The 57,222-nt window shown below is 54.7% G+C and carries 54 protein-coding genes and 1 other RNA gene (2 of these 55 running past the window's edge); 20 read left to right on the forward strand and 35 right to left on the reverse strand.

Annotated elements, in window-relative coordinates; genetic code table 11:
• On the forward strand, positions 1 to 101 hold the end of the coding sequence (locus GQY55_RS08525; RefSeq protein ID WP_160040141.1) for a YkvI family membrane protein. It extends 925 nt beyond the left edge of the window; 101 of the gene's 1,026 nt are visible here — the last part of the coding sequence; its start codon lies off the left edge, out of view; its stop codon occupies positions 99 to 101.
• Here GQY55_RS08525 and GQY55_RS08530 read toward each other — a convergent pair.
• Genes GQY55_RS08530 through GQY55_RS08540 form a run of 3 tightly spaced genes read right to left on the reverse strand, consistent with a single transcriptional unit; the run spans position 91 to position 5,732 of the window.
• A complete protein-coding gene (locus GQY55_RS08530) occupies positions 91 to 3,282 on the reverse strand; it encodes an AAA family ATPase (protein WP_160040143.1) in 3,192 nt (1,063 codons plus the stop codon). The two genes, GQY55_RS08525 and GQY55_RS08530, sit on opposite strands and share 11 nt — an antisense overlap.
• Positions 3,272 to 4,594 carry a metallophosphoesterase family protein gene (locus tag GQY55_RS08535; RefSeq protein ID WP_160040145.1) on the reverse strand — a complete coding sequence of 441 codons (1,323 nt, stop codon included), beginning with the start codon at positions 4,592 to 4,594 and terminating at the stop codon, positions 3,272 to 3,274. Before GQY55_RS08535 ends, GQY55_RS08530 begins: the two co-directional genes overlap by 11 nt.
• Before the next feature lie 4 nt (positions 4,595 to 4,598).
• A complete protein-coding gene (locus GQY55_RS08540; protein WP_160040147.1) occupies positions 4,599 to 5,732 on the reverse strand; it encodes a glycosyltransferase family 4 protein in 1,134 nt (377 codons plus the stop codon).
• Between the two features lie 146 nt (positions 5,733 to 5,878).
• Between GQY55_RS08540 and GQY55_RS08545 the strand changes: the two genes are divergently transcribed.
• On the forward strand, positions 5,879 to 7,021 hold the full coding sequence (locus tag GQY55_RS08545) for a GGDEF domain-containing protein (protein ID WP_236575496.1): 1,143 nt from the start codon (positions 5,879 to 5,881) through the stop codon (positions 7,019 to 7,021).
• A gap of 67 nt (positions 7,022 to 7,088) precedes the next feature.
• Positions 7,089 to 8,429: an RsmF rRNA methyltransferase first C-terminal domain-containing protein gene (locus tag GQY55_RS08550; protein WP_160040151.1), complete on the forward strand. Its 1,341-nt coding sequence runs from the start codon at positions 7,089 to 7,091 to the stop codon at positions 8,427 to 8,429.
• A gap of 87 nt (positions 8,430 to 8,516) precedes the next feature.
• Here GQY55_RS08550 and GQY55_RS08555 read toward each other — a convergent pair whose 3' ends face one another.
• From GQY55_RS08555 to GQY55_RS08590, 8 genes are all read right to left on the reverse strand, one after another.
• Positions 8,517 to 9,317, reverse strand: a complete 801-nt coding sequence (locus tag GQY55_RS08555; RefSeq protein WP_160040153.1) for a Cof-type HAD-IIB family hydrolase — start codon at positions 9,315 to 9,317, stop codon at positions 8,517 to 8,519.
• A gap of 132 nt (positions 9,318 to 9,449) precedes the next feature.
• A complete protein-coding gene (locus tag GQY55_RS08560) occupies positions 9,450 to 10,205 on the reverse strand; it encodes a pseudouridine synthase (RefSeq protein WP_160040155.1) in 756 nt (251 codons plus the stop codon).
• Positions 10,202 to 11,755, reverse strand: a complete 1,554-nt coding sequence (locus GQY55_RS08565; RefSeq protein ID WP_160040157.1) for an RsmB/NOP family class I SAM-dependent RNA methyltransferase — start codon at positions 11,753 to 11,755, stop codon at positions 10,202 to 10,204. The genes GQY55_RS08560 and GQY55_RS08565 overlap by 4 nt, the downstream gene beginning before the upstream one ends.
• Before the next feature lie 177 nt (positions 11,756 to 11,932).
• Positions 11,933 to 12,754: a GTP pyrophosphokinase gene (locus GQY55_RS08570; RefSeq protein ID WP_160040159.1), complete on the reverse strand. Its 822-nt coding sequence runs from the start codon at positions 12,752 to 12,754 to the stop codon at positions 11,933 to 11,935.
• Between the two features lie 24 nt (positions 12,755 to 12,778).
• Positions 12,779 to 13,873 carry a quinone-dependent dihydroorotate dehydrogenase gene (locus GQY55_RS08575; RefSeq protein ID WP_160040161.1) on the reverse strand — a complete coding sequence of 365 codons (1,095 nt, stop codon included), beginning with the start codon at positions 13,871 to 13,873 and terminating at the stop codon, positions 12,779 to 12,781.
• A 326-nt stretch (positions 13,874 to 14,199) separates the two neighbouring features.
• Positions 14,200 to 15,624, reverse strand: a complete 1,425-nt coding sequence (locus GQY55_RS08580; protein WP_236575497.1) for a L,D-transpeptidase — start codon at positions 15,622 to 15,624, stop codon at positions 14,200 to 14,202.
• 105 nt (positions 15,625 to 15,729) lie between these two features.
• On the reverse strand, positions 15,730 to 15,978 hold the full coding sequence (locus GQY55_RS08585; RefSeq protein WP_160040165.1) for a ferredoxin: 249 nt from the start codon (positions 15,976 to 15,978) through the stop codon (positions 15,730 to 15,732).
• Positions 15,979 to 16,112: 134 nt separating this feature from the next.
• Positions 16,113 to 17,408: a DNA polymerase IV gene (locus GQY55_RS08590; protein ID WP_160040167.1), complete on the reverse strand. Its 1,296-nt coding sequence runs from the start codon at positions 17,406 to 17,408 to the stop codon at positions 16,113 to 16,115.
• Positions 17,409 to 17,617: 209 nt separating this feature from the next.
• On the opposite strand from GQY55_RS08590, the gene cimA reads away from it, so the two are divergent.
• The gene (cimA, locus tag GQY55_RS08595; protein WP_160040169.1) at positions 17,618 to 19,243 is read left to right on the forward strand and encodes a citramalate synthase; all 1,626 of its coding nucleotides are present in this window, start codon (positions 17,618 to 17,620) and stop codon (positions 19,241 to 19,243) included.
• Positions 19,244 to 19,328: 85 nt separating this feature from the next.
• Here the strand turns inward: cimA and GQY55_RS08600 are convergent, their stop codons facing one another.
• The gene (locus tag GQY55_RS08600) at positions 19,329 to 19,883 is read right to left on the reverse strand and encodes a TlpA family protein disulfide reductase (protein ID WP_160040171.1); all 555 of its coding nucleotides are present in this window, start codon (positions 19,881 to 19,883) and stop codon (positions 19,329 to 19,331) included.
• Between the two features lie 179 nt (positions 19,884 to 20,062).
• Here GQY55_RS08600 and GQY55_RS08605 point away from each other — a divergent pair, with 179 nt between their 5' ends.
• A complete protein-coding gene (locus GQY55_RS08605) occupies positions 20,063 to 20,518 on the forward strand; it encodes a Mov34/MPN/PAD-1 family protein (RefSeq protein WP_160040173.1) in 456 nt (151 codons plus the stop codon).
• Here GQY55_RS08605 and GQY55_RS08610 read toward each other — a convergent pair.
• The 3 genes from GQY55_RS08610 to GQY55_RS08620 all read right to left on the reverse strand — a co-directional run bounded on the left by GQY55_RS08610 (position 20,505) and on the right by GQY55_RS08620 (position 23,829).
• Positions 20,505 to 21,245: an exonuclease domain-containing protein gene (locus tag GQY55_RS08610; protein ID WP_160040175.1), complete on the reverse strand. Its 741-nt coding sequence runs from the start codon at positions 21,243 to 21,245 to the stop codon at positions 20,505 to 20,507. The genes GQY55_RS08605 and GQY55_RS08610 overlap by 14 nt on opposite strands.
• Positions 21,242 to 22,321: a DUF294 nucleotidyltransferase-like domain-containing protein gene (locus GQY55_RS08615; RefSeq protein WP_160040176.1), complete on the reverse strand. Its 1,080-nt coding sequence runs from the start codon at positions 22,319 to 22,321 to the stop codon at positions 21,242 to 21,244. Before GQY55_RS08615 ends, GQY55_RS08610 begins: the two co-directional genes overlap by 4 nt.
• A gap of 68 nt (positions 22,322 to 22,389) precedes the next feature.
• Complete coding sequence (locus tag GQY55_RS08620; protein ID WP_160040177.1) at positions 22,390 to 23,829, reverse strand: ammonium transporter; 1,440 nt, start codon at positions 23,827 to 23,829, stop codon at positions 22,390 to 22,392.
• A gap of 434 nt (positions 23,830 to 24,263) precedes the next feature.
• Here GQY55_RS08620 and GQY55_RS08625 point away from each other — a divergent pair, with 434 nt between their 5' ends.
• A complete protein-coding gene (locus GQY55_RS08625; RefSeq protein ID WP_160040178.1) occupies positions 24,264 to 24,695 on the forward strand; it encodes a MerR family transcriptional regulator in 432 nt (143 codons plus the stop codon).
• Positions 24,696 to 24,747: 52 nt separating this feature from the next.
• The gene (locus tag GQY55_RS08630) at positions 24,748 to 25,422 is read left to right on the forward strand and encodes a zinc metallopeptidase (RefSeq protein WP_160040179.1); all 675 of its coding nucleotides are present in this window, start codon (positions 24,748 to 24,750) and stop codon (positions 25,420 to 25,422) included.
• Between the two features lie 31 nt (positions 25,423 to 25,453).
• Here the strand turns inward: GQY55_RS08630 and GQY55_RS08635 are convergent, their stop codons facing one another.
• Positions 25,454 to 26,413 carry a LysR family transcriptional regulator gene (locus tag GQY55_RS08635; RefSeq protein WP_160040180.1) on the reverse strand — a complete coding sequence of 320 codons (960 nt, stop codon included), beginning with the start codon at positions 26,411 to 26,413 and terminating at the stop codon, positions 25,454 to 25,456.
• A 38-nt stretch (positions 26,414 to 26,451) separates the two neighbouring features.
• On the reverse strand, positions 26,452 to 27,087 hold the full coding sequence (locus GQY55_RS08640; protein WP_160040181.1) for a rhomboid family intramembrane serine protease: 636 nt from the start codon (positions 27,085 to 27,087) through the stop codon (positions 26,452 to 26,454).
• A gap of 179 nt (positions 27,088 to 27,266) precedes the next feature.
• Between GQY55_RS08640 and tpx the strand changes: the two genes are divergently transcribed.
• Positions 27,267 to 27,785, forward strand: a complete 519-nt coding sequence (gene tpx / locus GQY55_RS08645) for a thiol peroxidase (protein WP_160040182.1) — start codon at positions 27,267 to 27,269, stop codon at positions 27,783 to 27,785.
• 193 nt (positions 27,786 to 27,978) lie between these two features.
• On the opposite strand, the gene GQY55_RS08650 is transcribed toward tpx, so the two are convergent.
• The 3 genes from GQY55_RS08650 to GQY55_RS08660 form a co-directional block, all read right to left on the reverse strand.
• Complete coding sequence (locus GQY55_RS08650; RefSeq protein WP_160040183.1) at positions 27,979 to 28,368, reverse strand: DUF1499 domain-containing protein; 390 nt, start codon at positions 28,366 to 28,368, stop codon at positions 27,979 to 27,981.
• 241 nt (positions 28,369 to 28,609) lie between these two features.
• Positions 28,610 to 28,800: non-coding RNA, 6S RNA (gene ssrS / locus GQY55_RS08655), on the reverse strand.
• Between the two features lie 72 nt (positions 28,801 to 28,872).
• Positions 28,873 to 29,697, reverse strand: coding sequence for a YesL family protein (locus GQY55_RS08660; RefSeq protein WP_160040184.1), 825 nt, complete (start codon positions 29,695 to 29,697; stop codon positions 28,873 to 28,875).
• 180 nt (positions 29,698 to 29,877) lie between these two features.
• Between GQY55_RS08660 and GQY55_RS30985 the strand changes: the two genes are divergently transcribed.
• Positions 29,878 to 29,997 (forward strand): sporulation protein YjcZ, encoded by a 120-nt coding sequence (locus GQY55_RS30985; RefSeq protein ID WP_201452121.1) that lies wholly within the window; start codon positions 29,878 to 29,880, stop codon positions 29,995 to 29,997.
• Between the two features lie 98 nt (positions 29,998 to 30,095).
• Here the strand turns inward: GQY55_RS30985 and GQY55_RS08665 are convergent, their stop codons facing one another.
• Positions 30,096 to 31,661, reverse strand: coding sequence for a DEAD/DEAH box helicase (locus tag GQY55_RS08665; protein ID WP_160040186.1), 1,566 nt, complete (start codon positions 31,659 to 31,661; stop codon positions 30,096 to 30,098).
• 431 nt (positions 31,662 to 32,092) lie between these two features.
• On the opposite strand from GQY55_RS08665, the gene GQY55_RS08670 reads away from it, so the two are divergent.
• Positions 32,093 to 32,917, forward strand: coding sequence for a YitT family protein (locus GQY55_RS08670; protein WP_236575498.1), 825 nt, complete (start codon positions 32,093 to 32,095; stop codon positions 32,915 to 32,917).
• A 185-nt stretch (positions 32,918 to 33,102) separates the two neighbouring features.
• The gene (locus GQY55_RS08675) at positions 33,103 to 33,291 is read left to right on the forward strand and encodes a hypothetical protein (protein ID WP_201452123.1); all 189 of its coding nucleotides are present in this window, start codon (positions 33,103 to 33,105) and stop codon (positions 33,289 to 33,291) included.
• A gap of 193 nt (positions 33,292 to 33,484) precedes the next feature.
• Here the strand turns inward: GQY55_RS08675 and rhaA are convergent, their stop codons facing one another.
• Positions 33,485 to 34,765 carry an L-rhamnose isomerase gene (gene rhaA / locus GQY55_RS08680; RefSeq protein ID WP_160040772.1) on the reverse strand — a complete coding sequence of 427 codons (1,281 nt, stop codon included), beginning with the start codon at positions 34,763 to 34,765 and terminating at the stop codon, positions 33,485 to 33,487.
• A gap of 50 nt (positions 34,766 to 34,815) precedes the next feature.
• A complete protein-coding gene (gene rhaB, locus GQY55_RS08685) occupies positions 34,816 to 36,267 on the reverse strand; it encodes a rhamnulokinase (RefSeq protein WP_160040192.1) in 1,452 nt (483 codons plus the stop codon).
• Between the two features lie 356 nt (positions 36,268 to 36,623).
• On the opposite strand from rhaB, the gene GQY55_RS08690 reads away from it, so the two are divergent.
• Positions 36,624 to 37,535, forward strand: coding sequence for an SDR family oxidoreductase (locus GQY55_RS08690; protein ID WP_160040194.1), 912 nt, complete (start codon positions 36,624 to 36,626; stop codon positions 37,533 to 37,535).
• Here GQY55_RS08690 and GQY55_RS08695 read toward each other — a convergent pair.
• Positions 37,526 to 38,635, reverse strand: coding sequence for a GntR family transcriptional regulator (locus GQY55_RS08695; protein ID WP_160040774.1), 1,110 nt, complete (start codon positions 38,633 to 38,635; stop codon positions 37,526 to 37,528). The two genes, GQY55_RS08690 and GQY55_RS08695, sit on opposite strands and share 10 nt — an antisense overlap.
• Positions 38,636 to 38,970: 335 nt before the next feature.
• Here GQY55_RS08695 and GQY55_RS08700 point away from each other — a divergent pair, with 335 nt between their 5' ends.
• Positions 38,971 to 40,146, forward strand: coding sequence for a putative glycoside hydrolase (locus GQY55_RS08700; protein ID WP_160040196.1), 1,176 nt, complete (start codon positions 38,971 to 38,973; stop codon positions 40,144 to 40,146).
• Positions 40,147 to 40,384: 238 nt separating this feature from the next.
• Complete coding sequence (locus GQY55_RS08705) at positions 40,385 to 41,749, forward strand: MATE family efflux transporter (RefSeq protein ID WP_160040198.1); 1,365 nt, start codon at positions 40,385 to 40,387, stop codon at positions 41,747 to 41,749.
• A gap of 122 nt (positions 41,750 to 41,871) precedes the next feature.
• Here GQY55_RS08705 and pfkA read toward each other — a convergent pair whose 3' ends face one another.
• The gene (gene pfkA / locus GQY55_RS08710) at positions 41,872 to 42,840 is read right to left on the reverse strand and encodes a 6-phosphofructokinase (RefSeq protein ID WP_160040200.1); all 969 of its coding nucleotides are present in this window, start codon (positions 42,838 to 42,840) and stop codon (positions 41,872 to 41,874) included.
• A 19-nt stretch (positions 42,841 to 42,859) separates the two neighbouring features.
• Positions 42,860 to 43,891 (reverse strand): tetraprenyl-beta-curcumene synthase family protein, encoded by a 1,032-nt coding sequence (locus GQY55_RS08715; protein WP_373309169.1) that lies wholly within the window; start codon positions 43,889 to 43,891, stop codon positions 42,860 to 42,862.
• 221 nt (positions 43,892 to 44,112) lie between these two features.
• On the opposite strand from GQY55_RS08715, the gene GQY55_RS08720 reads away from it, so the two are divergent.
• The gene (locus tag GQY55_RS08720) at positions 44,113 to 44,778 is read left to right on the forward strand and encodes a lysoplasmalogenase (protein WP_160040204.1); all 666 of its coding nucleotides are present in this window, start codon (positions 44,113 to 44,115) and stop codon (positions 44,776 to 44,778) included.
• Positions 44,779 to 44,957: 179 nt separating this feature from the next.
• Here GQY55_RS08720 and GQY55_RS08725 read toward each other — a convergent pair whose 3' ends face one another.
• Entirely contained in the window at positions 44,958 to 45,155 is a 198-nt protein-coding gene (locus GQY55_RS08725) for a cold shock domain-containing protein (RefSeq protein WP_127599896.1), read from the reverse strand.
• Positions 45,156 to 45,318: 163 nt separating this feature from the next.
• On the opposite strand from GQY55_RS08725, the gene GQY55_RS08730 reads away from it, so the two are divergent.
• From GQY55_RS08730 to GQY55_RS08750, 5 genes are all read left to right on the forward strand, one after another.
• On the forward strand, positions 45,319 to 45,552 hold the full coding sequence (locus GQY55_RS08730; protein ID WP_160040206.1) for a hypothetical protein: 234 nt from the start codon (positions 45,319 to 45,321) through the stop codon (positions 45,550 to 45,552).
• Positions 45,553 to 45,561: 9 nt separating this feature from the next.
• On the forward strand, positions 45,562 to 45,747 hold the full coding sequence (locus tag GQY55_RS08735) for a hypothetical protein (protein ID WP_160040208.1): 186 nt from the start codon (positions 45,562 to 45,564) through the stop codon (positions 45,745 to 45,747).
• A 207-nt stretch (positions 45,748 to 45,954) separates the two neighbouring features.
• Positions 45,955 to 47,745 (forward strand): oligoendopeptidase F, encoded by a 1,791-nt coding sequence (pepF, locus tag GQY55_RS08740; RefSeq protein ID WP_160040210.1) that lies wholly within the window; start codon positions 45,955 to 45,957, stop codon positions 47,743 to 47,745.
• 76 nt (positions 47,746 to 47,821) lie between these two features.
• A complete protein-coding gene (locus GQY55_RS08745; RefSeq protein ID WP_160040212.1) occupies positions 47,822 to 48,151 on the forward strand; it encodes a LapA family protein in 330 nt (109 codons plus the stop codon).
• Between the two features lie 20 nt (positions 48,152 to 48,171).
• Positions 48,172 to 49,209 carry a M42 family metallopeptidase gene (locus GQY55_RS08750; protein ID WP_160040214.1) on the forward strand — a complete coding sequence of 346 codons (1,038 nt, stop codon included), beginning with the start codon at positions 48,172 to 48,174 and terminating at the stop codon, positions 49,207 to 49,209.
• A 172-nt stretch (positions 49,210 to 49,381) separates the two neighbouring features.
• On the opposite strand, the gene GQY55_RS08755 is transcribed toward GQY55_RS08750, so the two are convergent.
• The 8 genes from GQY55_RS08755 to GQY55_RS08790 all read right to left on the reverse strand — a co-directional run.
• On the reverse strand, positions 49,382 to 51,184 hold the full coding sequence (locus GQY55_RS08755) for a M56 family metallopeptidase (RefSeq protein ID WP_160040216.1): 1,803 nt from the start codon (positions 51,182 to 51,184) through the stop codon (positions 49,382 to 49,384).
• Positions 51,185 to 51,187: 3 nt separating this feature from the next.
• Positions 51,188 to 51,622: a BlaI/MecI/CopY family transcriptional regulator gene (locus GQY55_RS08760; RefSeq protein WP_373309143.1), complete on the reverse strand. Its 435-nt coding sequence runs from the start codon at positions 51,620 to 51,622 to the stop codon at positions 51,188 to 51,190.
• A gap of 133 nt (positions 51,623 to 51,755) precedes the next feature.
• Positions 51,756 to 52,802: a hypothetical protein gene (locus GQY55_RS08765; RefSeq protein WP_160040218.1), complete on the reverse strand. Its 1,047-nt coding sequence runs from the start codon at positions 52,800 to 52,802 to the stop codon at positions 51,756 to 51,758.
• A 20-nt stretch (positions 52,803 to 52,822) separates the two neighbouring features.
• Positions 52,823 to 54,745: an ABC-F family ATP-binding cassette domain-containing protein gene (locus tag GQY55_RS08770; protein ID WP_160040220.1), complete on the reverse strand. Its 1,923-nt coding sequence runs from the start codon at positions 54,743 to 54,745 to the stop codon at positions 52,823 to 52,825.
• Positions 54,746 to 54,897: 152 nt separating this feature from the next.
• Entirely contained in the window at positions 54,898 to 55,698 is an 801-nt protein-coding gene (locus GQY55_RS08775; protein ID WP_160040222.1) for a DUF92 domain-containing protein, read from the reverse strand.
• A gap of 1 nt (position 55,699) precedes the next feature.
• A complete protein-coding gene (locus tag GQY55_RS08780; protein WP_160040223.1) occupies positions 55,700 to 56,314 on the reverse strand; it encodes a fumarylacetoacetate hydrolase family protein in 615 nt (204 codons plus the stop codon).
• Between the two features lie 43 nt (positions 56,315 to 56,357).
• On the reverse strand, positions 56,358 to 57,086 hold the full coding sequence (locus tag GQY55_RS08785) for a glycerophosphodiester phosphodiesterase (protein WP_036706640.1): 729 nt from the start codon (positions 57,084 to 57,086) through the stop codon (positions 56,358 to 56,360).
• 39 nt (positions 57,087 to 57,125) lie between these two features.
• A protein-coding gene (locus tag GQY55_RS08790) for a CapA family protein (RefSeq protein ID WP_160040224.1) crosses the window boundary here: on the reverse strand, positions 57,126 to 57,222 show its final stretch. 1,358 nt of this gene lie beyond the right edge of the window; 97 of the gene's 1,455 nt are visible here — the last part of the coding sequence; its start codon lies beyond the right edge, outside the window; it ends in the stop codon at positions 57,126 to 57,128.

The raw sequence follows: 57,222 nt of genomic DNA on the forward strand, positions 1-57,222 counted from the left end.
TGCTCAGCCAAATCGGGTTCAGTTCGCTTCTGTCCGTGCTTTATCCATTGTTCGGGTGCCTGGCGGTTTTCTGGGTGGTCAAGCTGATGTTCAAATCCTGATGATGTCCGCTTGAGGCAGCCTCTCTCTTATGTGATCCAGTATATATCGATGGCAGGTGAGCATGATGATCTGCCGTTCCTCGGCCAGCTTGCCTGCCAAACCAAGCGCGGAACACATCCGCTCTTCGTCGAAATTGACGAACAGATCGTCAAGCAGCAGTGGCACGGCGAAATGGCCTTCCATGCTTCCGGCCAAAGCGAAACGCATCGCCAGGTACAGCTGTTCCGCCGTTCCCCGGCTCAGCAGCGTGCTGTCGACAAGGCCGGCCTCGCGATGCTCGGCCAGCAGCCTTTTTTCGCCCAGCTTCATCACGACCCTGCTGTAGCTTCCCCGCGTGAGCTCGCCGAAATAAGCCGACGCCAGCTGCAGCAGCCGGGGCTGCTTCTCCCGCTCGTAAATGCCGCGCGTTCTCGCGATCAATTCCGCGCAAAGGGAACGCACCGCGTATTCCGCGGCAATGTCCTTGAGCAGCGCCTTCTGCTCCTCCAGCTGCTGCAGCGCCGTATCGTGGGCGCATAACTTCACCAGCCCGTCCCGCTCCTGCAGCAGCCTGCCGCGGAGCTGCTGCAGCTCGCCGTGCTGCCGTTCCGCCTGGTCAAGCTCATCCGCCGCCGTCCGGCATGCTGCCTCCAGCGAGGCGGCATCATGGCGGTCAAGCATGTCCCGCAGCGTATGTTCACGGTCTGAAGGCCAGCCGCTGAACATGCCGACCGCAAGCTGGCGGACGCTCCGTTCAAGCTCTTTGCGCCGCTCCCATAAGGCACCCTGGCGCAAAAACCGTTCCCCATCCTCCGTCTGCGCCTCGGCAAGCAATGCCTCCTGAGACTGCATGACGGCATCGATCTCCATGCGGATCCGAAAATATTCCTCCTTCACCGGCTCCAGCTTGGAGCTTATGATTTCCCTTTCGCGCATCAGTTTTTTCTGCTCATCCCATGCCCGATTGACCGCTTCAAGCCGTAGAAGCGGAGACGAGTCGGAGGCTGCGCCTTCAGGAAGAACCTGCAGGCATTCCTCCTCATACGCCCGGATTTCCTGCTCCAGCGCCCGTTTTTTCCGGCCGAGCGCCTCCAAACGCCGCACCAGCTCCAGCCCCTGTTCGGCAAAACCGAACAGATCCATCACCGTTTCTGGCGAATTTGTCGGCCCGAGCGCCCGTTCAGACAACCACTCCTGCCATTGTCCCTCGAGCTCCGCGAAGATGCGCTGCTCCTTGTCCATTTTGCGGCTGAGCGCCGACAATTCCTGCCGCTGCGTCTCCGCCCGCTGGCGTGCCGCGAGCGCAGCCGCTTTGCTTTTTTCCAGCTCGTCCTGCCACAGCAGCCACGCGTCCACCTGTTTGCGCAGCTCGCGCAAAGCCGTTTCCATATCCTGCTCGGAAAACAATGAAAGATGCCTTCCTTCGAATTTGTCTCCCGACAGGCCCGACGCGGTAAGCGGGTCGGACACCAGAGAGGCGATAAGCGAAGACAATCGGGAGGCTTCACGATCAGGGTCATGCAGCGCCCGTTCATTCCGTCTTTTCGCCCGCCCGGCCTTTGGCGATTCTCCCCTGCTTTCCCGCCAAAAGAAAATATCGGCTGCAACCAACAGCACAAAGGCTGCCGCCGCCCCCAGCGGGGATCGCAGCAGCAAGAGCAAGCCCGGGAGCAGCAGCGTCATCAGTACGCTGCCCCAAAGCAGCTTCCGGTAAAAAACCTTCATCCGCTCGGCAACAAACGCCTCGCGTTCTTCCTTTTCCTGTCGGGAAAGCCGCTCCAGCCGGGTTTCGCGCCAGCGCTCCGCCCCCGACTGGATATCGTTCCATAACGGCAGCAGCTCGGCTTTCGACTTCGGGAGGAACATCGCAAAACGGTTCCGCCCTTCCTCCATGTTCTCGCGCAAAGCCGCTTCCACCCGCCCGAGCTCATCTTCGGCCGCTTCCCATTGCCTGGACTTTTGCTCCCGCTCCATCGCGAGCGACTCCATCCGGCGGTCGTATCCCGCAAAACCGGCGGCATACCGCCGCACCGCCTCGCGTTCGGACACGCTGCCCGAAAAAGCCCGCAGCTCGGAAACGCCCCAGCCCGGATCCATTTGGCGCAGCACCCTGTGCAGCTGCTCCTGCAAGACGGCTTCCTCTCCGGCAGACTCCTGCAGCTCCTTCATCCGCATTCCGATCGTTTCCCGCCTTGCCGCCAAACGCTCAATAAGCGGGCCCTGCCGGATCAGGCCTTCATCCGGCTGCAGCCTGCCGAGCCGATCGTTTAAAGCGCCGGACGTCCGATCAAGCTCCTGCTGCCGGATCCTGAGCCTGTCCAGCTCCGCTTGAAGCCGATGCCACCGCTGCACGCCTTCTTCCGGAAACGCCGCCGTTTCAGGCATCCCGGCAAGCTCAAGCGACGCCTCCTTCCACTCCAGCCATTGCGGCCGGATCTCCTGCGCTTTCCGAAGGAGCGCCAACCGTTCCGAAGCCTCGTTCCGTTTCCGGTCGGCCTCCGCAATGGATTGGTTCGTGTCTCCGAGCTTGGACTCCGCCTCCAAATATTTGGCCAAATAGGAGCGGCTTTCCGCGATTTCCCGCTCCAGCCGCTCGATGGCCTGCAGCACTTTGGCGCTTTCCTGGACCCGCCCCCGCGGCTTGTGCAGCTTTTCCATCTCCTGAAGCAGCCTCCGCTCGGCCCGGACGATGTCGGCGCCGCCGCCGAACCCGGCATGGAACAGGTAGCTGCCCAATTCCTCGGACTGCAGCGTGCGTATTTCCTGGAGCTCCGTCAACGTGACGGCAAACAGCTGCTTGAACATGTCCCGGGACAAGCCGCCAAGAAGTTCCCTTTCCAGATCGCCCTGCGTCATATGTACGGCCGTTCCCTGGGCTGTCGTTTTTACGATGGACAGCCGCTCTCCCCGGCCGGAAGCGGCGCCTCCATCGCGGGAGGCGAATCTGGAAACGGTCCAAGTCGATCCGTCCTCCGCTTTCGCCGTCAGCACCCCGCCATGAACTCCGCCCCCCGGAGGTTCGAATCGTTCCGTCGGGTATGAGCGGCCCGGTATGCCGTACAGCATCGCCCGGACAAAATGCAGAATCGTGCTTTTGCCGGCTTCATTCGGACCGGCCAACACCGTGATCGGGGAATGCAGCCGGATGTCGCGGTCGCGGATCCTTCCAAAGCCATGGATTTGCAGACGCTCAATGTTCATCCGGTTCGCCGCCCCCTTCCCGTTCCCGGCCATGCTCCGCCAGCAGCATAACCGCCATTTCCTCGGCCCGGCGCAGCCAGCCCGTCCGTTCCTCTTCGCCGACTTCGGCCAGAAGCTTGCGCAGTTCCCCGTTTGCCGCGAGCGGCTGCAGGGCGCTGCCGAACAGGTCGGAGCGGATTTCCCCGTCCGGGCCCGCCTTGCGGCCGTAACGGAGCAGCTCGCCGAGGAAGCTTTCCTCCTCCAGCAGCGCTTCCCTGTCGATCCACGGACCGGACCGGATATCAAAGCTTTCGATCCAGACCAGCCCTTCAAATCCGCCGGGTTCCGCTGCCGCGCGGACGGCCTTCCGGTGAAGCTCGTGCAAAATCTCCTCCGCCATCCCTTCCTCGAGCCTTTGGTGCAGACGGCTTCTGCCGGCGACGGCGAACCTGACGACGCTCATCTGACCGGGACGTTCGCTGCGGATGGCCTCCATTCGATCCTCCACCATCGCATAAAACGCCTCCTCGCCTTCCATGCCGTCGATGGCGAGCGTTTCATGGTACCACCGGACCGTATCCAGCTCATGGAACTGCAATCCGATGTTTCCCGCCTCATCCACCCGAACGACGTAGCAGCCCTTCGCCCCGGTTTCCCGGATGCTGCGTCCTTGAATATTGCCCGGATAAACGATGTGGGAGTTTTCCTGCAATACCTGCCTTTTATGAATATGGCCAAGCGCCCAATAATCGTAGCCTGCGGCGGTTAAGTCGCGCCGGGTGCAGGGGGAATACGTTTCATGCGCCGGATCGCCGTCCACGTTGGCGTGCAAAAGCGCAATATGGAACAGGGATGAATCCCTGTTCCTCTGAAAATGAAGCGACGTATTTTCGGTAACCTTCGCCGTCGGGTACGAAATGCCGCCGATGACGGCCACCGGCCGCCCGTCCTGCCTGCGGCATGCGGTAACCCGTTCGAATTCGGGACCAAACACGTGCACATGCTCTTTTTGGGAAACGATCATGCGCGGGCCGTCGAGCGGGTCGTGATTGCCATGGATGACGTAGACGCCGACGCCGTGCTCTCCGAGCCGGTCCAGCGCCTCCTGAAAGCGGAGCTGCGCCTGCAGCGACGAATCCTTGGCATCGTATACGTCGCCGCAAATCACGATAAAATCGACCTGCTCCCGGATCGCCAGCTCCGTCAGCCGCTCGAAGGAAGCAAAGGTGGATTCGCGCAAAAAAGCGCGTATCCCGTCCGAAAGTCCGCTGACGCCCTTAAACTGGCTGTCCAGATGAAGGTCCGCGGCATGAATGAAAGTAAACGGAACCATTCCATCACTCTTTCACGGGGGAGTATTGTAAGTATAATTTCTTCAATTCGTTGACCGCATGGGTCAGCGAATAATGGCTTTTCGCCTTGTCCCAGGCCGAACGGGCCAGTTCGTAGCGGTACAGCGGGTCGGTAATGACCTTCTCCAAAGCTTCGCCGAGCGCCATGTAATCCTCGGGCGGCACGAGCAGGCCGTTGACGCCGTCTTCGATTTGCTCGGCGATCCCGCCGACGTCCGTTCCGACAAGCGCCAGGCAGCTGAGCGCCGCCTCGGCGAACACGGAGCCGAAGGCTTCCGCCCGGGACGGGAGAACGAATATATCAAAGAATGGCATAAATTCCTCGGGATGAAGCGTGTAGCCGTAAAATATCGTTTCGTTATAAATGCCAAGCTGTTTGGCCAGCGTTTCCAGCTCCGTCCGGTAAGGACCGTCGCCGATAATATGCAGCACATAGTCGAACCCTTTCTTTTTCAGCTCCGCGCACGCTTTCAGCAGGATGTCGAGTCCTTTGGCCGGAACTAGCCGGCAGACGGTAATCAGCTGCGGGACGTCGTTTTCATGGGGAACCGGCTTAAACCGCTTTTCGTCGAACCCGTTCGGCGTCACCGCGATCCGTTCCGGATGGTCGACGTAAGCTCCCAGATAATCCGCGAAAGAGCGCGACACGGTCAGCATTCGTTCGCTTTTCAGCTCAAGCTCCCGGTAGAGGGAACCCAGAAACCGGTGCTCGGGACCGTCCGCCTTGATTTTCCCGTTCAAAATCAGCTCTTTTTCGTAGCTGGAGTGGATGGTCTGAATAAGGGGCACCTCCGGGAACACCTGCTTCATGGCGAGGCCGGCGATCGGATGATGCGCGTGGATCAGGTCGTAAGGCTTTTGGATCCGAAGTTTCGTCCACCATAAATAATCCCGGTACGTTTGAATATATTTCTGGACGGTAGGGCTGTCTCCGTATTCCGTCCAGTCGAAGGTCTCGAACCGAATGTCTTCATGTCCCTTGTTTCGGATCCGTTTCGGCAGCCAGAACATTTCCATATCCCATCTTGAGGATTGAAAACGCTCCTGCATGTACGGAATCATCGAAGATACGCCGCCGGGCTGTTCCGGCGGGAAAAAGAGTGCTTGCAGCAATCTCACGGGGTAACCGCCCCTTTCCAGTAATCTCTTTTCTATCTTTTTTATGTTGTACACTCGTTTCAGGATCCTTGAATTTATGATATATTGGAACATATGTTTCAGTAAAGGAAAACCATTTCGGGAGCCGATAGATGATGACGCCTTACATGTCCGGATCACCCTACGCCGTTTCGGCGGGCATCGCTTCAGCATGCTGTCTGTACATCATACTCATCATGTCGATCATGTGCCTCATTATGTACAGCAAACAGCGAAAAAAGGCCTATTTGTCGATGATCATCGCCTTTCTTTTTATTATGACATACGAAGGTCTGAACATCCATTTCGCCTTTTGGCCGGCCCCGGGACGGAGCGGGAGTTATTCCTGGATCGCCGATCTGCAAATTTTTTCGTTTTTGCTGCTGAACCTGTCGGTATTACAGCTGTACCGCCGGATGGGCAGAGCCTCTTACGTCCTTTTTGCGGTCCTTGCGATTCTCTTTTTCGTACCGTTGGTCTCCTACGTCATTCCTTTCGGGGGGACCGGCTGGCAAAAGCTTTACTTGGATGTCTATCAATTGGGCATTCTATATGTGGGCATTTCTTTCATATCGCCGCGGATTGGCCAGCGGGGCAAATATTTTGCCGGCATCAGCGTTTACTTCGTCTACATGGCTCTCGGAATGCTTTCGCGGTATGCCGGGCAGCACGGCGCCTGGATCGACGGGGCCTTGGTATGGCTCCCGCTTGCGTATTACACGATCGTGTTTCTTATCCTGTTCGAGAGAATCGTCGAGCTGATGCAGTCGATCTACCGCTCCTCCATTACCGACGGCCTCACGAACCTTTATAACCGCCGGTTTTTCACGAAACAGCTGAACAAATACGTCGAGCAGGGCGTCAAGGTTTCGATGATATTTTGCGATATCGACAATTTCAAAAAACTGAACGACACCGAGGGACATCAGCGCGCCGATCAGGTGCTTAAGCAGGTGGCTTCGATCATCGACGAAGAGGTGTCCGAAGTCGGTCTGAGCGGGCGGTTTGGCGGAGAGGAGCTCGTTGCCCTGGTCGTGGACAAGCGGGCCAAGGTCGCCCAAATCGCGGAGCGGATCCGCGCAAGGGTCGCCGATGAAACGATCGTTACCTTAAGCATCGGCTACAGTACGCTGCGCAAAAGCATGACGGGCGAGGAACTGGTCAAACAAGCCGACCAAGCGATGTACCGCTCCAAAACGACGGGCAAAAACAAAGTTTCGCCGTACCGCATGCCTTCCTCGAAAAAAGAAGCGGAGGAAGCCGGCGCGTGACCGCATCGCATACTTCAGGATTTTGCAAAATCCTCATATAATACCAATAACAAAAGGAGCTTGAACGATGGGCAAAGAATCGCTGCCTTCCGCGTACGTTGAACAAATGAAACCGATTTTGGGCGGGGATCTCCCCGCTTTTTTGCGCTCCTATGATCTTCCCCGCACGCACGGGCTGCGCTTTAACGGGTTGAAGACCGCGCCGGAACTGCAGGAAAACGTGGTGCGCATGTTTGACCTGAAACCCGTTCCCTGGTGCCCGGCCGGTTATTATTACGGCGAGAACGCCCGTCCCGGGAAACATCCCTACCACCAGGCCGGGCTCTACTACATCCAGGAGCCTTCGGCCATGTCGGCGGTGGAGCTGCTTGACCCGCAGCCGGGCGAAACGATCCTGGACCTGGCCGCGGCCCCCGGAGGCAAAACCACCCATATCGCATCCAAAATGAACGGGGAGGGATTGCTCGTTTCCAACGAAATTCATCCCGAACGCGCCAAAATCCTGGCGGAAAACGTGGAGCGGATGGGGATTGCGAACGCCTTGGTGACGTGCGCCGCGCCGGACGAGCTGTCCCGCCGGTTTCCCGAAGCCTTCGACCGGATTATGCTGGATGCGCCTTGTTCCGGCGAAGGCATGTTCCGAAAAGATCCGAACGCGCTCGAGGAATGGTCGCCCTCCTTAGTGGACATGTGCGCCGCCCGGCAGCGCGACATTTTGGACCATGCTTATGCGATGCTCAAACCCGGGGGCACGTTGGCCTATTCGACCTGCACGTTTAACCGGAGCGAAAACGAAGAGACGATAGCGCATTTCACGGCCGCATACCCCGATATGGGGATCGTCCTTATGAAACGGCTATGGCCCCATGAGGAGGCCGGGGAAGGGCATTTCGTGGCCGTACTGCGCAAAACGGAAACCGGGGAACGGAACGGAGAGAGTAAAAAAGCCCGCAAACCCCAGGACAAAGGGAAAAACCGCCCTGCCCAAGCCGCCTTGCGCGATTTTGCCTCCTGGGCTGCGGACGAGCTCCCCGGGTACCGCCTGCCATCAGGAACCCCGATCCTGTTCGGCGAATCCCTGTATCTGCTTCCCGCGGCGGAAACGCTGGCGATCGACGGGCTCAAAATCCCGAGGGCCGGCCTTCACCTCGCCCATTTGAAGAAAAACCGCATCGAGCCGGCCCATGCGCTGGCGATGGCGCTTACTTCGGGGCAGGCCAGGCAGCAGATCCGCCTTGAAGCGGACGGGCCGGAGGCGGCGGCCTATCTGCGCGGCGAAACGCTGCCCGTTCCGGCCGATCTCCGCGGCTGGACGCTCGTCACGGTGGACGGCCTTCCGCTCGGATGGGGCAAAGCCAGCGGAGGGCAGCTCAAAAATCATTATCCGAAAGGGCTGCGCCAATTTTAATGCGCCGATCGCCCCGTATTTAAAGCAAAAGGTACCCTTGGTCTCACGGAAGACCTAAGGGTACCTTATTTTTTATGCCCAGCCCGTTTAGGACAAGCAATATTTAAGCAAAGCCGCGTGCACCCCGTCCTCGTTGTTCGAGGCGGTCACTTCGTCGGCGGCCGCTTTCACTTCCAGCGGGGAGTTGTCCATGGCGATGCCGAGGCCCGCAAAGGTCAGCATCGTGATGTCGTTGTAATAATTGCCGATCGCCAGCACCTCCTCGGGACGGACGCCGCGCCGCTTAGCCAGCTGCTTGAGCGCGTTGCCTTTTGAAGCGTCCGGATGCATCAGGTCGAGGAAATATTCGCCGCTGCGCAAAATGTTGAATTCCGGCGTCCATTTGCCGATCTCCTCATGCACTTTGTCCAGCACGTCGGCGTAATCGAATGCCGTCACTTTGACGACAGGTTCGCCCAATTCCTGCATCGGCGGCAAATTAGCCGGAAGCATCAGGAAGTTTTCATACATGCTGCGTACTTCGACAACCATTCCGTCCACGTTGTCCACGTACATGCGAAATGCGGTATTGACGTCAAAATGGACCTTTTTCTCGCGGAAATAATCCATGTAAGGCCCGATCGCTTTCGTATCCATGGCGAACTGATGCACCACTTCCTTCGTGACGACGTCCACCGTCGCTGCACCGTTATGGCTGATGACGTAACCTTTCAAGCCGATCTCTTCCATGAACGGAATCGAGTTTTGCGGCCCTCTCCCGGTGCACAGCACGATTTCGGCCCCGGTACGGGATACCTCCTGAATCGTCTTTTTCGTTTGTTCGGTCAGCTCATGGTTGTCGTTCAGCAGCGTTCCGTCAACGTCAAGCGCAATCAGCTTGTATTTCATGTCTCCACCCATCCTTTTGAAGTTTTTCGTCTCGGGATTGTGCTTCAATCCCTTCTATTTATTCAAAATTCCGCACTTCCATTGTAACGCAGGAATGTTATCGGAGTGCAAGCCCCATTCCGGCACGCCTTTTTAATCTTGCGCTCCGGTTAACAATGCAAGCTCCTCCTCCGTCAATTCCCGGTATTCCCCCAGCTTCAGCGAAGGGTCCAAATTCAGCCGTCCCATACGGATCCGTTTCAAATAAATGACCTTTTTGCCGACCGACTGGAACATTCGCTTGACTTGGTGGAATTTGCCTTCGTGAATCGTCAGCTCGATCCGGGAAACGATCTCCTCCCCTTCCCGCTTCCGCTCCAAAACGGCAAGTTCGCCGGGCAGCGTCACGTAACCGTCATCCAGCGTGACCCCTTCGGCAAACCGCTTGACGTCGTCATCGTCTACCTCTCCAAGCACCAGCGCCGTATAGGTTTTCGGCACATGGCGTCTCGGGGACAGCAGCTCATGCGCCAGCTTGCCGTCGTTGGTCAAAAGCAGCAGCCCTTCCGTATCCTTGTCCAGACGTCCCACCGGAAAGGGCTCAAACGCCAAATATTCGGGCGAAAGCAAATCCAGAACGGTCCGGTCGCGGTTGTCTTCCGTTGCCGATACGACGCCGGGAGGCTTGTGCAGCATCACGTATATAAACTCCCTGTAACGGATCTGCTCCCCGTCAAGCAGGATCACATCCGTATCCGGATGAACATGCATCCCGCTGTCTTTGGCCTTGAGGCCGTTTACCGTGATCAGGCCCTGCTTGACGTATTTTTTGATGTCGCTTCGGCTGCCGTAACCCAAATGGGTCAGCGCCTTGTCCAATCTCAAAGTCGTTCTTCCTTTTCCGCTCATGCCGAGGTCCACCTCCATCCTGCCGGGTATTCGTTTTTCAACATCCCGTCCTGCCATTTGCCAAAGCCGGCCGAATAGCCGTCAATGCATAACAGCACGTATCCTTTGGGCGCGACGCCCTCCCGGCGCCGAATGCGCTCAACATCGATATCCAGCGTTTCGCCTTTCAAATAACGAACCGCCTCGCCCGATTCGGACGACAGCTGGAGCACGCGGCAAAACTCCCGCGGATGCAGGGCGGTCGCAAGCGGATGCGCCGGGACAAAGCGCCCGTTTTTGGCGTCGCCCATGTACCAGCCCGGGCGGACCACTTTAAGTCCGTCCAAAGCCCCGGGCGGAAGCGGCGATTGATAAACATGCTGGCCGAACACGATCGTAAATCCGTCAGGGGTAAAAGCGAGATGGTCGCGGAGGAATTGTCCGTACGCTTCAAGCGGGGCGGCCGTTTGATCGGTCGCTGCGGATTTTTTGGCCGCTTTTCCTTTTTTCAAAGCGCCGGCATTCCGTTCAGGTTTATGTTTGCCTTTTCCGTTTAGGCGTTCCCCTTCGGCGGGCCGGCCGCCGATTGCGGCGCGAAGCACCCCGGGCTCGTCCGTTTCCGATCCGTCATGCTGCAGGACGGCCACGAAATGGCCTTCCCCTTCGATCAAATGGGGCCACAAACGCGCGGTATGTTTCGCCTGCTCCAAAACCTCGTCCGGGATCTTATCGGGCTCCGCCATATGCTCGCGAATCCAGCCGGTTTCTCCGGGGGCAAACATCCCGCTTGCCGCAGGAGGTTCAACGCGGAAATGCGCATGTTCCATCAAAAATTCGGCAATGATCGCTTCGTTTTCCTCCGGCGAAAACGTGCAGGTGGAATAAACGATCCGGCCGCCCGGCTTCAGCATGCCGGCTGCCGATTTTAGAATGTCCCGCTGCATGGCGGCGTATTTGTCCGGCGAATCGGACGTCCACTGGCGGACCATGTCCTCGTCCTTGCGGAACATCCCCTCGCCCGAGCACGGGGCGTCTACGAGGATTTTATCGAAAAAGGCGGGAAAGCTAGCGGCGATCCGCTCCGGATGCTCCTGCAGCACCACGCCGTTTCGGACCCCGTAAAGCTCCAAATTTTTGGCCAACGCTTTCGTCCGTTCCTGGTTCAGGTCGTTGGAAACCAGCAGGCCTTCCCCTTGAAGCTTGGCCGCGATTTGGGTCGATTTGCCGCCCGGGGCCGCGCAAAGATCCAGCACTTTGTCTCCCGGCTTCACCCCAAGCAGTTCAACGGGGGCCATCGCGCTCGGTTCCTGGATATAATACAGTCCGGCATGGTAATACGGATGTTTGCCCGGCCGGTCGCCCGGACCCGTATAAAAGCCTGTGCCGCACCACGGAATCGGCTTCAGCTGCCACGGGCTCAGCTCCAGCATGTCGTCCACGGAAATTTTTAATGTGTTTACCCTGATCCCTCCGTGCGGGTCATGGCCATAGGAAGCGATAAAATCTTCGTAGCTTTCCCGGAGCAGCGATTTCATCCGCTCCTTAAAGGCTGCAGGCAGCTGCAATCCCATTCATTCATCATCCTGTTCTGTCGTGTTAAACTCGATTCGTTTTACCGTCCGTCATCTTTGTTGTCATGTATCATCAGATTAACGCCTATCTACGCGTTTAAAAACAACAACCCGCTGTTCCCAGGACAGCAGGTTGATCACGTTCATGAATTTATCGTCCGAAAGGCGGCCGCGGCGTTATTCCTCCTGCGAGTTTTCCTTCCGGCATCCGGCCATCACCCGTTGGACGTCCTCAAGCAGCCCCTTCATCTCATCCATATCGGGCCGGCCGTCCTGGCTGGACCAAATCCGGTTGAACCGTTCTTGGAATTCCATGGCCTCATTGACGAGGTGATAGAAATATAGCTGATGAATCAAGGTCAGCACCTGCGAAATTACGTTGGAATCGTCCTCGAACTTCTTCTGGGCTTCCAATATTTCCTCGCGGATGCCCGACATTTCATTATCCAAAATGGCCGCCGCTTCCGCGGTTTTCTGCAGCCGTTTGCGCACGTCTTCCGGCAGCATTTCGCGGTACTTATAACTTAAAGAATGCTCGATCGTCGCCCAGAAATTCATCGCCAGCGTCCGGATTTGGATTTCGGCAAGCACCTTTTTCTGCCCCAGCGCCGTCTGCACGGGGTATTCCACGATCATATGGAAACTGCGGTAGCCGCTTTCCTTGTAATTCGTGATGTAATCTTTTTCGTATAAAAGCTTCAGGTCTTTCCGGTTGCGGATATATTCGGCCACGCGCCGGATATCCTCCACGAACTGGCACATGATGCGGATTCCGGCGATATCCTCGATTCCGGTTTCCAACTGGTCCATCGGGACGTTCAGCCGCTTCGCCTTCTCCAAAATGCTCGAAATCCGCTTGACGCGGCCCGTCACAAATTCGATCGGCGCATATTCTTCGCGTTTTTTGAGTTCCGCGCGCATCGTTTTGAATTTCACTTTGAGTTCTTCAACGGCTTGCTCATACGGTAGTAAAAATAATCCCCAATCCCTGCCGTCCATGCACATGCCTCCTGTCTGTCACCCTCAGCGATGGTCCGCTCCCACGGCTTCGGAAATATGCGAAAATCCGTCACGGCGCAGAAGCTCCCTGAGTCCGGCGTGCAGCCGTCGGTTCACTTCGGGCCCTTCATATATAAGAGCTGTATAAATTTCGACCAGACTTGCCCCGGCCCGTATCTTCCCGTAAGCATCCTCCGCGCTGAATATGCCTCCCGAGCCGATAATGGGCAGCTTGCCCTCGGTCTGCCTGTAAACGCGGGAAACCACTTCCGTGGAACGGGCGCGCAGCGGTTTGCCGCTGATTCCTCCGGTTTCCTTTTTGTTCGGGTGGGTCAGCCCGTCCCTGCCGATCGTCGTGTTCGTGGCGATAATGCCGGAAATTCCGCTCGCCGAAAGGGCGTCCACCATCATCTCAAGCTCCTCGTTGGTGACGTCGGGAGCGATTTTGACGAGAATCGGTTTTGTTTTGCCGTGCTTTTGAGCCTGCAGACGCATCTCTTCCATAATATGCGCAATCAGCGAAGAAAGCTCGCTGCCGTACTGCAAATTCCGCAAGTCAGGCGTATTCGGCGAACTGATGTTCACGACGAAAAAATCGCCGTACGGATACAGCGTGCGAAGGCACGCCTGGTAATCCTTATAGGCTTCCTCGTTCGGAGTCACCTTGTTTTTGCCGATGTTGACCGCCACCGGAACGGGCCGGTTTTTCAACCGGGACAGCTTCTCCGCCATCGCCTCGGCCCCTTCGTTGTTGAACCCCATGCGGTTCAGGAGCGCTTCGTCCGGGGGCAGACGGAACAAGCGGGGCCGGTCGTTGCCGGGTTGTCCTTTCGGCGTGACCGTCCCCACCTCCATAAAGCCGAAGCCGATGGAAGAAAAACCTTCCACCGCCGCCGCGTTTTTATCCAGTCCCGCCGCCAGTCCTACCGGGGTGGGAAAATGAAGTCCGAATAGATCAACAGCCAGATCGGGCGTTTCGTCCACGCCGTACATGCTCCGCAAAAGGGCAGGACCTCCGGGGAAGGATCCGGCCGTATGTAATCCTCCGATCACCAAATGATGCGCTTTTTCCGGGTCCATCTTAAAAAAAATCGGTTTTGCCACGTTTCGGTACAGCACCTGCTACTCTTCCTCTCCATCCGCATGTTTGTTCTCTACTTTTCAGTTTATCCTTTTCCGCGGTAAAAGAAAAGTTTTTTGCCTTGGTTGCTTTGCCGGGCCCTCCCCCATGTCCAGCTGGTTTTTTATGGACAAACCCATTACAATTGGGATATCCACTGAAAATCGATAGAAAGAGGGTTGAACGGTATGGCAACCAAACGCAAGCCTCCGACACTTCGGCAAAAAAAAGAAGAAGTGAACAGAAAGGCGATATTTTGGTCAGGCCTCAGTTTATTGCTTCTCATTCTGCTGATCGTAGTGCTGATTCTTTGGAACACCTGATTTTACAGCCAGTGGTACGTTTTTTGGGGGTTTGTCTGATCCTGCTCCCGCTTCGTGCGGAATCTTTCCTGCGAAGCGAGCGGTTCGTCAGGCAAGCCCCCTTTGCCGATCATAACCGGCGTTCCCATCGGGACGAGGTCGAACAATTCCTCTACGTCCGCTTTGCTCATCCGGATGCAGCCCAGCGACTCGTCCTTTCCGATGCTGTCCGGCTCGTCCGTCCCGTGGATGGCGTAATTCGTGCCGGATAGCTGCATCCCCCGGCTGCCGAATTCGCCGTCGGCACGCCCGTTCGGATTCATCACCTTATCCGTGATGGCGAATTTGCCTTCAGGCGTCCGTTCCGCCCCGAGTCCGACCTTGTAATTCCGCAGCATCACCCCGCCGCTGACGACGGCCAGACGGTGGCTGCTTTTGTCGACGATAATGGTTAGCGGCTGCGCAAAATAAGGTCGGCCTCCCCACGTATCCGCGAGCGGACCTTCCCCTTTTTGGGCATTTTCCCCGTCAGCCGCATGCGGAACCTCCTGCCCTGCCGCCTCCGCCTTAGCCTGCGCCAGCAATGGCTGAAACGCTTCCTTCATGCTTTCCGTCGTCCCGGAAATCCAGTTGTCCGGAAACGGGCGGGCCAAATCCGCAAGCTGTTCGGGATATCGGCCGGCATGGTTTTTATAGGCGCGAATTGCGCTGCCAAGCAGCGCGAGCTCCTCCTGCTCCCCCGTCCAGGCAAAGGCCGCTTTGGCCAGCTTTTCTCCATCCTCCGGACGGCAGCTGCATGTTTTCGGATCATAAGATTGATAGGCAACGGCTCCGCCCCCTTTGTTTTCCAGCGTATATCCCACGGGCAGCCGGCGTTTCCACAACAGCCATTTTCCTTGCTTTTTCATTTCCAGGACGGCCAGCCTGCTCCCCAGCAGCCCGGGATGGGCAAGCGGTCCCGGCGCAATCGGCGTCACGCCCTTTTCCAACCCGCCCTCCCGGACGGCCGTAAACATGACAGCGTCTTCAGCCGGCGGAACGGAACGGTTGTCTTTATGGGGGGAAGCTTGATTTTTGTCTTCTTCGACGCCCGGGTCCGGATGCTGAACGGCCGCCGCTTCTTTTGCTTTTTGATGCTGCCGCGGCGCATCCACGGACGGGACAAGGGCCAGCAGCAAAATCATCAGCGCGACGAACGCGCGGCGCAGCCGGGCGGTCCGGCGTTCCTTCTCTTCCGCCTGCTGCAGCAGCTTGAGCTCGTATTCCTGCCAAATGTCGGAGGGCATTTTGCTTGTCTCGAACGCTTCATAAATGCCTCCGGAACGGTTGAAACAGTAGTTCGCTTTGCCAAGCTGCCCTTCTTTTTCATATTCCTTGCCGAGCAAATACCAGCCCATCTTATTATCCGGGTGCATCTGCACGTATTTTTTCAAATATGAATTCCTCACAGGTTCCTCCATCAAAAAAACGTCTTTACTATATATATCGGGTCGGGGCGGCAAAAAAAACACCCTCCTTCCGGATCAAACCGGACGAGGGTGCTGCGGCTGCATTTATTTCTCAAGCAGGTCGCGGAACGGACTGTCCGCCACCTTAATGGAATCGGTCGGACACCCGTCCGCCGCATCCTGCATATCCTCAAACATTTCCTCCGGAATTTCGGTAACGCCCTGATTGCCGTCTCCGCCGAAGGCGACTTCCGCCAGCCCTTCCTCGTCATAATCGAATATATCCGGCGCAGTCGCCCCGCAAGCCCCGCAGGAAATGCAAGTATCCTTGTCAACCCAGCAGTATTTCGCCATGTTTCTCTCATGCCTCCCATCAAACGCAAGCATTTCAAGCTGGCCCGATCCGGCCGGCAAACCTAATCATAATGCAACTTCGGCCAAATGCCAATGATCGATGTCACGTTCAAGCCGGAACATTCGCGCAGGCGTCACGGAAGATCCATTCCGTCTTTGCCCACGAAATCCATTTGGAGCGACGTCCCTCTGGCTTTATGGTCGCGCAGCAGCGCCGACGGGTCGTCGCCGAGCATGCCCGCGGTAACGATCGCGTTTTCGCCGAATTTGTTGCGGAGCATGTCCATCGTTTTCGTCAGCGTTTCTTTTTTCGGTTGTTTTTCATATTCGAAAAGGTCCAGCTGGATCGCGGCTTCGTCCCTCGGCGTCAAATGCTGGAGCGTGATTCCGAGCAGCCTTACAGGCTTATCCCAGCTCCAATGATCGGCGTACAGCCTCCGGGCTTCGTCGTAGATGTCGCCCGCGTCCTCCGTCGGCGTCTTCAGCATGCGGCTGCGCGTGATCGTTTTCATGTCCGGCGTCCGGATCGTAATCTGAACTCCCCCCGCGACAAGTCCCTGGCGTCTCATCCGGCGCGCAACCTGATCGCTGATGTTAAGCAGCACCCGATGGACATCCTCCCGCGCCTGAATATCGGCCGGCAGCGTCGTCGTATGGCCGATCGATTTGTTAGGCTCGCGTTCCTCCACTACGGGCGAATGGTCGATGCCGTTCGCGGCCTGCTTCATCCAAGCGCCCATCACGCCAAACGAACGGACTAGCGCCTCTTCGTCGGTATTCGCGAGCTGGCCGATCGTATGGATCCCGATTTTGCGCAGTTTTTCGGCCGTTTTGCCGCCGATGCCGAACAATTCGCCGCATGGTTTGTTCCAGAGCAGGCGCGGCACGTCCCGAATGCGCAGCACGGAAATGCCGCGCGGCTTTTTCATGTCGGAGGCCATTTTGGCAAGCAGCTTGTTGGGAGCGATCCCGACCGAACACGGCAATCCGAGCTCCTCGTCGATCCGCCGCTGGATTTCCTCCGCGATATGCTGCGGCGTGCCGAATTGTTTCGAGCCGGTAATGTCGAGGTAACATTCATCGATGGAAGTCGCCTGCATGAGCGGCGTATAGGAGTATGCGATTTTCATGAACGCTTTCGAATATTTGCGGTACAGATGGAAATCGGGTTTAATAATGATCAGATCGGGACACTGCTTCAGCGCGCGGCCTACCTGCATCCCGGTCGAAATCCCCTTCTTCCTGGCCGCGTAAGAGCAGGTGACGATAATGCCCTTGCGCAGCTCGATGCTGCCGGCCACCGCCGTCGGCTTGCCGCGGTATTTCTCCGGTTCCTCCGCCTCATGGACCGAGCAGTAAAAAGCGTTCATATCCACATGCAAAATGACCCTTCCATTGGTTGGATAATAAGCGTCTACGTCACTCTTCATGAGTCCTTCTCACCTTCGCGATTTTCGTTACGTTCAGCATAACGCCCCCCATGCGGGAGGTCAAGAAAGAGGAATGGACGAAAAACGCGAATTCTTTGTTACATTCCCGCGTAAAAATGCTATAATAATTTACTATATATGTGGGTCGTCAGAATCCCGCTAAAAACGAATCAATGAATTCATAAGAACTTCCAAAGGAGGACGCTTCCATGTCTAAGTCCATTTCCATCTTCGACACGACCCTGCGCGACGGCACTCAAGGAGAAGGAATCAGCCTGTCGGCGGACGACAAACTCAAAATTGCCAAAAAGCTCGACGAACTTGGTGTTCAATATATTGAAGGCGGGATTCCGGGAAGCAACAGCAAGGACATCGAATTTTTCAAACGCGTGCAGCAGCTTGGCCTCGCCGCGAAAATTACCGCTTTCGGCAGCACGCGGCGCAAAGACAGCCAAGCCGAACAGGACGCGAACCTGAACCGCATCATCGAATCCGGCGCCCAAGCGGCGACGCTTGTCGGCAAATCATGGGATTTTCATGTGCACACCGCGCTGCAGACGACGCTGGAAGAAAACCTTGCGATGATTTACGATTCGATCGCTTATTTGAAGCGGCAAGGGCTTGAGGTCATTTTCGACGCCGAGCATTTTTTCGACGGTTACAAAAACAATCCCGAATACGCCGTCGCCGTGCTCAAAAAAGCGAAAGAAGCCGGAGCGGACTGGCTTGTCATGTGCGATACCAACGGCGGAACCCTCCCCCACGAAATCGGCGGCATCGTTTCCGCTTTCCATGCGAGCGTGCCTGACGCAAACCTCGGCATCCATACCCATAACGACTGCGAGCTTGCGGTGGCGAACACGCTCAGCGCCGTTCAGGCGGGAGCCCGCCAGGTGCAGGGAACGATCAACGGCTACGGCGAGCGCTGCGGCAACGCCAACCTGTGCTCCATCATTCCGAACCTGCAGCTCAAGCTTGGGTACGAATGCATCGGGGAAGAGCGATTGAAGCAATTGACGAACACCGCCCGTTACGTCAGCGAAATCGCCAACGTCAACATGCCGGTCAACCAGCCGTACGTCGGCAATGCGGCCTTCGCCCATAAAGGCGGCATCCACGTATCCGCGATTTTGCGGGATTCCAGAACGTACGAGCACATCGTGCCCGAATGGGTCGGCAACAAGCAGCGCGTGCTCGTGTCGGATCTGGCCGGACAAAGCAATATCGTTTCAAAAGCGCAGGATATGGGGCTCGACTTCGACCCGTCGAACGAGCAGTCCCGCAAGGTGATCGACAAAATCAAGGATTTGGAGCATCAAGGATACACCTTCGAAGCGGCCGACGCCTCCCTGGAGCTGCTGCTGCGGGAAGCCGGCGGGGAAATGAAGGAACTGTTCACCTTCGAATCCTTTAAAATGCTCGTCGAAAAAACGGCCGGGCAGCCGGTTGTTTCCGAAGCTTTCGTGAAGCTGAACGTGGCGGGCAACAACGTGTATACCGCAGCCGAGGGCAACGGTCCCGTCAACGCTCTCGACAACGCGCTGCGGAAGGCGCTCGTTCAATATTTCCCGGCCATCAAGGAAATGCATTTGTCCGACTATAAAGTCCGCGTATTGGACGAAAAGGACGCGACGGCGGCCAAGGTCCGCGTACTGATCGAATCGCGGGACATCAGCAATTCGTGGAATACCGTCGGCGTATCCGGCAACGTCATCGAAGCGAGCTGGGAGGCTTTGGTCGACAGTATGCGTTATGCCCTCCTCGGGCAAATTTTGAATGAACGCGACGCGGAGGAAACGCCCTCCAACGAACAGCGGGGGCTCGTCAACCATTAAGTTCGCGAAAACATAAAAAACCTCGGGCGTCCCGCCGGACGCCGAGGTTTTTTATCGTCTGCGGGCAGCAGACGTCGTCTGAGCATCAGGATTTGATCAAATGTTTCACTTTTTTCTCCAAATCCTTTTGCGACAAAATGCCGAGCACGACTTCCTGTACGACCCCGCGTTTATCGATCAGCACGTTGGTCGGGAAAACGACCCCTTTGTACTGCTTTTCGTAAATGTCGGCTTTCAGATCCAGCATGACCGGGAATTTAACCTTATATTTATCGACAAAAGTTTGGGCGTTCTTTTTATTGTCGTATTTGGTCACGTTGACTCCGTACACGTCCAGGCTGTCCTTGTATTTCTCGGCAATCGCGTTCAGCTCGGGCGCTTCCTGCTGGCAAGGGTCGCACCAGGATGCCCAAAAATTCAGCAAAATCGCTTTATCCTGGGCGCCTCCGACTTGATATTCCTTCCCATCCAGCCCTTGGGCGGTGAACGCCGGAGCGAGCAGGCCGGCCTTGGGCCCCGTCTCGGTCGGCATCGGCTCTTCATGCCGGAACGCCGCTTGAATGCCGGGTCCCGCATTTTGGTAAACCGCGATGCCGATTAAGACGATGACCCCAAGAAGAATATATAGATTACGCTTCATGGATGTCTTCGTTCCTTTTCATATAGAAATTTCTAACTATCCTGTATTGTACCCTCTTTTCTACGCAACTTACAAATTGTTTGCGAAGATTTTCCAAGAATTAAAAAAGTATCTTCAATGCCGATAAAAAAATGCCTCTGCTTCCTGAAGCAGAGGCCATCGAGAGGGGAGAACTACGGTTGGCAGATCTTCATACCATCCGGAGGGAAATCCGGATCAGCGCCTTGTGCGGAAGGCAGATCGCCGAACACCTCGTTTCCGGATTGCCGTATGAAACCTGCGGCGTGTTGCGGGGTAAAGCTGCAGCGGGCGGCATGCGAATCGACGCGTTTGCCCCGATCCGCAACGTAGCGCCTGACCCGCTGCATCATTTCGTCCTGAACCCGGCTGAGTGGATCAGGGAATGCTTGCGGGGAGAAGGCCTGATCGGCCTGTTCCATTCCCATCCGTCTTCGCCGCCCGTTCCTTCCGGCGAAGATTTGCGGCAGCTTCCCTTGTTCGCCGGCATGTTCCGGGTATATCTTATCGGAAGCCCCGGCGGCGCGGGAAGTGAAACGGCCCTAAACGGTTATTTCATCGATAAAGATGCGGGTGATCGGTATCATCTGCTGCCCGCGGCGGTCAGGCATGGCTGAGACAGGCGTACAAATCGCCCAGCGTCTCGGCCTTGCAGCCTTCCGCAATGTCGCTCAAATATGAAACCCATAGCTTTGCGGTCATTTTGGCGTCCTCAAGCGCATGATGCCTGCCTTTAACCGGGATGCCTTTTTCCGTCAGCAAAGCGTCCAGCGAATAACTTGAAAGACTCGGCTTCAGCCAGCGGGCGATCATCATCGTGTCGATCACGCGGTGGCTGAGATTGACCTTGGACGTTTTCCATAGAGCGGCGTTCAGAAAAGCTTTGTCATGCCCGCTGGCATGGGCGACTAGCACCCGGTCGCCGACAAAATGCATAAAGTCGTGAAGCCCTTCGATCAGCGGCGGAGCTTCGTCGATCATCGGCTGCGTAATGCCTGTCAGCTCGGTAATTTTCGGCGGCACCGGCCGCTTGGCTTTGACCAGCGTATAGAACTGCTCTTCCTTCACGATCTGTTCGCCGTCGGCCTTCAGCGCCCCGATCGACAATATTTCATCCCCCTGCTGAACGTTGAATCCGGTCGTCTCAAGGTCGAACACGACGGTCTTCAGCTTATGGAGCGGCGTGCGAAGCATTTCCGGGCGGCGCTGCTCCCGCATGAGGGAGCGGATGAAAGCCATCTGCTGGGCCGACGTTCCTCCCATGACGGATGCAACCGCCGACGGCACACCGCCTTGGCGCAGCAAACTCCAAAATCCGCCGTTTCCTCGTTCCGGGGTTTTCATGGCCTTCCCCTCTCCGCAAACCGCAGCCTTCGGTTTAATGCACGGTGCATGCGCCTTACGGTCGTCAAACTTTCCCTCAGCTTATACAAAAGCGTTTTTTTCTTCAGCTCCGATTGCGGCAAATAACCGCTGCTGGCATAAACGCCGTCCCGGATCGTGTAGGAAGCCGAAGCGCGCAACGTCAACGCGGTCAGAAACGCGCGCTGGCAGTTTTCCAGCAGCAGATTGCCGCCGTCAAGCAACGTCAACCTTTCCAGCCGTTTGAGCGTTGAGGTCTCGTTGACCCCTTCCTGCAACGCCATGTAGCGGATGCTGTTGACGAGCGGGATATATACCCCGTATTTGACGTCAAAATCGCCGGCGTGGTCGCCGAAACGTTCGGTCACCACCTGCCCGAGAATGTTCAGCGTCGCTTTGTGCCTGACCGTATTTCGCAAAAAGGCGGTCGTCATTTCCGGCGAATCGTTCATCCGGACGGCGAAAAACTGCTTCCAGGCTTCCGTCAGGGACGGGTCCCCGGCAATCCGGCGCATATCCGAAGCGATCATCAGGCAGCGCACGTTTTCCCAGCTATAATCCCGGTGCCAGCTTGCCAGCTGCCGCTTCCATTCCTCCAGCGTTTTGTTCCAGGCCGGCTCGGAGCACATCACTTTCCCTTTGCATTTTTCATAACCCAAATATTCCAGCAAATCGGACAAACGCCGCCCGAAAGCCGCAAAATACCGATCCTTCTGCCCATGGGCTTCGTCGCTGACGATCAGCCCGTTGTCCTGGTCGCTCCAAGGCGTCGATTCCCTTCGGCCGGAGCTTCCGAATACGACCAAAGCGTAGGGGACCGGGGGCGGGCCGTAACCCGCCCTTTCCAGCTCCGCTTCGCAAACCGCGGCAGCCCTTGCGGCCACTTCGTCGTGCATGTCATTTACGAGTGCCGTCCAGACGTCAATCGGCATTTCCGGGTACGCATGCTCGATCCACGATTGGCAGGCCAGCCTGCCATCCCGCAGCTGCTCGCGTGTCGCCGCAAATCGGATCATGCTCAAATCCGGCTCCCGTTCCGCGTTTTTCATCGGCTCCATCCCCGCACCTCCCTGTCAAGCCAAGCGTGAAAACTAAAGATGAAAGATCATGTCAAAGTATGGCGGTCCTAGAAGGCTTCGCCGGTTCCGACCGACGGTTTGACGCCGGACATCTCGTTTGCCGGCTTTGCGGCTTCGGCGCCGGCGATCAGCTTCATTTGCTCCGGATAACCGTAAGCGCCGTGTTCGCTCATATCCAGTCCCATCATTTCTTCTTCCTCCGATACGCGGATGCCCATCGTCGCCTTCATGATGCCGACAATGACAAACGAAATGACGAAAACGAAAACGAATGCCCCGAGCACCCCAAGCAGCTGTACCCCAAGCTGCTCAAGGCCGCCGCCGTAGAACAATCCCGGTTTGCCGACTCCCGTCGTTTCCACCAGCTTCGGCGTCGCGAACAACCCCGTGGAAACGGCGCCCCAAATGCCGGCGATGCCGTGAACGGAAAAGGCGTAAATCGGATCGTCGATCCCCGCTCTTTCAAACCACTGCGCCGTAAAAAACGTAACGATTCCCGCCACGGCACCGATGACGACGGCTGCCCAGGCGTCGACGAAGGCGCAGGAGCCCGTAATGGCGACAAGGGCGGCCAAAACGCCGTTCAGCATGCTCGGAATGTCGGCCTTGCCGAACACCGCCCACGAAATCAACAGCGCCGCGATCGCGCCTGCGGCAACCGCGATGTTGGTCGTCAGCGCCACGTATCCGAAAAAACCGTCCATCATGGCCGAAAGGGTGCTGCCCGGGTTAAAGCCGAACCAACCGATCCACAGAATAAACACCCCAAGGACGGAGAGCACTTGATTGTGGCCCGGAATGCTGTTCGGCTTGCCGTCTTTATTGTATTTTCCTAGGCGTGGTTTGAGCATGTAGGTTATGACCAAGGCCGCCGTTGCGCCCGTCAAATGGACGACCGTCGATCCGGCGAAATCCTGCATGCCGAGCTGCCCGAGCCAGCCGCCGCCCCAAACCCAGTGGGCCACGACCGGATAAACGACGATCATGAACAACGCGCCGAATACGATATAGACGCTCAGCTTCGCGCGTTCAGCCATGCCGCCGCAGGCAATCGCCAGCGAAACGGCCGCAAAGGAAAGCTGGAACAAAAACTTGACCGAGAGCGAGACGTCCGATGCCGCCAAGGCGTCAAACGACTTGGCCATCGAATCGCCTGTCATGAAAAAGCCCGTCGTTCCGAAAATGCTGTTGCCGTTGCCGAAACCGAGCCCGAAGCCGAAAGCCCAAAACACGATGATGGCGATTCCCAGCGTCAGCACGGTTTTGCCGGCGATATGGCCCGCGTTTTTCATCCGCACCGAGCCGGCTTCCAGCAGGGCGAATCCCGCTTGCATAAAAAAGACGAGCATCGCCGCGACAAACACAAAAAACGTGTTTAACCCTGCTTGCAGCTGTACGTTGGTAGCCCCGTCGTCGGCAAATACCGTTGCCGGAAGAGCCATGAATGCAAGAAATGCCAAAACACCGCCAAACCACTTTCTTTTCATCTTCCCCACTCCTTGTTTGTGTAAGGTTTTATAACATATAACGAAATTATTAATCACATTATAAACAGATCATAAAGAAAATGACAATAAAAATATTAAAAAATCCACAAATGTAATAATACATAACATTAATTGTAATATTATAAAAGCGTAACGTTTGACTGTATGGTTCATTATCATGTATCATATTTTCATCAATAAGTTATTAAAATGAGTTACATAGATTGAACGTTTTATAATGATTCATTCATTTGTAAATAAGGCGAAAAGCCTGGTTCATTCTATTGAGCTCAGGATGCTGCGGAGTCGGACGGGAAGTTCAGCATATGCGCCTGCGCCTGGGGTGGCTGACTTGAATGTGCTACTAGGATCCCTAACGGATCTGCCGCAAAGTCCATAAATTATATTTCGGTGAGGTGGTTTTAGATGGGGATATGAAACTTTACCGGATCGGTGAATTGGCAAAAGCCGGGGGCGTCAGCGAGCGCACGATCGATTATTATACCAAGCTGGGACTGATCTCTCCCGAGAAGCGCACTCTTAAAAATTATCGTTTGTACAGCCATGAAACCTTGCTCCGGCTCAAACGTATTAATGAATTGAAACAAGAGAAATATACTCTGGAAGAGATCCGCCAGACGCTTGCCAAATGGGAAGCCGCCCCGGAGCTCGATCACGTTTCCGACAGGCTTTCTTATTTGGAGCTGCACATGCAGCAGCTTGAACGCGAGGTCAAGGAGCTCAGCCCGATTCTGGAAAAGATGAAACCCGGGCAGGCCCGGCGCCTGCTGCTGAATTTGCTGCCCCAGGGAGCGGCATGCATCGAAGCGATCCGGCTCTTCCTTGAGCAGGGGCCTACCCTTTAAGGCGGGTACCAACGTTTTCCCACAGGTATCGACACATGCAGGAGGTTGTAAAATGGGAATGTATATCCTTATTATCATTGCTTTCGGATTTTCCCTATGGGCGCAGTTCAGAGTCCAGGGAACGTTCAGAAAATGGTCCGACGTACCGGCGTATAGCGGCATGACCGGCTATGATGCGGCCCGGCACATGCTCGACAGCAACGGGCTGCACGATATTCCGATCGAGCCGGTCCGAGGCGCTTTATCCGATCACTATGACCCGATTCATCGCGTTGTCCGCTTATCCGAACCGGTCTATTACGAGAATTCGATTTCGGCGATATCCGTCGCCTGCCACGAGGTCGGACACGCCATTCAGCACAAGCAGCATTACCCGATGCTGGTGCTTAGACACCGGATTTTCCCTATCGTCAATTTCGCTTCGGGGATCGCTCCGCTGCTCATTATCGCCGGCTTTTTGTTCCAGTGGATGGGACTGCTCGGGATCGGGATCATTTTCTTCTCCGTTGCCGTCGCCTTCCAGCTGATTACGCTGCCGGTCGAATTTAACGCAAGCAACCGCGCACGCGACATTATGGTAGCCGAAGGTTATATTACGAACGAGGAAGAAAGAGGCGTCGCCAAAGTGCTGAATGCCGCGGCCCTGACCTATGTGGCTGCCGCGCTGATTTCCGTGCTGGAGCTTCTCCGCTACATTTTGATTTTCGTTAATAACAACCGCGACTAACGCGAAACGCAAAAAAAAACACCCTGGTCGGTTACGAACCGACCGGGGTGTTTTTATTGTTGCCGTTATGATGTTTTCCGTTTTTTGAAGTCCCGGTTTGCTGCTGCAGTCCGAAGTAGCTGATCAGAAAGGAGCGGAAGGCCTGCGCCACCCGCGGCAGCTTGTCGTCCGAACGATGGATGAGCCCGATGGTGCGCGTCACCTTCGGCTCCGATATCCGTACCCGGGCGGGCTGCAGCGGATTGGTCTGGAAAAGCGCCATTTCCGGCAGGATGCTGACCCCCATGCCGGCGGCGACCAGTCCGCGAATCGTATCCGTTTCTTCGCCTTCAAACGCGATCTTTGGCGTAAATCCCGCTTCCAGGCAGGCATGCCATACGATCGGCCTCAGGGAATAACCTTTGCTGAACAGGACGAATTTATCGTCCTTGAGCTGGTTGAGCTTGATGTTTTCTTCCTTCGCAAGCGGATGGTTCGGAGGCAGAATCGCAAACAGCTCCTCCGTCAGCATGACTTCCCCTTCGACCTGTTCATGCTTTTCCGGAAAAGGCGAAATGAAGGCCAGATCCACCTCGGCCGAAATGACGTCGCGGATCAAGGACGGGAACATGCCCTGCTTGAATCTGAACTTCACATTCGGATACCGGCGCTTGAATTCGGCCACGACAGACGGAATAAGATGGATCCCCAGACTGTGCGGAAAACCGATCCGGATTTCGCCTTGCTCCGGGTCCAAAAATTCATGAACCTCGGCTACCGCTCTGTCGAGATCTTTGAGGATGCTGTCCACCCGTTTGCAAAACAGCTGGCCTACCGGCGTCAGCTGCAGGTTTCTTCCCTTTTGCATAAACAATTGAACGCCCAGCTCTTCCTCCAGCTGATGAATCTGACGGCTGACCGCAGACTGGGCCACGTGAAGCTCCTCCGAAGCCTGGGTGACATGCTCTTTCTGCGCTACCTTCAAAAAATACTGCAACTGTCTTAATTCCACCTGTTACTCGCTCCATTCTGCTTTTTACGCGGGTCCTCTTATGACCTTCTATACCGTTTCTTCAATATCCTTGCCATTAAGCCGTAAATGAAAAATCCGCCGACCACTCCGCCCAAATGCGCCATCCAATTGATTTTAATTTGATCCGTCCCCATTGCAAAGGAGAAAAAGATACCAATGAACAGCAGGGCGTAAATCGTTTTGCGCGAGGAATCGTCCATCAGGTTCCGCTGCAGCAGGGCGATGTAGAGATACGCCCCGTACACGCCGTACACTGCGCCTGAGGCGCCGAGTGTAATGAGGACATCGCCCAGGCGGTTATAATGCGCAACCGACAAAATATTGCCGATCACGCCGCTGAGCAGATATAGCAGCGCATACCGCCAAGCCCCGAGCAGCCGCTCAAGCGGCGGACAAAAGACGAGAATCGCAAAATCGTTGAACAACAGATGCGAAAAACCTCCATGCAGAAACAGGGACGTTAGGTATCTCCACCATTCGTTATATCCCTCCACATTGGTCAGGGCGCCGAATTTCAGGATCGTATTTTTGTCCGAGGCGCCTCCGTTAAACACGACGATCAAATACATAATGATATTCGCCACAAATAATATCGTCGTAATCGGATAATATTTTAAATAACTTTTCCAATTTTCATAACGAACAAATAACATGCCGCACATCCTTTGCTATAGCTGTACCGGGACAAGGCCGGACTCCGGGCAAGCACCCATTTTATCGACGGCAACTTTAAGCCGTATCCATCCATCCCATTGGACAATGCCTTTTTAAAAAGATTATAATGAAACTTGGCACGAATCACCAATTCCCATATCCGAAAGGAGAATGAACCATGGCACAAGAACGCACAGGTGCTGCAACTTTTAAAGGCAATCCGATTACGCTTATCGGTCCCGAACTGAAGGCGGGCGATCAGGCTCCGGATTTTACGGTCAGCAAAAATCTGCTTGAACAAGCTACCCTCAAAGATTTCGCAGGAAAAATCAAGTTGATCAGCGTGGTTCCTTCCCTCGATACCGGCGTATGCGACGCCCAGACCCGCCGCTTCAACGAAGAGGCATCCGCCCTTGGCGACAACGTGGTCGTCTTGACCATTAGCGCGGACCTTCCGTTCGCCCAAGAGCGCTGGTGCGGAGCAGCCGGCGTTGACCGCGTCGTGACGCTTTCCGATCACAAAGACATGTCCTTCGGCGAAGCCTACGGGGTTCATATCAAAGAATTCCGTCTGGACATGCGCTCCATTTTCGTCGTCGATCAAAACGACAAAATCACGTACGTGGAATACTTGAAGGAAATGGCCGAGCATCCGAATTACGAACAAGCGGTGGCCGCCGTAAAAGAGCTGCTGTAAAAAGCGCTACCTTAAGTATATGCTTATCAGGGCACAAGAAAAAGCCTATCGTCGTTCTTTCGATGAAGACAGACCGTTTTTTCATGTCCCATAATCCATCGAGCCGGTTTGCGCGTTTGTTTTCGCGTATGCCGACACCTGAAAAAAAGCGGGAGAAAGCTTGCGTCTTTCTCTCGCTTTTTCATGCCTATCGTTAGGAGACCTTATATTTGCTTAGTTTCTTGTCGAGTGCCGAAAACAAATTGAGAATAATGCGGTAGTTGGCCCCCAAATCCCCCAAGGACCCTCTGGAAGCGGAATACATGTCCACCGCGCTGCGTACCGGGCCTACCGAAAGCACCGATACCGTGATGTCCACCGTTCTTCCGAATGACGTCCTTTTTTCCAGCGTGATTTCTCCGACGGAAGGAACCTCATGCAAGACCTTATACCCCGGGATCTTCTTTAATGTCGAGGATATTTCCTCCCATGCCTTGTCTTTCGATAAATTGTAGTAGCGCGTCTTCATCTTCGGATCCTTCGCGCGGTCGCTCGTACCTTCCTGACTGCGAAAGACTCCCACTAGAACCCTTTTCAGCGACAAGACCTTTCCCCCTTTGTAGTAAGCATCATCAATACTTTACAGTGTACCATTGTTCAGGACAGAACAAAAGAGAAAGTAGGGTAAAAAATCGCCGAAAAGCCATTATGCATCAGGGCATGAAGCGTTTGCAGCCGATTTTGGCGCACCCTTACGAGACATGCAAAAGTTGTCCGAAAAAGCAAAAAGACACTCCGGCATGCGGAACGTTTCCGCAGCACGAAGTGTCTGCCATTTCTTCAAAGGAAAACCCGCCTATGCCGTCCGGTTAAATTGTCTTCTGAACCTGCTTTGGCAGGTGGGTGATCGCGGATGCGTTTTTGAAGTCCCCTTGTCGTATAGACAGGGCTTTTCAGCCGCACATCGTAAAAATCTCCCTAGACATCATCATTGGTTCAAAACAACGATTAACCGTGGCGAACATCGCAGGATGTACTTATATTATAGACCTTTATTATCAAAAAGTAAATGTTGCCGCCGAATATTACGGAAAGAAGCGGGTATTTGTCAGTCTTTTTTTGCCGGTTCCTTTTCGCGTGCATCCCCGTCGCCAGGTTCGAAATCCGCAGCGCCAGCAGATGCCTCTTCCCCGTTTTCGGATTCGGCCGCTTCTTGTTCCTCCAGTTCCTTTTGCTTAATCCGCTCGGCCTGTTCCTGCATTTTCGTGAACGTGGCATAAAAGTTGAAAAATGCCCAGTACGCGATCAAGCTTCCGCCGAAGAAGAAGATGAGTGCCGGATATTTGGAGCCAATGAACAGTACGACCGCGCTTCCGAGAACCGTCGCAATCACGCGGAACGGGCGGATAATCGTAATCAGCACCGCATTTTTCAAAATTTGCCGGATGCTCATATGGTAATGGACGATCATGGAAAAGAAATTGAACAAGGAAATGAAAAGTACGATCAGCAGGATCAGCATGACGATGCCGATGATCTGCATGTTTTTGAACTGCGTCATGTACACGGTGTAGTCCACCATCATGATGACAAGCAGCAAAACGTAAAAAATGCCCCCGATCATGCTTTGCTTGTAGTTTTCCTTGTACGATCTGAAAAACAAGCTGAATATTTTCACATCGGTGTCGCCCATGACCCATTTGCGCACGACCGCAAACAGCGCAGCCGTAGCCGGAAACAATGTAAACGGTGCCACAATACCCATGGCCCAGTTCATTTGAAGCGATTCGTTTGCGCCGGTCACCAGAAGCCTGGTCACCAGGAAAAAGAAAAACGGAGACGAACAGATCAGCCACAGGATGTTGCTGTATGCAAAGCGGGTGATCCATTCCGTAATTCGGTAAATACCGCCCATTGCGCCTTTAAATTCCAAGAAAAAGTCTCCTCCCCCACTATCTATGCTTGTACATACTCATATTTTACCGCATTTTGGCCCTACATTGCCAGAGCCTAATTTTTCGGGGAATGGGTCATGGTCTATACCTTGAGCCGTTAACCCACATAAGATACACAGTAACCCAAAGGAATCAAACTTTTAAGGAGGTAATTCTTCATGTCCCATGTAGCTGGATACGGTTATGGCCCTGGATTTGGTGGTTTGTGGGGTTCCACAGGTGCGATTCTTGTTCTCTTCATCCTGCTTGTTATCATCACTCGCGCATTCATTTATTAATTTGGGCGAACGATTTGCAAACAAAAAAAGAGACGAGGGGCAGCTGCTGCTCTTCGTCTCTTTGCGTTTGGAACCGGAGGACGTTAACGGTCCCCGGATTAGCTGTTGTAGGATTCGTCGCGTTTGGACGAGCGTCTGCCGTCGCTGCCGCTCGTGCGAGGCTTGCGGTCTCCGTCGCGATAGGAGTCGTTGCGTCCTCCGCTGCGGTTGTAGCCGCCGCGGTTGTCGCGGTCGCGGTTATATCCGCCTCTGCCTCCGTTGTTGCTGCGGAAGCCGCCGTAGTTGCCGGACGGTCTGCGTCCGTTGCGAAGATCCGGCTTGCCGCTGTTGTAACGGCGTTTCACGCGGATCGGCTCTTCCGGCGTAAGCTGGATATCGGAATCGCGTTTTTCGCCCGTCAGCATTTTCATTGCCGCGGACAAAAGCTGCACGGAATCGTACTGCTCAAGCAGCTGGATCGCCAAACCTTTGTATTCGTTCAGCTCGCCTTTATCGACCGTCTCCAGCAGGCGCTCCGCGATGATGCGCTGTTTGCCTTCGATCGCTTCGGCCAGCGTAGGCAGCGGCTTGCGGGCAATGCGGTGGCGCGTTACGCGTTCGATCAAGTGCAGGTGGTCGATTTCGCGAGGCGTTACGAAGGACCAGGCGGTGCCTTCTTTGCCCGCGCGGCCCGTACGGCCGATACGGTGAACGTAACTTTCCGGATCCTGCGGCAGGTCAAAGTTCACGACATGGGTTACGCCGGACACGTCAAGGCCGCGGGCCGCAACGTCCGTCGCCACGAGCACGTCGATGCTTCCGTCGCGGAACTTGCGCATAACGGTATCGCGCTGGTTCTGGGACAAGTCGCCATGAAGCCCGTCGGCGGAATATCCGCGTTTTTGCAATGCTTCCGAAAGCTCGTCGACGCGGCGCTTGGTGCGTCCGAACACGATGGCAAGCTCAGGGGATTCCATGTCGATCAAGCGGCAAAGCGCTTCGAATTTCTGACGTTCAGGAACTTCGATGTAAGCCTGGTCGATCAGCGGCGCGCTAACCTGTTTCGGAACGACCGATACATGTTCAGGGTCTTTCAAAAATTGCTGGGCAAGTCTTTGGATGTTCGGCGGCATTGTTGCGGAGAAAAGCATCGTTTGGCGATTTTCCGGAACCAGCTTCAGGATCGATTGGATGTCATCCATAAAGCCCATGTCCAGCATTTCGTCGGCTTCGTCCAAAATGACGGTTTCGACGTCGTCGAGACGAATCGTTTTACGGTTAATGTGGTCGAGCAAACGGCCTGGAGTACCGATAATGATTTGCGGTTTTTTCTTCAAGGCGCGGATTTGGCGTCCGATGTCTTGACCGCCGTAGATCGGCAGGGAGCCGATGCCTTTGAAACGGGTCAGTTTTCCGATTTCTTCCGCGACCTGGATCGCAAGCTCGCGGGTCGGAGTCATAACGAGAGCCACGATTTTGTCCGTGTCCTTGGAAATTTTGTTGATCAGCGGGATGCCGAATGCCGCGGTTTTACCCGTACCGGTCTGTGCCTGCCCGATCAAGTCGCGTCCTGTCATCGCGATCGGGATGGATTGTGCCTGAATAGGTGTCGCTTCCTCGAATCCAAGCTCAGTAATAGCGCGAAGAACTTTCGGTTCAAGGCCTAAATCTGCAAAATTTTTCAAAATATTCATACTCCTTCTATAAAGTGGACATTCCACAATCTTGTCTGTATTCTTAAGTAGCGGTAAACATATATAGGTTAGCCATTCCTACATCATTTTTTGCATGGCTTATATTCTCTATAGCGTTTATTCAGGGTAAAAACACCCCTAAAAGGCATTTGCGAAATTCATGCCGCTTCCGGCACAATATAGGGAACGGCACCTGCAGAGCCCCTCTTCTTTCGAACGTACGCCGTTCATCGCATAATCCCTTTTTATGAAAAACGGTAATTTTTCTCCTGAAACAATGTCAAAATAATACTATTGTACAAGCCTACTCAAGAATATCCAATCCATTATATCACAAACCAAATTGCAAACACCAGCGCCTTGAAACAATGACTGAAAATTTTTATGAAAATTTATGTACTTATGGAAACGGGGGTGAACCTGTGAAACTCAGCAATGTCTGGAAATACGTCGTCGTGATCATCGGCGCGGCGCTTATCGCTTGCGGATTCAACCTGTTTTTGGTCCCGCACAAGCTGCTCAGCGGCGGCGTATCGGGTCTATCGATGCTCGTCAATTATTTTACGCCGGTAAATCTCAGCGTTTTGTATTTCGTCTTTAACGTACCGATCCTCGTCGCGGGCTGGTTTCAGCTCGGGAAACGGTTCATCGTGCTCAGCATTTTGTCGGTCGTGGCCACGACGTTTTTCATCGCAGTAGTTCCGGTCAACCTGCTTGCGTCGGATACGCTGTTGGCGTCGGTGTTCGGAGGGGTTCTGGTCGGCGTAGGGACGGGCATATCTTTTCGGGCCGGCGGCTCCTCGGGCGGTTTTGACATTATCGGTTCCATCGTGACGCGTTACCGGGATTTCCCCGTGGGCAACGTGCTCGTCGCAATGAACGGCCTGGTCATTCTTGCCGCCGGATATTTTCAAAACGACTGGAACCTCGCCCTTGCCTCGATGATTTCGATCTTCGTGACCGGCAAAATGGTGGACTTCATCCATGTCAGCCATTTCAAAGTCACCGTTTATATCATCACCAACGAGACGGAAGCGCTGCTGCAGAAGCTGCTCGAACGTCCGCGCGGCGTGACCAAAATCAAAACCGAAGGGGCGTTTTCCCACGAGTCCAAAGATATGCTGATGACTGTAACGACCCGCTACGAGCTTCAAGAGCTGAAACGCATCATCAAGCAGACCGATCCGAAGGCCTTCGTCAATATCGTCGAGACCGTCGGAGTAATGGGTTCCTTCCGCAGAAGCTGAATTTGGCGGTCCTTGTGTAAAAAGGGTGCGATTTGTGGTATATTAATGGTGCGCGGTTCCTGCATGAGTTCCATGAGATTAGGTTTGACAAGGGTTTTCCAGGCACTTAAACGCTTTTCCGATTCCTTGGCTTTAAAGAATTAGGGCTGTAAAGAATCCGAGAGGAAAGGGTGATTTTTGTGGAAATGGAAACGGTGAAATTGTCCCAAATCGTCATGAAATGGTTCCCCGATATGATGCCGTTCTTGAAGCAAAATGAACTGAATTCGCTCATTGTGCTGCGGGACGGACTTGGAATCCTGGAACAGGAAGATGCAATGGAAATCATCCAGTACAGCATCTGTGAGCACCAAAGTTCTGCGCCTCTTCAATAATGAAGATGTGGAAATGTGTAGAAATATCCGTGCCGCCCGTGATCAGTCCCTGAACCATACTGGAAACAGGCGGCATTTTATTCCGATCATGATATAACGGCCCAAATGCCCGGTTTCTCGGGCGACGGCACCCCGAAACACGCAAAAACCGGAAGCTCATGGAACATCTGGGCTCCGGTTTTCTGCGTTTCAACTACACTACCGATCCTTCCCCTTGGGATCTTTTGCACAAAACCTCCCGTTCATGCCGTTTCACCTCGGCCAGCCATTCCTCCCTCACCGGCGTGCCCGCATTCCGGCAGTAGTAATCCCAGATCGCCCCGAACGGGTAAGATTTGAATTCCTCCACAAGCGCCAGTCTGGACGTATAATCCCCCTGCAGCTCGATTTCCTTCAGCCGGTCCACCGGCTCAAGCATCGCCCGCAGCAGAGCCTTCAGCGTGTTTCTTGTACCGATCACCCATGCGGCCACATGGTTGATGCTGCCGTCGAAGAAATCCAGGCCGATATGGGTTTTCTCCAGCAGCTTGCCGCGGACAAGCTCGCGGGCGATGTCGAGCAGCTCGTCGTCCATCGTGACCACGTGATCGCTGTCCCAGCGGACCGGACGGCTGACGTGAAGCAGAAGGCGTTCTCCGAACAGCAGCCAGGAGGACAGCTTATTCGAGATCGTTTCCGTCGGATGGAAGTGCCCCGAATCAAAGCAAACCGTTTTCCTGCGGCTGAGGGCGTAGCCCATATAAAATTCATGGGAGCCGACCACGTAGCTTTCGGAACCGATGCCAAACAGCTTGCTTTCCACAGCATCGATATTGAAGGCTTCGTCGATCGGATCGCTGAAAATTTCGTCCAGCGCTTCCATCAGCCGGACGCGCGGCGACAGGCGGTCGATCGGGGCGTCCTTGTACCCGTCCGGAATCCAAATGTTTGTGACGCAAGGCTGGCCCAGCTCCCGACCGAAATATTCGCCGATTTTGCGCGAGGCTTTGCAGTGATCGATCCAAAATTGCCGGACTTCTGCGTCGGGATGGCTGAGCGTAAAACCGTCGCTTGCTTTTTCATGCGAAAAGCAGGTCGGATTAAAATCCAAACCGTAACCCTTTTGTTTAGCCCATTTCACCCAATTTTCAAAATGCTTTGGCGCCAGTTCGTCCAGGTCGACCCGCTCGTCCGTATCCGCGTAAATGGCGTGCAGATTAACCTTATGGCGCCCCGGAATGAGTTCGAACGCTTTGTCGATATCGTCCCGAAGCTGTTCCGGCGTGCTCGCGCGCCCGGGATAACTGCCAGTGACGGCGATGCCGCCGCCCAGCTCCCGCCCTTTGTTCAGAAATCCCCTCACGTCGTCCCCCTGCCAGCAATGAAGCGAAATTTTGATGCGGGAAAGCTGTTCGAGGACATCGTCCACGTCGATGCCGTGCTTTTCGTACAATTTTTTGGCTTCGTTAAAGCTGTTTTGAATCGCAGCCTCCATCTGTTTCCCCTCCGGAATGTTCGTCATTGTGTTCGCACCTCATCTTCGGTTCAGCCAAGCGACCGATACCGGTCCCGAAGCTCCTTCAGCCGTGCAGGGTCTTCTGGACGCGGCTCGTACTTCCGGATTTCGAAAGAGTGACGGATCATTTCCCTCGCCTCCCCAAGATCCCGAATGGCCCCGTCCGCGATCATCTGCACGGCAAGGTTGCCGAGCACCGTGGCTTCGGTCGGTCCGGCATAAATCTCCATGCCAAGCAAGTCGGCGCCGAGTTGGCATAAAAATGCGTTGTTCGAGCCCCCGCCGACGATGTGAAGCTGCTTGAGCGGCTCTCCGGTCACATGCTCAAGCTCGCGGACATAAACGTCATAGGAAAGCGCCATGCTGTCAAAAATGCACCGGGCCAGTTCCCCGGGGGACGCCGGCACCGGCTGGCCGGACTGTCTGCAGAAGCTCCGGATCGCTTCCGTCATGTTCGGCGGGTTCATGAACCGGTCGTCGCTGCACGGAATAAGCGAGCGGAAAGGCTCGGCGGTAGCGGCCAGTTCAGCAAGCTCCGCAAACGAATAAGCGTTGCCAAGTTCTTTGCGGACCTGCTGGATCAGCCACATCCCCATCATATTTTTCAGGAAACGGTATGTGCCGAAGGCCCCCCATTCGTTCGTATAATTGTATTCCATCGCCAATCGGCTTGTCAGCGGCCGCTCCCGCTCCACTCCGATAAGCGACCAGGTGCCGCTGCTGAGATAACCCCATGACGTCCCCTGCGCCGGAACCCCAAGCACGGCCGAAGCCGTATCGTGGGTTGCCGCACAGATGACCTCACACCGGGGAAGGCCATGCGCCCGGACAAGCTCCTCCCGGATAAAACCCAGCCGCGCGCCAGGCCGGACAAGTTCGGGAAACCGGCTTCTTTGAAGCCCCAGCAGCGCGAGCAGCTCGGCATCGTAATCCTGCGTATGCAGGTTCAGCAGCTGCGTCGTCGAGGCATTGGTCGCTTCGCTTTTCAAAACCCCGCACAGCCGGAAGTGCAGGTAATCGGGAACAAGCAATATATGCTCCGCCGCTTTCAGTTCTTCCCGGTCGTGCACGTACAGCTGGTATAACGTGTTGAAGGATAACTGCTGAATACCCGTTTTCGCGTAGATTTCCTGAAAAGGAATATGCCGATGCAGAAGCTCCGGAGCGCCATTCGTCCGGGGGTCGCGGTACGCGTAAACTTCTCCGATCCGCTCCCCCTCCCGGTCCATCAGAACGTAATCCACCGCCCAGGTATCGATGCCGAGCGTGCAGGTTTCGATGCCGAGCGCTTTTGCCTTCCGCAGCCCCAGAAGGATCTGTTCAAACAAATACTCGATATCCCAGCAAAACTTCCCGTCTTTTTCATGAAATCCATTGCTGAACCGGTGGATTTCCCGCAAGCGGAGCGCTCCATCCCGGAGCGTCCCCCATACCACTCTTCCGCTGGAAGCGCCGATATCGACGGCCAAATAATTGTTCATACGCATGACTCCCGCAAAGGATTTTTTGCCAGACGGAACATCGATTGCCAAGCTCGTCGGCTGTCGTTAACGACCTGTTATATGCGGATTCCTCCCCCTGAAAATGCCAAGCCGTATGCTGAATATACCCGCCGACATATGTTTTGTATACTTTTTATGAATTAGTATATTGTATGAATCGCAGCGAATCAATCATTTTTTGGGTGATATTGAAAATACTAAACGGTAATAACCTTTTAATTCGTCAATGACGTATACTTTGCAGAAACAAAATCGTTTTATCTTATCTACGACATGTATTGTCATAATTAAACGTTATGATCGATTCGTAAAACATTTGAAAGAGGTGGATGGAATTGCATTCTTTAAAAGGAAAAGTGGCATTGGTCGCAGGCGCTACGCGTGGAGCGGGCAGAGGAATCGCCGTTGAACTGGGAGCGGCCGGAGCGACCGTTTATGTAACCGGGCGGACGACGCGAACGATGCCTTCCGAGTATCGTCGTCCCGAAACGATCGAAGAGACGGCGGAACTTGTTTCTTCTGCCGGAGGGAAAGGCATCCCCGTACAGGTTGACCATCTGGATCCGCTGCAGGTTCAAGCTTTGGTGGACCGCATTGAGAAGGAGCAAGGGCGGTTGGACATACTCGTCAATGACATTTGGGGAGGAGAAAACCTGATACAGTGGAACGTGCCCGTATGGGAGCATTCGCTGGAGGCGGGATTCCGCATGCTGAGGCTGGCGATCGATACCCATATCATAACAAACCATTTTGCGCTGCCGCTGCTGATCCGGACCGGGAATGGGCTGGTCGTGGAAATGACCGACGGCACGGCGGCGTATAACGACCGGAATTACAGGTTGTCGCTGTTTTACGATTTGGCGAAAAACTCCGTCATCCGGATGGCCAAATCGCTCGCCCACGAACTGCAGCCTCATCGATGCACAGCCGTTGCCGTAACGCCAGGCTGGATGCGCTCCGAAATCATGCTTGAACACTTCGGCGTCCGGGAAGAAAACTGGCGGGATGCGCTCGAAAAAGAGCCGCATTTCATCATTTCGGAGACGCCCCGGTTCGTCGGGCGCGCGGTTGCGGCACTTGCCGGGGATCCGGAGGTAGCCCGCTGGAACGGCTGCTCGGTATCAAGCGGCGAACTGGCTAAAGTATACCATTTATATGATCTGGACGGTTCGCAGCCGGACGCCTGGAGATATATCGAAGAGGTGCAGGATCAGGGCAAACCGGCCGATGCTACCGGCTACCGCTGAGCATCCGCATCCGTGGCGAGCGGCGCCGTCGAGTCCCGTACGATCACCGTCGGGACGATTTCCTCCCGGATTTGGCCGTTTTCTTCGTCCCTGAGCTCGAAGAGGAGGATTTCGGCGGCCCGTTCGCCTAACTTGCGCGTATTCTGATTAACGGTCGACAAAGCCGGATTTGCGAATGCGCTCATCGCCAAATCGTCATACCCCATCAAGCTGACATCCTCCGGGATCCGGATCCCCATTTCCCTGGCCGCGTTCATCGCCCCGATCGCCTTTAAGTCGCTCGAGGCAAAAACGGCGGTCGGGGGATGTTCCGTGGACATCAGCGACTTAAACCCCCGATAGCCCGTTTCCGCGAAATCTTCGCCCGGAAAAACGGTGATCCGCTCCTGGTTGAAAGGAATCTGGTGCTGGGACAAGGCGAGCCGGTAGCCTTGCAGGCGGAGGGAAAACTCCTGGTTTACGTCCACCATCGACTCCCCTGGCAAAATCAGTCCGATATCCCGGTGCCCCAAAGAGATCAAATGCTGCGTCGCCAAATACCCCCCCGTCAAATTGTCGACGATCACGTACGGAATGCCCAGATGGGGATAAAAAAAATGAACGGTCACCATCCGGCGTTTTTCCTCTTTCCACCCCGTCAAACGCTGAATGTCGAACACATGGTTGGTCGTAAGCAAAATGATGCCCGCATCCGGATCGTCCGGCAGCTTGTACTCCTCGTTTAATCCCCACAGAAAAAAACGAATGCCGTTTTCTTCGCAAACGTCGCGAATCCCCTGGAACATTTCCGTAAAAAACGGATGGTTGAACGCCGCGACCGCCTCGTTTTTATAGGCCAAATAAACGGTCCGCATCGGTTTCCGCTGCGGGGCGCCGGCTTCGTTCACGAAGCTGCCTTTTCCACGAATCCTGTAGACGTACCCTTCCTGCACCAGATCGGACAGCGCTCTCCGCGACGTAATCTCGCTGGTGTTGTATTGCCTGGCGAGTTCGATTTGCGTCGGAAGCGGATCATGCGCCTTGAACTCCCCGGCTTCGATCCGGCGTTTAATGTCCTTCATAATATATTGATACATCGGCATTTTATCCGATTTTTCCATGCCCGTCACTGTTATCACTCCCTACAAATTGAGTTAAGTATACTTTAGGGGTATTGATTTCGCAAGAAGATGTCGATTTATGCATGAATGCACGCCGCCCGGTTTCGTTTATTTCCATCATTGCTAAAATGCTGCCAATCCCCTGCTCCGTATGTATTTATGATGCCTGCAGGCAAAGCTACTCCATATACATGATTCGCCCTTGGACGAATTTGCTGCCGAAACCGCGAAACTTTCACCCCAAAATAATCGTCAAATTGTTACAAACCTGTTGTTTTTGAGCACAGCCGTTCTAATATAATCGTATTGTGAACGCGAACAAGGGAGAGAATATTATGAACATCATCTTGGCACTGCTGCTGTTTTTGGGCGGCAGCGCAGCTCATCATCCGCAAAACGGCAGCGATCAAGCCGCCAATTTTTTGAATTCCGCCATTCATTCGGCCATCGCCAACTCCCAGCACGAAGACGTCGCCGCGAGCGCGAACGGCCGAACCGCCAAAAGCGATCCCCAAACGGATGCTCCCAAAGTCAGAGGCGTCTATGTGACGGCCTACAGCGCCGGAGGCTCCCGGATGAGCCAGCTGCTCGATCTCGTGGATCAAACGGACCTGAACGCCATGGTGATCGACATTAAGGATGACGCCGGGTACATAACTTACAAGACGGACAACCCCGAACTGATCAAAAAGGGGAATCCCCAGCCGTTTATCCGCGACATCCATGGGTTGATGGACCGTCTGAAGCAGCATGATGTGTACCCGATCGCCCGCGTCGTAGTGTTCAAAGATACGGTTCTCGCCAAAAAACGTCCTGATCTTTCTTTTGTCAATCAAGATGGAACCGTATGGAAAAACGGCAAAGGCGACAGCTTTGTCAATCCGTTCAGCAAGGAAGTGTGGGATTACAACGTCGAAATCGCCAAAGAAGCGGCCAAGCTCGGATTTAAGGAAATCCAATTCGATTACGTCCGCTTTCCCGAGGGATTCGAAAAACGGGCCGATTCGCTGAAATACGTCAAAAACGGCAAAACCCGCGTCGAAACGGTCGCCGATTTCGTGCAGTATGCCCGCAAACAGCTGGCACCGATGGGCGTCCGCGTATCGGTCGACATTTTCGGTTATGCCGCATCCGTTCCTGCCGCCGAAGGCATCGGGCAGGACTTCAACAAAATTTCCGCGAACGTCGACGTGATCAGCCCGATGGTATATCCAAGCCATTACACCCAGGGCTGGTTCGGCGCCAAGGACCCGGATAAGGAGCCGTACCGCACGATCAAAGGTTCGATGACCGATACCTTCAAAAAACTCGCTCCGCTCGCAGACCAAAAGCCGATCGTTCGGCCATGGATACAGGATTTTACCGCCAGCTGGCTCGGCAGCGGACATTATATCAAATACGGCAAAACGCAGGTTGAAGAGCAAATTCGGGCATTGAAGGACATGCATATCGACGAATATTTGCTTTGGAATGCAACCAACCGCTACTCCCAAGGCGTGCAGTACAAATAAAACGCAACCTGCGGTTATATGATCCGTTGCCCGAACCCGGCCGCCATGGCCGGGTTCGGTGTTTCAAGGAACGGCATCGCAGATGATTGGCGAGCATGGGAAAGGCTGCTTCGTTACAGTCTTTTTCACCGGTTTCGACGTATTTTTGCCGGATTTTCCTGTTCAAAGGAAAGCGAATGCTTTAAAATGGATTTCTGTCGGTTAACATACGCGAATTTACTGTACTGTGAGGCTTAACATGAAAACAACGGTAACGATGAGCCAAAAGTTTAAACAATTTATAGTCATTCTGCTGCCGATTCTGGTAACGCAAATCGCCTTATCCGCCATTACGTTTTTTGATACGAACATGTCCGGCCACGCCGGTTCCACCGATTTGGCCGGCGTGGCCATCGGCTCGAGCCTGTGGGTGCCGCTGCAAACGGGCCTGAGCGGGATCCTCATGGGGATGACCCCGATCGTATCCCATCTCATCGGCGGAGGCCAGGCGAAAAAGGTCTCGTACCATGTGATGCAGGGATTATGGCTCGCCATTTTGCTCGCCGTCGCGGTTTTGGCCGTCGGAAGCATGCTGCTCCCGGTCATTTTGGACGGCATGAACCTTGAAAACGAAGTTCGCTCCGTCGCCTTCCGCTTCTTGAGTTTCCTGTCGATCGGCATCATTCCGATGTTCGGTTATACGGTGCTTCGCAGTTTCATCGATGCGCTGGGTCAGACGCGGATTTCGATGACGATTACGCTGATTTCCCTGCCGATCAACATTTTTCTGAATTACCTGCTCATTTTCGGCAACTGGGGGTTTCCGCGTCTTGGCGGCGCCGGAGCAGGCATCGCCTCCGCGATTACGTACTGGTGCGTTTTTGCGGTGGCCGTCCTGTTCGTCATCCGGCTGAAGCCTTTCGTTTCCTACGGCATGTTCCGCCAATTTCACGGCGTGTCTTTCCGCGTGTGGAAGGAGCTGTTGAAAATCGGGGTGCCGATCGGCTTTTCGATTTTTTTCGAAACCGCGGTATTTGCAGCCGTTACGCTGCTGATGAGCCGCTTTAACACCATCACGATTGCGGCGCATCAGGCCGCGATGAATTTCGCGACGACGTTATACATGATCCCGCTCAGCATCAGCATGGCGCTAACGATTCTTGTCGGCTTCGAGAAAGGAGCCGGACGATTGAAAGACGCAAGGCAGTACAGCATTCTCGGCATCGGCTCGGCGGTGGCCCTGTCGCTTGTGACGGCCGTCGTGCTGCTTGTCGCAGGCCAATACGTCGCCGGTTTGTATTCGGAGGAAAGCAAAGTCATCGCGTTGACGCAGCATTTTCTGATCTACGCGATTTTCTTCCAAATTTCCGATGCGATCGCGACGCCGGTGCAGGGCGCGCTGCGCGGTTACAAGGATGTGAACCCCGCCTTTATCATTACTTTTGTTTCGTATTGGGTGATCGGGCTCCCCGTCGGCTACCTGCTCGCTTCCTTCACGTCGCTTGGCGCTTTCGGCTTCTGGATCGGGCTTATAACGGGACTTGCCGTTGGCGCTACCCTGCTGCTGTGGCGTCTGGTGAAAGTACAGCGCGCCACCCGGAAGAGCGCGGCTATCGCCGCTTGACGGCGCGGACCGAAAGACGAGTTCGAGTCTGAAAAATTGAAATTTCCACGCAAAAAGGAGCCTCCCCGGGTCGATCGACCTGCCGGGGAGGCTCCTTTCGTTCGTCTGCCGAAATGCAATCGTTACTGCGAAAGACGGGAAGCCAGCTCGTACAACTCCATGTTGAATTCTTTTTTCGTGTTGACCACCTTGTCGATGTCAGTGAGAACAAGCTCGCCTTTGATAATGCCGCAGGCTTTGCCGGATTCGCCTTCGATCAGCTTGCGTACGGCAAAGTCGCCCAGGCGGCTGGCCAGGTTGCGGTCGGCCGGCGTAGGCGTGCCGCCGCGCTGGATATGGCCAAGGCATGTGACGCGAGGTTCGAGCGTAGGGCAGCGGTCGGTGAGCGCCTTCGCCACGTCTTCGCCGCTTCCGACCCCTTCCGCCACGATCACGATGCTGTGGCGTTTGCCGAGGGCAAAGCTTTGCTCCATCCGTGCAGAAATTTCGTCCATGTCATGCGGAACCTCCGGCACGAGAATCGTTTCGGCGCCGGAAGCAAGGCCCGCGTACAAGGCGATGTCCCCGCAATGTCTGCCCATAACCTCGACGATCGAGGAACGCTCATGGGAGGACATCGTGTCGCGAAGCTTGTTGACGGCGTCCACGACGATGCTTACCGCGGTGTCAAAGCCGATCGTAAAGTCCGTAAACGAAATGTCGTTATCGATCGTGCCTGGCAGGGCCATCGTTTTGATGCCCAGTTTGCTCAGCTTGTTGGCTCCGTGGTAAGAACCGTCCCCGCCGATAACGACAAGGCCGTCGATTCCCCGTTTTCTCAGGATGTCGGCACCCTTTTGCTGTCCTTCGGGCGTCATGAATTCCTTGCAGCGCGCAGATTGCAGGATGGTCCCGCCGCGGTGGATGATGTCCCCGACGCTGCGCAGATCCATCGAAAAAATGTCGTCGTTCAGCAATCCCTGATAACCGCGTTGAATGCCGTACACTTCAAGCCCGAAATAAAGTCCGCTGCGTACCACCGCGCGAACGGCCGCGTTCATCCCTTGGGAGTCCCCGCCACTGGTTAGAACTGCAATCTTTTTCACTGTCATGAAAAATTCCTCCTCGTAATCACTCATACAAATGTTTGCGGATCCAGCGGCTGTTGACAAAGAAGAAGAGCCTGGTCAGCGGGCTGCCTTTCATCAAGCGCTTGGACACGGAGCGAACATCCTGCTGCTCGCTGACTTTCGGATCGGACAAATAAATGGCCAGCAATCCCTCAATGATCATCCGGTGAAACGGCGGAACGGGAATGGATAATACATCCTTGCGGGCCGATCCGACAATCAGGGCGATCCGGTCCAGCATGATATCGGGAGAATCATAGTAATTGCAAAAGTTCAGATCCCCGCCAAGCCGATCCTCTTCCTGATCAATCAGGTAATCCAGCATAATGTGCAGACAGCAAACATGTGGAAAGTATGACGCATGAATGGAGGCCGCAGCCGCATCGCTCAAGTGCCGGTCACTCGCGGCAAGAAAAAGCATAAATACGCCCAGCGTTGAACCCGTAGCTGCGGCGAATTCGTTCCACTGCAGATGGGGGGTCCGTTCACGGTGAAGCTCCCACCATTCCAGCAAGGCCTGCTCCCTTAATTCGGGCTTGATATGCTTATAAACCTGCAGGTCGGTGTACAAGCCGGCTAAGTCCCGGATGTAAGGCATGGCAGACGCATAACCGGGAAGCTGGCGGATGCAAGCCTGGCAGGTCGTTACCAGGCTGCGCAGATAACCGCCGTCGTTTTGCTCCAGTCGCAGCGCGTAATAATTCACCGGCTCCGCCTCCGGATCGGTCGCGTCCAGCATGGACTGATGGAGCAGCCTGAAATCCTCCGGATCCATGGAGGTGCTGCGGTCGCATAAATTATCCAGATAATCGCTGATCGTCTGATAGGCGACGATAAGCTTCGTCAGGATCAGCCTGTCGGGCAGCGGAACCGCGGCATAAACGCCGCCTCCCTCGCAATGGAATTGCTTGGTCTCGATGCTGGCAAGCGCTTGTTTCCGAAGCTCCGGATCGGGAATTCGGTTCGCCAGGCTCCGCCATCCGTCCAGTTCCTTCCGCACTTCAGGCAGAACATGCTTATACACTCGTCCCATCAAGCTTATAGGGTTCCGGGGAACTTGATATTGACTTTGCCTTTGTTCATTCAAGACGGTGCCTCCACATTGTTGTCTACTTGTATCTATCCTAATGTTTCTTATTATAATATGGACCTTGGAATAGTACAAATAAACTAGATCACGTTCTTTGCGCTCATTACCTATGAAAACGCTTAAAAAGACGCTTATCGATCATTTCCATCAAGGAGGCCCAAAACATGGTAAAAAAGCTGCTGCCTTACCTCATCCTGACGATGGGGCTGCTCCACATTTTTTTGCTGCACCATTTACTGTTCAAGCTGATTCCTATGGCGCTGATCCTCGTTTACGCTTATCTTCAATGCTCTTCCGCCAACAAAAGGCACGCTTTTCTTACGCTCGCAGGACTCTTTTTCTGCATGCTGGGCGACGGCTTGCTCCGTTTTTTCGTCGTCGGATTGTCGGCTTTTCTCATCGGCCACCTGTTCTACTTGTCCGCTTTTTTGATGCGGTGGAGATTTTCGCCCCTTCGGCTTTGCGCGGCGCTCCCCCTTGCCGGCTTCGCCGCATTTATGGGCTGGAAGCTGCATGGCGGTTTGACCGCCGGAGGACATGATAACCTGATCGTTCCGGTATTTTTATACGTGGCCGTCATTACGCTGATGGGGTTCTTCGCCGTCATGACGGGAAACTGGCGATGCGCCGCAGGGGCGCTGCTGTTTATCGCGAGCGACTCCATCCTCTCCTGGAACATGTTTGTTTCGGACATCGCGTATTCCGGCGTTCTGGTGATGGGAACGTATTACACCGCGCAATTTTTGATCGCCGGCAGCATACGGCACAGACTCCGGGCATCGGGCGGCATACAGAACGGCAGCGATGCTCCGGTTCGATTTCTTACCTGACGCAACCAAAAAAAGCACAGCTCCCTTTTCAGGGAACTGTGCTTTATAGGCTTTTTTTTAACCAAAGCTATAAGAAAACGTCTGTCGACGCTACTTCCGAAGTTTTCCGCTCAATTATAAACTTGTCGGCAATGCCGGAAATTCATAATCTTCAGAAATCCATAAAACGGAGTTGATTCTTATAATTTAGTTACGTTTGCAGCTTGAGGGCCACGGTTGCCTTCAGTAATTTCGAATTCAACTTCTTGACCTTCGTCCAAAGTTTTGAAGCCATCGCCTTGAATTGCGGAGAAATGCACGAATACGTCTTCGCCGCCTTCAACTTGGATAAAGCCATAGCCTTTTTCTGCGTTAAACCATTTAACTGTACCTTTCAAATGAACAACCTCCTAAAAATACCGCCATATGTGGCGAATAAGTACATTATACTTCATGCATCTTGACAATGCAATCGATCTTTTGCGAATTTGAACTTTTTCATTTGCTTTTGGAGCTTCCTCTAAGGTATCATTTTACCAAAAGACCAAACGGAGAATGCATATGATCAAAAAACATGAAATATACAAAAAAGACAAATGGAACATGATGACCGTCGAAGTGCAGGGCCGTTACATCATTCTTCGGGAGATCTCCGATCAATGGGGCGAGGAAACCCACACCTTCATGAGCCGCCCGGCTCTCATGCAGTGGGCCGAAGCCCGTTTTCCCAAAGAGGAATACGAAGACAATATGGAAGAATGGCGTTCGATCATGGCCGCCTTCAAAGGAGTCTAGCCCTACGAAATGGAGTATAACAGCACCCTTATCTTCATCATTTCCGCTTTCTGCCTCGGGGCCGTGCTGATCATGATGAAAAACTCGGTCCCGCAGAAGCTGAAACGGGGTCTGGCGGGCACGGCGGCCGTCATGATCCTCATTGCCTTTATACTTATTGTATACAGTCTGTTCACCATGGGTTCCAGCCCTTGAAGGAAAGTTTCATATTATTGAGGGGAAAGGTTCATACTAAGGGGTATATTTCCTAGACAAGGAGGCTCCCTGCTTGTGAACTTCAGCAAGACGATCAGGATCGCCGTGCTGCTTGCGGTTGCCGCGGGCGCAGTTCCCCTTTTTCCTCCTGCGGTTTCGTCAAGTGGAACCCATATTCATTCATCCCAACAATTAAGGAGGATTCCCATGGAAAAGCTATTGAAGCGTTCAGAAGTACCCGAAGAGCATAAATGGAATGTGGAGGATTTGTTTGACGGCCAAAAAGCCTGGGATCAAACCTACGCCGAACTTCAGCAGGAGCTGAAAAAGGTCGCCGAATTCCAAGGCAAGCTCGACAACGCCAAATCGGTGAAAGACTGCTTCGCGCTTGAAGACGATATTTCCCTTAAAACCGAACGTCTTTACGTCTATGCCCATCTGCACCATGACGAAGATACAGCAAACCCTACATACCAGGCATTGTCCCAAAAAGCGAAAAAATTGAACGTGCAGGTCGGCGAGGCGCTTTCCTTCATTACGCCGGAAATTTTGTCGCTTCCGGACGAAACGCTGGACGCGTTTATCGCGGATCCCGTTCTCGCTCCATACAAGTTCACCCTGACCGAAATGAAGCGCGAAAAAGCGCATGTGCTTTCCAAGACGGAGGAAGCGCTGCTCGCGCAGGTCGGCAACCTGTCCCAGGCGCCGCAGACGATTTTCGGCATGCTGAACAACGCGGATTTGAAGTTTCCGAAAATCAAAAACGAAGACGGCAAGGAAGTCGAGCTGACGCACGGCAACTACATCCAGTTCCTGGAGAACCCGAACCGCGAGGTGCGCGAGCGCGCGTTTAAGGCCGTATACGATACGTATGCGAAAAATAAAAACACCATCGCCGCCGCGCTGAACGCCAACGTCAACAAAAACATGTTTTACGCGAACGTGCGCAAATATCCTTCCGTTCTGGAAATGTCGTTGTACGGCGACAACATTCCGAAGGAAGTGTATACCAACCTGATCGACACGATCCATGAAAGCCTGCCGCTGCTGCACAGATACATGAACCTGCGCAAAAAGCTGCTGGGCGTCGACGAGCTTCATATGTACGACCTGTTTGCGCCGCTCGTGGAAGAATACAAAATGGACATCACCTACGATGAAGCGAAACAGACCGTCAAGGAAGGCCTCAAGCCGCTGGGCGAAGACTATTTGAAATCGCTGCAGGAAGGCTACGACAACAAATGGATCGACGTTTACGAAAATGAAAACAAACGCACCGGCGCTTACAGCTGGGGAGCCTACGGCACGCACCCTTACGTGCTGCTGAACCATAAAGACAATTTGAACAGCATGTTTACGCTCGCGCACGAAATGGGCCATGCGCTGCATTCCTATTATTCGGACAACACGCTGCCTTACCGCGACGCGCAGTACACGATCTTCCTGGCCGAAGTGGCTTCCACGACCAACGAAGCGCTCCTGATGGATTACCTGCTCAAAAAATCGACGGATCCGAAGGAAAAAATGTACCTGCTGACCTATTATGCGGACCAGTTCCGCACCACGGTGTTCCGCCAAACGATGTTCGCCGAATTCGAAAAGCTCATCCATGAGCGCGCCGAATCGGGCGAGGCGTTGACGCCGCAGGCGCTGTCGGAAATTTATTACGATTTGAACGTGAAATACCACGGCAAAGGCATGGCCGTCGACAAGGACATCGAAATGGAATGGGCCCGCATCCCTCATTTCTATAACAGCTTCTACGTGTACAAGTACGCGACCGGCTTCTCCGCGGCGACCAGCTTCTCCAAGCAAATTTTGGAGGAAGGCCAGCCTGCCGTGGACCGCTACCTCGGCTTCCTGAAAAGCGGCGGCAGCGACTTCTCGATCAACATCCTGAAAAAAGCCGGCGTCGACATGTCCTCGCCGCAGCCGATCCGCGAAGCGATGAGCGTTTTTGAAAATGTGATCGAGCAGTTGGAGCAAATGACGAAATAATGCATTCTAGGCACGAAAATCCCTTGTCCTTGCAGGCCAAGGGATTTTATACTGTCCTTAAGAAGGAGGTGTCCGCATGAAAATCCAGTGGTCGCTTATCGCCGGATTGGTTTTTGCGCTGATTACGGCCGTGTTCGCCGTCATTAACGTGGATCCGGTTCGGGTTAATTTCATGTTCAGCAAAGTCGACATCCCGCTGATCCTGCTCATCGTCGGCTGCACGCTGATCGGCGGCATCATCGTCGGTTCTTACGGAATCTTCAGGCAGTACAAGCTGCAGAAGGAAATCAAGCTGTTGAACGCCCAGCTCGCGTTTATCCAAAACGAGACGGGTTATACGCCTCCTTCACCGGAAGAACTGAAAAACGGCGTTTCCAAAGAACAAGAGGAATTGCCTACAACTTAATGAAAGAGGAGGAACTCCCCATGTCCATCCAACCGAATGAAGAATACATACTTACGTTTTTGAAAAAACTGCTGGACACGCCAAGCCCCACCGGTTTTACCGCCCACGCCTTGAAGCTTGTCGAGCAGGAAGCGTCCTCCCTCGGCGTCAAGCTGTCCTGGAACCAAAAGGGAGGCGCGATTCTCGAAGTCGAGGGCGAGGACGGCTCCCGCACGATCGGGCTCAGCGCGCATGTGGACACGCTGGGGGCCATGGTGCGTGCCGTCAAATCCGACGGCAGACTCCGCTTGACCCGCGTCGGGGGTTTTATGCTGCAAAGCATCGAAAACGAATACTGCGTCATCCATACGCGCAGCGGCAAAACGTATACGGGCACGATTTTGAGCACGCATCCTTCCGTGCATGTATACAGCGATGCCCGCGAATTCAAACGCGAGGAAGAAAACATGGAAGTCCGCATCGACGAGCTCGTCGAATCCAAGGAAGACGTGCTTAAGCTCGGCATCGGCGTCGGCGACTTCGTATCCTTTGATTCCCGCGCGGTCATTACGGACAGCGGTTTCGTCAAATCCCGCCATATCGACGACAAAGCCAGCGTCGCCGCGCTGTTCGGCCTGCTCGAATCGATGAAACGCGAAAACTGGAAGCCGAAACATCATTTGAAGCTGCTCATTTCCAATTACGAGGAAGTGGGACACGGCGCCGCCTTTATCCCTTCCGACATCGACGAACTGATCGCCGTCGACATGGGCTGCATCGGCGATGATCTCAGCTGCAAGGAGACCGACGTTTCCATTTGCGCCAAGGATTCTTCCGGCCCGTACGATTATGACATGACAAGCAAGCTGATCGAGCTGGCCAAAGCCGAAGGCATCCCGTTTGCGGTCGACGTGTACCCGCATTACGGCTCCGACGCTTCCGCCGCGTTGTCGGCCGGCAACAATATCCGCGCCGCGTTGATCGGGCCGGGCGTGCATGCTTCCCACGCGATGGAACGGACGCATAAAACGGCCGTGTTTAATACGTCCAAGCTGCTTGCGGCATACGTGAAAGCTTGATGTAAAGCAAATGTTTTCCGGGCAAGCGCCGGACCGACGGACCGGTTTCCATCCATTTTCACGGTGATCTATCATACCGAAAAAAAAAGCTATTCGATCCCTCTGATCGAATAGCTTTTTTGGTCGAAAATCCCCTTTTGCGGTGCGCGAAGGCGCTGCTCCTTCATTCCCCTTATTTTGCGGAACCGCCCATAGGCGCCGCAGCTCTTGGGGAATATACGGAGATATGATCCAGCCGCTGCGTTTGATGCGGACCGACGAATTTCAGCTCGTAATCCCCGAGCTTGTAAACCAGAATATCGTCGCTGCCGCTCGTTTTGATGGCGCTTGGTTTGCCCAGCGTTCGCTTAATTTCCGAAAAAGCGATTTGATTCAACGCTTGGCTTTCGTCCATCGGGGAACCGAAATAGCGGATATCGTATACAACTTCGCCGCGTCCGATGCCGAAGGCATACGTCCCCCGGCCCGCTCCGGGCGAATAGCTGTCGTAAGCGTAGCGGTCGGTCGGCTGCCAGGGACGGTCAGGTTCGCCCCAGGCGGAGTGAACCTCATCGATCGTAGTTTTTCCCGAAACAAAGTCCGCACCTTTCACTTTCCCTTTTTTCGCCAACGCCACGATATCTTTAATCAGCTGTTCATGCCCCTTCGTATCGGTTGCCTGCGACGGTTGTTTCGAGCCTGCCGCTTTTGCGCCTCCCGAAGAAGCGCTGCCTTTCGCGGACTGGAAGCTTCCGCCGGGGGTTGAGGCTGTATTCGACGCGTTCGAAGCCGAGCCGTTTTGGGCGGCATCCCCCACTGCGGCGTTGCCGTTTGTATCTTGCCCGGAATCGTTCCCGGCTGGGTTCGTCGCTTCGGCGGGAGTCGTCGCCCCCGTCCGGGTTTTCGCCGCGTTTTCATCGGCGGCGGTTTTTCCGTTGGTGAGCGCGCATCCGCTCAGGGCAACCATCAAGGCAAGCCCGGCCATCGTCCAACCGAGCGATTTTCTTTTGAAGTTTTTAATCATCAGTATCCTCCTTTTCAGCTGCTGCTTCGAGCCCGACAATCCCGCCGCTCCCGGAATTTGCGCGCGCAGCCGGCTTCTCTCAAGCAAGGTGATAATAGTATGCCCGTATTCGGGCACCTGCTGCGGGTCGATCCGCGACAGGGCCAAGGCGTCCGCCGAAAGCTCCTGATCCTCTCTCATTTTGTACAAGGCGTACCACAACACCGGGTTGAACCAGTGGATCGCCAGAAGCAAATGCATCAGCCAGTTTATGAAAATATCGGCGCGTTTCACATGCGATAGTTCATGCAAATAAATGTGATGGAGCTGTTTCTCATGCAGCCCCCTGCCGCCGGCCGGCATAATCAAACGGGGCCGGAACAAGCCGAAAAGCGTCGGCGTGGCCACCACGGCCGAATAGCTGAGGCGAATACGGCGCCTCATCCCCATCGTTTGCTTCGCCCGCTCCAACGCCTGAACATCGGCCGCAGCAGCCGGTTCCGAAAATTTGCGCAGCTTCGACGAAAAATGGATGTTCACGGCCACCAGCCGCAGGAGCATCACCGCAGATCCCAAGAGCCATATCCCCATCAACGCGTGCTTCAAGCTCCATGTTCCGGCGGCTTGATGCGGACCATCCGCCGCGGCGTCTCCCGAAAACTCGGGCTGACCAGCCACAGGGATCTCCGGGGTTGCCAAAGACGGCTCCGTTTCGTCCCCGGTCGAAGGCAGGGCCGCATCCGCTTCGTTTGACAAACCGGCCCCCGTCCACGCAAAAATATTGTCCATGCTGAACTCGCTGTGCGGGCCCGACGGAATCAGCAGCCTCAGCATCAAAAGCAGCCATAACGCGTAATGCCACCCGGGTTTTACCCGATCCCTCAAGACGCCCTTGATGATAAGTATAAGAACGGTCATGACGCTTGCCAGCAGCGTCGTTTTGAATACCCAATCCAAAAAAGCGCTCAACCAGGGGTTATCCAGCCATTGCACGGCCTATCCCCTCCTTTTCGATTCCGACTTCTCATCGAGCAGCCGCTTCAGCTCCTCGATCTCGGCGGGACTCAGCTCTTCCTCTTTCAAAAAGTTAACCAGCAGCGGTTTCAACGAACCGCGGTAAATCCGCTGCAAAAAGCTTTTGGTTTCGGCTTTCTGACACTCTTCTTCGGTTATGAGCGGATAATAGGAGTACGGCCTGCTGTCCGGGTGAAAAGCAACGGCTTCTTTGGCCACCAGCCGGTTCAAGAGCGTCCGAACGGTCTTCGGACTCCAGTCCATATAGGCGGCAAGGGCGTCAATGACCTCATTGGCCGTGAGCGGCGAGTTCTGCCACAACACCTTCATGACTTCCCATTCCGCCTCCGAAATGACGGGCAGTTTATGCAAACGGATTTCCTCCCTCCATGGATTACACGTGTAATCTCTTTTCATAATATTACACATGTAATCTCGGAAGTCAATCCCAACTTCGCCCATTTGCCCGAACCTGCGCCGAAAAAAAAGCGCTCCATCGATGATGGGCGCGTTCTTAATTCTATCTATTTCTCTATATTTCCGTTAGTCCTCAATCGGATGAACTGCTGCAAGAAGAGCTGCTGCACGAGGAACTGCTGCAGGACGAAGAACTGCATGACGAATCGCTGCTGCATGAAGAATCGCTGCTGCAAGACGAATCTCCGTTGCATGAAGGATCGCTCCAATCCGATTCCCCCTGGCGATCCGAATCGCTGCCGCATGACACATCGCCGTAGCTCCCGTCTCCATCGATGATATCAAACAAAATCAACGTATTTACGTCGCTGCCGGAATACGTGTACGAATCCGCTTTGGAAGAGAAGGCTTCCCGGGAATGAGATTTGGCCCCCGTTCCGCTTGCCTGCCCCGCCTTTGAACGATTGGGCGGCGTTGTCGGCAGCCTTTTTTGCAGCTCCGCCCTGCTTTGAACAACGTTTGCGAGATGCTTTACAAACTCTTGCACGGACGCGGCAAAAACATGGGACGGATTGTTTTTGAAATAATGTTCATGCAAAAAACCGACGTCGCCCGTCAAAACATGTTCCACAAATACGGGTTCCAGCTTTTTGCGCCCGAAGCCGCCCAGCAGAATCGTGCTTTCGGTGTGGATCTCGAATAAAACGGAATAAACGAGCTCAAACCAGGCCCTTTCCGCTTCTCCCGGTTTTGCGGATTTGCCCGTATGGGGCGAATGATGAATCATTTCCCCGAACAGGTCATGGCAAAACTCCTGGTATTCCCGGGAAAAAAGCAGGGCGGCATGCCAGATTTCATCGACCATTGCGCTGTACATTCCGACGCTTTTCATAAACATGTTCATAGCCAGAAAACGCTTGAATTCCAGCAGCAGCCACGAATACATCGAGTCCGATACATCCGGATGCCCGGCGAGGAACCGGGATCTCACGTGATCCCAATATTCCCCGTGTTTCCGAAACACCTCGTCGAACCGGGTTTGGATCGGGATCAGGAATGCATGCGGCCGAAAATCCGGCCCTTCAGGCGCCAATCCGGAAAAAGCGGTCCCCGGATAACCGCCTTGGGAACGTCGCGGCTCCTTTTTCCGCCCTTTAAACCACTTTTGAAAAATGCCCATAGGTCACCGCCCGTCGCCAATTAACTGTTTTTGCTTGCTTCGATTTTTTCCGCCAGCTCGTTTAAATACGTCCAGCGGTCCATCAGGTGCTCCAGCTCCCGCTCGGCTTCCTCCTGCTGCTGCAGCAGCTCCTGCAGAAGGGCGGAGTCGCTGTACGCTTCCTCCATCTTTTTCCGGATGCCGGCCAGTTTGTTTTCGCAAGCCTCGATCAGGCCATCGATTTGCTCGTATTCACGCTGCTCCTTGTAGCTGAATTTCAGCTTTTCGCGCGGAGCGGCCGCCGGGTCGTTTTTCGATGCAGAAGCCGGCTTTTCCGCCTTGCGTTCCGCGGCGGCAGGTTCGGCGTTTTTAGCCATCCATTCGCTGTATTCGGTAAAATTGCCCACATGGACCCGTACCCGTCCCTCACCCTCGAAGGCCAGCATTTTATCCACGGTCCGGTCCAGAAAGTACCGGTCATGGGATACGACAAACACGACGCCCGGAAAATCGTCCAAATAATCCTCGAGCACGGCAAGCGTTTGGATGTCCAGGTCGTTGGTCGGCTCGTCGAGAAGCAGCACGTTCGGCGCGGACATCAGTACCCGCAGCAAATACAGGCGCCGTTTCTCGCCGCCCGACAGCCGGGAAATCGGAGTCCACTGCATGGCAGGCGGGAACAAAAAGCGCTCCAGCATCTGGGAAGCGGTAATGCTGCCGCCGTCCTCGGACCGGATGACTTCCGCTTCTTCCTTAATATATTCAATCACGCGCATGCTGCCGTCCATATCCTGATGCTCCTGGGTGAAATAGCCGACTTTAACGGTCGGACCGGCGACGATCTCTCCCTCATCCGGCTGCAGTCTTCCGGCAATCATGTTCAGCAGCGTCGATTTCCCGCTTCCGTTCGGCCCCACGATGCCGATCCGGTCGCCGGGTACGCAAATATAATTCAGATCATGGATCAATAGCTTGTCGCCGGCTTTTTTGCCCACATGCTCGAGCTCGATGATTTTGCGTCCCAATCGCGTCGAGGCTGCCGACATTTCCACCGTGCCGCTCCGCGTCGGCCCCTGCTGCTCCTTGAGCGCTTCGAAGCGATCGATCCGGGCCTTTTGCTTGGTCGATCTTGCTTTGGCTCCGCGCCGGATCCAGGCCAGCTCATTCCGCAGCAGGTTCTGCCTTTTTTGTTCGGAAGCTTCCTCCCGTTCCTCCCTCTCCGCTTTCAGCTCAAGAAACTTGGAGTAATTGGCTTCGTACCGGAACAATCTGCCTTGGTCCAGCTCCAGCATCACGTTCGCGACCCGGTCCAAAAAATAGCGGTCATGCGTAATCATCAACAGCGCGCCGCGGCGCTTCTGCAAATACTGCTCAAGCCATATAACGGAATCGTTGTCGATATGGTTCGTCGGTTCGTCCAAAATGAGCAGCTCGCACGGTTCGATCAGCGCCTGCGCCAAGGCGACCCGCTTGCGCTGTCCCCCCGACAACGTGCCCATAGGCGCATCGAACCGGACGATGCCAAGCTTGGACAAAATGGTTTTCGCTTCGCTTTCCATTTGCCATGCCTGAAGCGCGTCCATCTGCTGGTTCAGCTTCAGCAGCTTTTCCTGCAGCGCCGAATCCGCGGGATTCCGTTCCAGCCGTTCCATCGTTTCGGTGTAATCCCGAACGACCTTGAGCTTCGGATCATTCCCCTCAAACACCTGCTGCAGCACCGTATTGTCCGGATTAAAATCCGGATTTTGCGCCAGGTAACGCACCCTGACCTGGTTTCCGACGGAAATGCTCCCGTCATCCGGCTGTTCCAGCCCGGCAATGACGCGCAAAAACGTCGACTTGCCCGTTCCGTTCACGCCGACGATGCCGATTTTGTCCTGATCCTCCATGCCGAAGGAAGCATCCTGAAACAGGATCTTTTCGCCGTAGCTTTTGGATATATGTTCAACGGTCATGATGTTCATATCGTTTTTCCCTACTTATCTCTTGAATTAAAAAGCATAATGCTATTTTAGCATACGGTTAGGTCCGATAGGAACAGGTGAGCCGTCCGTCGCCCGCCCATGGAAGCAATAAAACCGTCCGAATCCGGACGGTTTTATGAAATTCGATCCGATCAGAGCGCCAAGGCCAGCAGCCACGCCGCCAGACCGCCGACGCAGGAAGAAATAAAATTGACCGCGTCGTTGTTCATCCAGCGCCATCCGCGAATCCGGCGGGTCGGCCGTCCGCAATGCTCAAGCACTTCCACGTCTTTGCCGCATACAGGGCATCGGTACATGACCTGCACGGTCGCCCCCAGAAAGGAATCGGCAAACGCGCCGGCGAGCCCGCCGGCAAGCCCTGCAAGCCATAAGCCCAACCAGGCGGCGTCCGTCCGGGTCCACAAGGCGAACAACCAGGCGAACAACGCAATGGCAAGCCCGCCGACCGCGGCGGCTGCGCTGCCCATCAACGTGACGCCCCCCGACGTGCCGGGAGGAACGATTTTTCCCGTCAGCACGGAACGCGGCGGCCTGCGGCTGAGCCCTCCCCATTCGGTCGCCCAGGTGTCGGCCGTCACGGCCGCCATGACGCCGATAAAGGCGTAAATCCAACCCGGGTGAGGCCATACGGCATGAAATATGCACAGCAGCATGCCCGCGCCGCCGTTGGCAAATACTTGACCGGCGTCCCGCCTGCCGGTTTTGGCATAGGATTTTTCGAGTTCATCTTTATTTGCTTGTTTGAACTTCGACAGCAGCGAAGAGCTGACAAAAAACACAAGCAGCGTGCCGAACCATAACAAATTACCCGCGCCAAAATAAACCGTGCCCATGACAAACGCGGCAGCCGCCCCCGAGACGGTAAGCGACTTTTTCCAGTAAGCTCCTCCGGCGACGACAAAGGCGCAAAACGCGCCGATCAGCCAGAACATGTCAACCGATCACGCAGCTTCCGAGAAGACGTTCTCCCCAATACAGCTCAAACGTATCGCCGGCAGCGCAAGGACCCACCCCGGCGGGCGTGCCCGTAAAAATGACATCCCCTTCGCCAAGTCCGTAATTCGCGCCGATATAATCGACAATCTCCTGCAAAGGGAAAATCATATCCTTAATATTTCCGCGCTGCACTTCCTTGCCGTTTCGGCGTACCGTGAAGTCTTCGCCCTCTGCCGCCTCCGCTCCGGGAAAATCGATGAATTCGGAAATCGGCGCGGCGTTTTTAAAGCCTTTGGCGGCCGTCCATGGATGTCCTTTTTTCTTGATGCCCGTCTGCACATCCCGCAGCGTAAAATCGATGCCAAGCGCCATTTGGCCTATCAGGTCATCCACCTTGATGCCCGGCTCATAGGAGCGGCGCACGCGAAGAACAAGTTCTCCCTCGTAATGAACCTCCCCTTTGTTTTGGGGCAGCTCGAGCGTCTGACCCGCCAAGCGGGCGACCGCATGGGACGGCTTCAAAAAAATCATCGGCTCATCCGGCACGTCGTTTCCAAGCTCGGCGGCATGCAGCCTGTAGTTGCGACCGACACAATACACGTTTTGAATCATCCTATTCCCATCCTTTGCTAGTAAAAAATGTAGATGTTCCCGTCTAGCCCATAAACGTTTTTTTCCACACATCCGGCCGGTTGGTGCAGATCAAGATTTCCGGGGAAATATCCGCGATCCGTCTCATCCTTCTGGCGTCGTCGACGGTCCAGGCCATCACCTCGATGCCTGCCGCTTTCAGTCTTTGAAACAGCTCCGGGTCCAAATTCGGATGGCCGATCGACAAGAAGGAGCATCCCAACGCCTGAAGCCGCTCGACAAGGTCCTTTGGTTTGGCATCGATGATCAGACCGGTTTGAATATCCGGATTGATTTCCTTCACTTTACGGAGCGCCCCGGCGTCAAAGGAAGTCAGCACGACGTCCTGCTCCATATGATACGAAGCGACCCGGTCGATCACCGCCTGCTCCAATCCCGGGTACATGTTTCCCGACGTTTTAAGCTCGATGTTAAGCCGGACCCGGCCGCAGCAAAGATGAAGCACCTCGGTGAGAGAAGGAATCCGCTCTCCGTGATAATCCCTGCTTTTCCAGCTTCCTGCGTCGAACCGGAGAAGCTGCTGCCACGTATAATCCTTTACTTTGCCCGTGCCGGTCGTCGTCCGGTCCAGGGTAAAATCATGGATGACCACGGGAATCCCGTCGATCGTAAGCTGGGTATCGATTTCGATCCACTGAACAAAGGGTTCGGCTATAGCCATTCGAAAAGCAGCCATCGTGTTCTCCGGCGCTATACCCGAAAAACCGCGATGAGCCACGCACAGATTGTTCATCCTTCTCCCCCCAAACGTAAGGTTTCAAAGTTAGCCTGCTTAAGATCCCGGCGTTACGACGCCGTCCCCGGAAATTTTGACGCCGCCGATCGATAGATTTTGCAGCTCTTTCATGAGCTGGCTTCCCTCCTGCGCA

The organism is Paenibacillus sp. USDA918EY (assembly GCF_009870825.1).
GTDB lineage: Bacteria > Bacillota > Bacilli > Paenibacillales > Paenibacillaceae > Paenibacillus_AQ > Paenibacillus_AQ albilobatus.

Bases quoted from the DNA above. Each gene is read 5' to 3' on its own strand.
- GQY55_RS08530 (WP_160040143.1), bottom strand. From the start codon at position 3,282: ATGAACATTGAGCGTCTGCAAATCCATGGCTTTGGAAGGATCCGCGAC.
- GQY55_RS08535 (WP_160040145.1), bottom strand. From the start codon at position 4,594: ATGGTTCCGTTTACTTTCATTCATGCCGCGGACCTTCATCTGGACAGC.
- GQY55_RS08545 (WP_236575496.1), top strand. From the start codon at position 5,879: ATGTCCGGATCACCCTACGCCGTTTCGGCGGGCATCGCTTCAGCATGC.
- GQY55_RS08550 (WP_160040151.1), top strand. From the start codon at position 7,089: ATGGGCAAAGAATCGCTGCCTTCCGCGTACGTTGAACAAATGAAACCG.
- GQY55_RS08555 (WP_160040153.1), bottom strand. From the start codon at position 9,317: ATGAAATACAAGCTGATTGCGCTTGACGTTGACGGAACGCTGCTGAAC.
- GQY55_RS08560 (WP_160040155.1), bottom strand. From the start codon at position 10,205: ATGAGCGGAAAAGGAAGAACGACTTTGAGATTGGACAAGGCGCTGACC.
- GQY55_RS08565 (WP_160040157.1), bottom strand. From the start codon at position 11,755: ATGGGATTGCAGCTGCCTGCAGCCTTTAAGGAGCGGATGAAATCGCTG.
- GQY55_RS08570 (WP_160040159.1), bottom strand. From the start codon at position 12,754: ATGGACGGCAGGGATTGGGGATTATTTTTACTACCGTATGAGCAAGCC.
- GQY55_RS08585 (WP_160040165.1), bottom strand. From the start codon at position 15,978: ATGGCGAAATACTGCTGGGTTGACAAGGATACTTGCATTTCCTGCGGG.
- GQY55_RS08590 (WP_160040167.1), bottom strand. From the start codon at position 17,408: ATGAAGAGTGACGTAGACGCTTATTATCCAACCAATGGAAGGGTCATT.
- cimA (WP_160040169.1), top strand. From the start codon at position 17,618: ATGTCTAAGTCCATTTCCATCTTCGACACGACCCTGCGCGACGGCACT.
- GQY55_RS08600 (WP_160040171.1), bottom strand. From the start codon at position 19,883: ATGAAGCGTAATCTATATATTCTTCTTGGGGTCATCGTCTTAATCGGC.
- GQY55_RS08610 (WP_160040175.1), bottom strand. From the start codon at position 21,245: ATGAAAACCCCGGAACGAGGAAACGGCGGATTTTGGAGTTTGCTGCGC.
- GQY55_RS08615 (WP_160040176.1), bottom strand. From the start codon at position 22,321: ATGGAGCCGATGAAAAACGCGGAACGGGAGCCGGATTTGAGCATGATC.
- GQY55_RS08620 (WP_160040177.1), bottom strand. From the start codon at position 23,829: ATGAAAAGAAAGTGGTTTGGCGGTGTTTTGGCATTTCTTGCATTCATG.
- GQY55_RS08625 (WP_160040178.1), top strand. From the start codon at position 24,264: ATGAAACTTTACCGGATCGGTGAATTGGCAAAAGCCGGGGGCGTCAGC.
- GQY55_RS08630 (WP_160040179.1), top strand. From the start codon at position 24,748: ATGGGAATGTATATCCTTATTATCATTGCTTTCGGATTTTCCCTATGG.
- GQY55_RS08640 (WP_160040181.1), bottom strand. From the start codon at position 27,087: ATGTTATTTGTTCGTTATGAAAATTGGAAAAGTTATTTAAAATATTAT.
- tpx (WP_160040182.1), top strand. From the start codon at position 27,267: ATGGCACAAGAACGCACAGGTGCTGCAACTTTTAAAGGCAATCCGATT.
- GQY55_RS30985 (WP_201452121.1), top strand. From the start codon at position 29,878: ATGTCCCATGTAGCTGGATACGGTTATGGCCCTGGATTTGGTGGTTTG.
- GQY55_RS08675 (WP_201452123.1), top strand. From the start codon at position 33,103: ATGGAAACGGTGAAATTGTCCCAAATCGTCATGAAATGGTTCCCCGAT.
- rhaA (WP_160040772.1), bottom strand. From the start codon at position 34,765: ATGGAGGCTGCGATTCAAAACAGCTTTAACGAAGCCAAAAAATTGTAC.
- rhaB (WP_160040192.1), bottom strand. From the start codon at position 36,267: ATGAACAATTATTTGGCCGTCGATATCGGCGCTTCCAGCGGAAGAGTG.
- GQY55_RS08695 (WP_160040774.1), bottom strand. From the start codon at position 38,635: ATGGAAAAATCGGATAAAATGCCGATGTATCAATATATTATGAAGGAC.
- GQY55_RS08700 (WP_160040196.1), top strand. From the start codon at position 38,971: ATGAACATCATCTTGGCACTGCTGCTGTTTTTGGGCGGCAGCGCAGCT.
- GQY55_RS08705 (WP_160040198.1), top strand. From the start codon at position 40,385: ATGAAAACAACGGTAACGATGAGCCAAAAGTTTAAACAATTTATAGTC.
- pfkA (WP_160040200.1), bottom strand. From the start codon at position 42,840: ATGACAGTGAAAAAGATTGCAGTTCTAACCAGTGGCGGGGACTCCCAA.
- GQY55_RS08715 (WP_373309169.1), bottom strand. From the start codon at position 43,891: ATGGGACGAGTGTATAAGCATGTTCTGCCTGAAGTGCGGAAGGAACTG.
- GQY55_RS08720 (WP_160040204.1), top strand. From the start codon at position 44,113: ATGGTAAAAAAGCTGCTGCCTTACCTCATCCTGACGATGGGGCTGCTC.
- GQY55_RS08730 (WP_160040206.1), top strand. From the start codon at position 45,319: ATGATCAAAAAACATGAAATATACAAAAAAGACAAATGGAACATGATG.
- GQY55_RS08735 (WP_160040208.1), top strand. From the start codon at position 45,562: ATGGAGTATAACAGCACCCTTATCTTCATCATTTCCGCTTTCTGCCTC.
- pepF (WP_160040210.1), top strand. From the start codon at position 45,955: ATGGAAAAGCTATTGAAGCGTTCAGAAGTACCCGAAGAGCATAAATGG.
- GQY55_RS08745 (WP_160040212.1), top strand. From the start codon at position 47,822: ATGAAAATCCAGTGGTCGCTTATCGCCGGATTGGTTTTTGCGCTGATT.
- GQY55_RS08750 (WP_160040214.1), top strand. From the start codon at position 48,172: ATGTCCATCCAACCGAATGAAGAATACATACTTACGTTTTTGAAAAAA.
- GQY55_RS08760 (WP_373309143.1), bottom strand. From the start codon at position 51,622: ATGAAAAGAGATTACACGTGTAATCCATGGAGGGAGGAAATCCGTTTG.
- GQY55_RS08765 (WP_160040218.1), bottom strand. From the start codon at position 52,802: ATGGGCATTTTTCAAAAGTGGTTTAAAGGGCGGAAAAAGGAGCCGCGA.
- GQY55_RS08770 (WP_160040220.1), bottom strand. From the start codon at position 54,745: ATGAACATCATGACCGTTGAACATATATCCAAAAGCTACGGCGAAAAG.
- GQY55_RS08775 (WP_160040222.1), bottom strand. From the start codon at position 55,698: ATGTTCTGGCTGATCGGCGCGTTTTGCGCCTTTGTCGTCGCCGGAGGA.
- GQY55_RS08780 (WP_160040223.1), bottom strand. From the start codon at position 56,314: ATGATTCAAAACGTGTATTGTGTCGGTCGCAACTACAGGCTGCATGCC.
- GQY55_RS08785 (WP_036706640.1), bottom strand. From the start codon at position 57,086: ATGAACAATCTGTGCGTGGCTCATCGCGGTTTTTCGGGTATAGCGCCG.